This window comes from Congregibacter sp., assembly GCF_045107095.1.
In the GTDB taxonomy this organism is placed as follows: domain Bacteria; phylum Pseudomonadota; class Gammaproteobacteria; order Pseudomonadales; family Halieaceae; genus Congregibacter.
Genome location: NZ_JBGCFU010000045.1, coordinates 1 through 57,671 on the forward strand (window position 1 = coordinate 1; position 57,671 = coordinate 57,671).

Below are 57,671 nucleotides of genomic sequence, written 5' to 3' on the forward strand. Positions count from 1 at the left end.
CAGGAGAAGCGCGAGGAGCGCCGCAACCGCGCCAGCTACTCCAGTCCAGCCCAGTTCAATGGAACTGGTTACGGCGCCACCCAAAGATGACCCCAAACCTTGCCCAGAATAAACCATCGAACCATTCAGCGCGAAGGCAATCGTCGTTGCAGGTCCCGCCGCGAGAGCAAGCTTTGTTTGTGCGACAGGAGTGGTGGCGAATAGCGCCGCTGAGTTGAAGGCCATGGTGAAGATCATTATGGGAATGGAAAATATTCCAAGATCCAGAAGCATTCCCACAGAGAAGAGTAGCTGCGTGAGTAGGATTGCACTGAGGAGTATGGTCATGGCAACGCGGGCGGATAGCTTTGCGAGCATCGCCCCAGCAGGAAGGCCTAAAAGGCTGCCCAGCCCCGTGGAGATCTGTAAAGCAGCGATTCCCGAACCGGTAATGCCAGTAGACGCGGTGATAACCGGGCCAATAAAGCTTACCGTTGCGAAAGTCGCGCCAAAGCTCAGCATGGTGATAAGCATAAGTTTTGGATTCTCGCCGACGAGCGCCCTGCGAAAGCTGGAGGCGCCGGGCTCAGGAGCGTGAATATGTGCGGGCGCGAATAGGCCGATAACGATACAGGCGACAGCGGAAATACCTGCGGCCAGCCAAAACGCTGAGCGCCATCCATACAGATCTCCCAGGATACTGCCAATGGGTATGCCAATTAGAAAAGCCAAGGTGTAACCAGCCAGAACAGTCGCGATGGCTTTTGGCCGAAGCTCTTCGGGGACGAGGGTCACCGCAAGCGTCGTTGCCAGTGGCAAGGTCAGCGCAGCAAAAAAACCGGCGGCAAATCGAATACTGCCCATGGTAACTAGATCCGGGGCGAGGGCCGTGCCCAGATTCATTATCGCGAGGATTGCCAGCACGCCAACTAGTAGGAGCTTGCGGTCAAGCTTGGAGAACAGTCGAGCTAGAATGGGGCCGCCGATTCCGCAAGCGAGAGCGAATGCTGTCTGAAGTTGGCCAACGCTTGCGATGCCGACACCCAAGTCTTTAGACATGGGCTCGATAAGGCCTATGTATATGAAGGCGCTGGTGCCTAGCGCGAAGGGGGCGAAGGCAAGACTCAGTAATCTAGGGTTCAAGGTCTAGGATCCCAAAAACTTAATAGTGAAGGCGGCGCAGGACGATCACCGCTCAGCTTGAACTGGGAGTGGATCAGGAGATACCGCGGTTCGCAGGTGGTATAACGATAAACATCATACGTCCATAAAGAGGTGTAGGTTCATGAGGGTAGTAATGATAGTTGGTGTGCTGATTCTACTGGCTGCGGCTATTGGTTTTGGAATGGGCCCGGGGATGCTCGAGCAGTCATTGAACAAGGTGATGGAGCACGAGCCCTACGTGATATCAGATGACGCCCGAGTCCTCCATGACTCCTTAGTCGTTGGGGACTTGCATACCGACAGTACGCTCTGGGCCCGGGACCTGACAGACAGGGCTGATCGCGGTCATGTTGATCTGCCTCGACTGCGGGAAGCAAATGTCGCACTCCAGGCCTTTACCTTTGTGACGCGCTCTCCCAAGGGCCAAAACTACGAGAGCAATGACGCGGATGCGCCGGATACTATAACCCTCGTTGCGTTGATTCAGCGATGGCCCGTAGCAACCTGGTCCAGTCTGACGGAGCGTGCGCTGCTGCAGGCGAGGAAGCTCGCCGCAATACAAGCAGATGATCCGACCTTACTGCGGATACTTCGCTCGCAAGATGATCTTGCGGCTGTCATGGAGGCTCGAGCGCAAGGGGTGCAGACCATTGGTGCTTTGCTGGGCATCGAAGGCTCTCATGCTCTGGACGGCTCACTGGACAACATCGATCGCCTGCGCAGTGCCGGTGTGCGGATGTTCGGTCTGCATCACTTTTTTGATAACGCGCTTGGTGGGTCTTTGCATGGTACGGGCGGAGGTGGGCTCAGTGACTTTGGTAAAGACGTAGTGGCGCGGCTTGATGAGCGCGGCGCGATTATTGACGTAGCACATTCCTCAGAGCAAAGCGTTAGCGACGTATTAGCAATGAGTGATTCACCGTTGGTGGTCAGCCACACGGGGTTTCAGGGCTATTGTCCGACCCCACGAAACATTAGCGATGATCTTATGCAACAAATTGCAATGGGTGGTGGTTTGATTGGTGTGGGGTACTGGGATGCTGCGATTTGTAAGGTGTCTCCCAGGGGTATTGTGGAGGCGATTCGTTATGGCATCGACCTTGTGGGCGTCGAGCATGTCGCCCTGGGATCAGACTACGATGGCTCGACAACGGTGCCCTTCGATACATCTGAATTGGCAGCCCTTACCCAGGAGATGCTCAATCAGGGTTTTGCCGAGGAGGAGATTCGATTGGTGATGGGTGGCAATATGCTGAGGTTTTTGCAGGAGAATCTGCCGCTCGAGGCTGACTAACTAGGGTCGGGGGGTGGATGTCACCTGCGGCCAACTTTATTGACCGCTGCCGACCTTGGAGCGAGAGGTAGAGCAATGCACAATCACGTCTTACGCGGACTATAACTGCAGATAAAAAGGAGTAAGGAATGTCAGGTAACGAAGTTTTAACAGAGAAAATTGATGGCGTTTTAGTCATCACTTTAAATCGTCCCGAGGCTAAAAACGCAGCGAACCGTGCGTTGGCGCTAGGTGTTGCAGCGGCGATCGATGAACTCGAATCAGACGATAGCCTGCGCGTAGCTATTCTCACGGGCGCCGGCGGTACGTTCTGTTCGGGTATGGATCTAAAAGCATTCGTTACCGGTGAGTTGCCACAGGTGGAAGGTCGGGGTTTTGCGGGTCTTACCGAATACAGATCCACAAAACCAATCATCGCAGCGGTCGAGGGTTATGCCCTGGCCGGTGGATTTGAGCTCGCTATCAGCTGCGACCTCATTGTCGCTTCGGATAGCAGCAAGTTCGGTATTCCGGAAGTTAAACGCGGCCTTGCAGCAGCAGCGGGGGGGCTTGTGAAGCTGCCCAAGCAGATTCCTTCTCGTATTGCGATGGAGCTTGCATTGACTGGTGAATTTATCAGTGCGGAGCGTGCCTACGAACTGGGACTCATTAACCGAATCTCTGAGTCGGGTAAGGCTCTCGAGGGGGCTCAAGAACTCGCCAAGACTATCGCCGCGAACGGTCCTCTGGCCGTTGCCGCTAGCTTAAAGGCTGTGGCCGGTGCTCAGGACTGGAGCAGCGAAGAAATGTTTGCAAAGCAGCAAGAGATTGTTGGACACGTATTCACCAGCGAGGATGCTATAGAAGGCGCCACAGCTTTCGCGCAGAAGCGTGCCCCCAACTGGAAAGGCAAGTAAGCGCTCAAAAGCCACACTCAATTGCCGGGCCTTCAGGCTCGGCAATTCTTAGATATTCCTCGCGCTCAATTGTAGCGATACCTATCCGGTGGTAGTGTTTGTGCCATGCTAATTCTCCGGAGCTTTCCCGTGAACCGAACGATTCTCCCCATTCTTGGCACTTTGTCTCTCGCCATTACGTTACAAGCAATCCCTGGCTACGCTCAGAACTTTGAAGCCCTTGAATACCGGAATGTAGGTCCTACACGCGGCGGACGGGTGACGGCGGTAGCCGGCACCGTGCAGGCGCCCGGGACTTTTTATCTTGGCGCATCCGGTGGTGGCGTCTGGAAGAGCACAGATTACGGTACTACCTGGAACAATATTTCTGATGGGTATTTCGCGTCCCCATCCATTGGTGACATTGCGGCTTCTCAAACAGATACCAATGTTCTCTATGTTGGCACCGGTTCCGATGGGCTGCGATCCAATGTTATTCCGGGTAAGGGCGTTTATAAGTCGACCAATGGCGGCGACACCTGGACGCATGTTGGACTTAAGAAAAGCGGGCATATCGGCGCCGTAGAAATCGATCCCAGGGACAACAACGTGGTTTGGGTCGCGGCAATAGGTTCAGCCTTTGCGGACAATGAAGAGCGTGGCCTTTACAAGACAGAAAACGGCGGTGTTAGCTGGGAGAAGTCTCTTGGTATATCCGATGCTGTGGGAATAGCTGATGTCGAGTTGCTTCCCAATAATCCTGACGTGGTGTTTGCAGCGGCATGGAAGGCTCGCAGACAACCCTGGACAATCATCAGTGGAGGTACCCAGGAAGAGGGTGGCCTATTTAAGTCTGTTGACGGTGGCGACAGCTGGCGGAGAATCAGCGAGGGATTGCCCTCGGGTTTGATTGGCAAGATCGACATCGCAATTTCAGCATCCGACAGCAGTGTTGTTTATGCCCTAGTAGAAGCACCAGGAGAAGAGGGCGGGCTTTATCGATCTTCAGACCAGGGTGAAACTTTTACTCAGGTTTCGTCTGCAAAAGGAATCCGCATTCGTCCGTTTTATTACGGCAACGTAGAGGCTGACCCTACAGATCCCAATACTGTTTATGTCATGGCCACGGATTACTTTAAGTCTGTGGATGGCGGAGCGAGCTGGGAGGAGTTGGAGCCGCCCCATGGCGATAACCATGATATGTGGATCAATCCTGATGATCCGCAATTGTTTATTCAGGCTAACGATGGCGGTGCTAACGTGACGCACAATGGAGGTCTTACTTGGTCTAGCCAGTTCAATCAGGCGACAACAGAGCTCTACACTGTCGACGTCGACGATCAATATCCGTACTGGCTATATGCGGGTCAGCAAGATAATGGCACCACAATTGCCGTACCAAGTCGAGTGCCTTATAGCGTGCAGAATGACAACGCCTGGTTGATTGAGGCGGGTGGATGCGAAACGGGTCCTGCGGTACCCAAGCCCGGTGATCACACAACGGTTTACGCGAATTGTAAGGGCCGTTTTTCAGTGTTTAATAAGGAGACGGGTACAGAGCGTAGCTATTACGTCGGCGCTACCAATATGTACGGCCAGAATCCGAAAGATCTGAAGTATCGGTTTCAGCGCGTTGCGCCGGTTGCTGTCTCTCCGCACGACCCCAATGTGGTGTACCACGGATCGCAGTTTCTCCATCGCACTAGTGATAACGGTGTGACCTGGGAAACTATTTCACCAGATCTCACAGCTTTTGAAGCCGACAAGCAAGTGGTTTCTGGCTCACCGATTACGCGGGATGTTACGGGTGAGGAAGTCTACAGCACGCTGTACTCGATTCGTGAGTCGGCCATTGCGCCGGGTGTGATTTGGACGGGTTCCAACGATGGTCCTGTACACGTGACAAGAGACAATGGCGATAGCTGGAGCGATGTAACCCCTCGCGGTCCTAAAGGCGGTCGTGTCGATTCTGTTGAGCCCTCTTATCATGATCCCGCAGTGGCTTATGTTGCGGTGCTTCGCTATCAGTTGGGTGACGATAAGCCCTATGCATACCGAACCTCCGATTACGGTAAGCGCTGGACTTTGATGACTGACGGTAAGAATGGTATCCCTGCGGATTATCCGGTTCGCGTAGTTCGGGAAGACCCTGTACGCCCGGGCCTGCTTTACGCGGGTACTGATTCCGGCCTTTTTGTTTCCTTTGATAATGGCGACAGCTGGCAGTCATTCCAGCAAAATTTGCCGGTGACACCTGTTACGGATATCCGCATCTACAGGGATGACTTGGTGGTCTCTACCATGGGTCGTGCTTTTTGGGTCTTGGACGATATCTCTGCACTACGGCAGGCGCCGATGCCCTCAATGGGAGAGGGTGTCACCCTGTTTGAGCCAGCAGAGACTGTGCGTTATCGCCAGCGTCCCAGCTATAAGGGCCGTGATCCCAAGGTCGTCCCGCAGTACCGAAAACCGTCCGCGATTATTGACTACTTCTTACCCGCGGATGTGGATGGTCTCGTTACCCTGGAAATTACTGACGCTGATGGAAATGTAGTCAACGCATTTTCTAGTGTTGATGACTCCGACCCTGATAATCAGGGAGAGCTTCTGGACAATATGGCGCTGAACGAGGTGCGCTACATTAAGCGTAGCGGCTTGACGACTAAAGAGGGAGTCAATCGTTTTCATTGGGATATGCGCTATCGCGGTCCCTGGCAGGAGAACGAAAAACGACGCTTCACCGGTGGCGCTCTGGCTACGGCGGGAACGTATAGCGTCACGCTTACCGTGGGCGGTGAGAGCTTTACGCAGCCGCTAAATATTGTCATGGATCCTCGTGTCCTGAACGCAGGCGTAACGGAAGCTCAGATTCAGGCGCAACTACAGATCCACCGTGAGGTCCTTGAGCTACTGGATCAGGCACGGCGCACGGCGCATAGCCTTGAGTCGGAGCTAGAGGAGCTGGCAGACGCCGACACTGAGCGTCGAGGGGTCCTCGAGGCGGCCATTCGGCAGTTGGTGACGGAAGAGGGTACCTACATGCAACCGCGACTCATCAGCCAGCTTAGCTATCTTTCGCGCATGCTTGATCAAGCCGATCAGGAGCCCGGTGGAGAGGCGCGTACGCGCTTTGCCGAGCTTAGTGCAGAGTACGCGTCGGTAATGGCTAGTCTTGACGGTTAGTTCAACTACGTAGCGTAGGCTAGGCGGCTGAGGTCAATTACTTCACTCGCCGTTCGCGTTCAATGCGATTTATGCTCAACCCCAAAGCAACGCGCTAGGCAGGCCAACAGTACCGCCGCTGCGGTACTCGAGGCCGTTCTCAATATCATGAGCAAGCAATAGAGGCCCATCGATATCGACGAATTGGCAGAACTGCGCGATAACGTAGCTTGGAGCCATGGATAGGGAAGTCCCGGTCATGTTCCCCACCATGAGTTGCATGTTCTTCTTTTGAGCAGCGCGCACTAAGGCCAGTCCCTCTGTCAGCCCACCACACTTGTCGAGCTTTATATTGAGTACGTCGTAGCGTTCTGCAGCCTGCTCAAACTCGCTAAGGCCAAGACAGGATTCGTCTGCCCCTAAAGGGACGATCGATTTGAAGCCTTCGAGCTGTGCATCCTCGCCCCGAGGGAGCGGCTGCTCGATCATTGCAACGCCCAGCTTCTGGCAGGCAGGTAGATACTCCTTAAGCTCCGCGAAGCTCCAACCCTGATTTACGTCTATCACCAGCGTAGCGTCCGGACGCGCAGCGCGGATAGCCTCGAGGCGTTCGATAGGCTGATCACCATTGAGTTTGATTTTGAGTTGGGGGAATTGGGTGGCTTCGGCAGCGCGCTGGGCCATGACCGCAACATCTTCCATTCCGACGGTGAACACCGTTATCAATTCCTTTGGGCTAATGGCCAAGAGGTCCCATATGCGTTTACCTGATCTCTTGGCGCGCAGGTCCCACAATGCGCAGTCCAGCGCGTTACGAGCACCGCAAAGCGGCATTAAATCCTGGAGGCTCTCTGGTGTGGTGCTGGCGGTGATCTTGGCGATCACGGTGTCGAGGTCTGCCTTCATGCTGATGGCAGTTTCGTCGAGGTAATAGCTCCCCACCGATTCCCCGCGTCCTACAAAACCGTCATCTTCCACAGTTACGCATACGGTGTCGGTGTCATGGAATACATGCCCGGTTATCGCAAACGGGACTTCCATGGGATAGGAGACGACATCGACCGTGACTTTCATAAAATGAGTATCCCCTAGCTATGAATGGTGATTCAGTCGCCTTAAGTCAGTTGCTGAATGATCGCTTTTGTACCTGTGATCATAGGATCAACGCAGGGAAGGCCATAGCTAGAGGCTAGCTGCGCTAAGTAATCATTGCGTTCATCTGCGTTTAGCGACAGTGTGTTTACACTAATACCTACACAGCGAATCTCGCGGTTGGTGAGTGAACCAATGGCGATTGTGCGATCAATCACCTCGCCAATGCTTGGTACCGGATAATCCTCCCAACCTTCAATCTGCGTGCGTCCCGCAGCGTGACACACGACAAATGCATCCGCCTGAGAGCCTATAAGTAGACCATGGCTCACCGCAGCATATCCCGGATGGAAAATGCCGCCTTGGCCCTCAATTAAGTCCCAATGATTAGGATCGTTGCCGGGCGACAGCAACTCCGCCGCCCCGGAAATAAAATCGGCGACGACGCAATCGATGGGGATTCCCGTGCCTGCGATCATAATGCCCGTTTGTCCCGACGCCCTGAAATCGGCGTCCATTCCCAGCTCGCGCATATCACGCTCTAATTGCAGTGCGGTATATTTTTTACCCAGGGCGCAATCGGTCCCAACGGTGAGTAAACGTTTTCCGGTGCGTTTCACACCGCTTGCCACGGGTATGTCTTTTGGGGGAACACGAATGTCGATAAGTTGGCTATGGCCTTCCTCTGCGGCGTCGCGCAATACCTGAATGCTGTCAAGGCGAGTGTGCAGACCTGCCACAATGTCGATGCCAGACTTCGCTGCCTCGCAAAGCGTATCCAGCCAGCTATCAGGAATACTTCCTCCAACCAGTGCAGTACCCACGATTAACGATCCCACACCTTGTTCGCTCGCTGTTGCTACGGGCATGTCCGGTAAGCCTAAGTCAGCAGCGGTATTGCAAAGTCGCAACTGCCCTATGCATAGCTCCGGGCGCCAGTCAGCGACCCCCTTGCCGGTTTTAGCGTAGGTTGGGCGGGACTCGTCTCCCACAAAAATCAGATAGGGTGAACGAAGTTGAAACGAAGTTTTAGTCACAACATGTCCTAGGCGCGCTGGGCAACGCTGTGAATTCCATCTGCAATTTCCTGCAGCAGAGGTGTGGGCAGGTCATGCGCCATGCCTGGCAGTATCCTTAGCTCACTGTCGTTCAGGTGCTTTGCTGTGTCGACGCCGCACTCCACTTTGACCAGTGTGTCTTCTTCACCATGGATAACGAGGGAAGGTGCTTCTACGGTGCGCAGCAATTTCCGTCTATCCTTTGCAACGATGATGGCGGCGAGTTGTCGAGCGACGCCTTCGGGATAGTAACCGCCACGATTTACGGCGTCTGCCGCTGTCTGGCGAATCTCATCGTCATCTTTGGGGTGCGTGCGGCTTTGAAGCGCTTTTCTGACGCGAACGTTCCTTTCGATGATTGACGCCGGATCATTTGGGTCGTCTGGCTTCAGTAGCAAAGCTTTTGTCGCATCGCGGTCAGCTCGGGGTAGCGATCGATGCCCCGTCGTAGACATGATGGATGTGAGACTCAATGTGCGCTCGGGATAATGTGCCGCAACCAGCTGAGCGATCATGCCCCCCATGGAAGCACCCACGATGTGAGCTTGCTGGATATCCAGAGCATCTAGCAGGCCTATGGCATCCTCGGCCATATCATCCAATGTGTAGGGAGCTGGGGCGGGCATCTTCAGCATCTTGAGGATGACCAGCCGCGGGATGTTTGGCATGCGCTGGTGATCGAGGCGGCTTGAGAGTCCGATGTCACGATTATCGAAGCGCAATACGTGGTATCCATGCTCGACAAGGGAATCGCAGAACGCGGGTGGCCAGCCTGTAAGTTGCGTGCCGAGCCCCATGATCAGCATGACCGTCGGGTTATCGGGGTTGCCGTGCGTCTCGTACTCTATGGAAATGTCGTTAACGTTGATGTTTGGCAAAACAGTGTATCCCTTGTGGATCAAAATGGCGGTGAGTGCGTTTATTAGCGGCCAGTAAACTGTGCCTTGCGGCGCTCTATGAAGGATTGCACGCCTTCAGCGGCATCGTCACTCTGCATAATGGGAACGAGTTGTTTGAAGATTTGCTTGGCACAGGCATCGCGATCATTCTCTAGAGAGTAACGACTTGCAGCCAACAGACCCTGTACCCCCAGGGGGGCAGCATCGGCGACGGAGCGTGCCAGCTCGAGGGCTCGATCAATTTGTGCGCCTGGCTCCGTTAGCTCCTGCACCATGCCCCAGCGCAAGGCTTCTTCTGCGCTCCAGCGATCGCCTGTGAGAAGTACGCGTTGCGCATTCCCCCAGCCAATTTCTCGTGGTAGCCGAAAGGTAGCGCCACCGCAGGGAAACAAGCCGCGTTGAACTTCAAGCATTTGGAACTGGGTGTCGTTGGCGGCAACACGAATCTCAGTATTTAGCAGCATCTCCACACCCCAGGTAAAACAGTAGCCCTGTACCGCTATCACCACCGGCTTACTGTGCTGCGGTCCTGTTACGCCCATGGGGTCGATCCGTCCTTCTCCGATGGGCCATCCTTCACCTCCACCAAAGTATGGAGCCCATTGATCCAGCTCAACCCCCGCTGTGAAATTGCGGCCTTCCCCTGAGATCACAGCTACCCGTAATTGCGGATCATTTTCGAGCCGATGGAGTGACTCAGCCAGGACGCCGTACATTTCCAGACTCAGAGCATTGTATTTTTCAGGTCGGGTAAGATGTAGATGCATTACATGGTCTTTGCAAGTGACTTCCACCTGTGACATGGAGCTTTTCTCCTTTGAAGGGGCTATAAATATTGTTGACAAGGTCGTAAAGGTTAAACGATTCCGTGAGCCCAGATGGCACTGAATTGAAAAAAAACTCCAAGGCAATAAGACTGAGCGAACAAGATGGCGCAGCGCACTAGCGCAGATTTAACTTCTGGATGATAAGTAATGAGTACGAGAATTTTAATTTTAGGAATGGCGGTGTTACTGATGGCATGTACAGAGCAAAGTGGTGATGAGGCTCAAGGCTCAGGGGAGGAGTCTCATACGGATGGATCAGCCACTGAGTTGGCCTATGGTAGCTGGCCCTCTCCTATCACGGCTGCTTCGTTGGTAGAGGGATCTCGCAGTATCGGCGGTCTCCTTAAAGACGGCGAAGACTTCTTTTGGCTAGAGTCTCGGCCGGAGCAGGGAGGACGCAACACTATTATGCGCTGGAGGCCCGGTTCGGATCCCAAGGAGATACTCGGCGAGCCTTTCAACGTGCGCACGCGCGTTCAGGAATATGGGGGTGCTTCTCTTTTAGTTCACGGCGGCGTCCTTTGGTTTAGCAACTTTGCTGATCAGCGTATCTACCGCTTCGTGCCCGGAGAGGCGCCGATAGCCATCACTCCTGACGTAGATCTTCGCTACGCAGGTTGCAGTTTTGATCAATCGCGGGACCGCTTGCTGTGCATCCGTGAAGATCACCGTGGTCTGGGAGAGCCGGTAAATAGCCTTGTAGCTTTGGCACCGAATCAGGAAGACGAAGGTACCGTGCTGTTCTCGGGCACTGATTTTGTGTCTGCGCCTCGCTTATCTGCAGACGGGACCCGTATCGCTTTCACCAGCTGGATGCACCCCAATATGCCGTGGGATAGCACCACCTTGCACAGCGCTGGTTTTGACGAGCAAGGAACACTGGTAAACCTGCAAACGCACAATATTGATAGCGATGAATCCGTTATCGACCCGCAGTGGCGCGAAGACAATACCCTGGTTGCGATTTCTGACCGAGACAATTGGTGGAGGCCCTACCTAGTGGAGGGATCTTCCTTTACGGCCATTGATACGGGTTTGGATGAGGTGGAAATAGGTGGTCCTGATTGGAGTATCGGAAGTCGTTATTACTGGTTTTTACCTGATGGAAAAATGTTGTTGGTCGCGCGGCAGGGTAGTGTTGAGCAACTAGTGCTCCTGGACGACACGGGATCTGCACAAATTCTGCAAACTGGCGCCGTCAGTTACGGCAGTCTAGTTTTTGATCAGGGGCAGTTGTATTTCACAGCGGGCTTTTCTGATCAGCCATCGGCGCTGGTCCGTGCGACACTCGATGGAACGATTACCGAGGTCATCCGCCGCTCCTCTGATACTGCCTTGTCTGTGGATTGGATATCGGAGTATGAGCAGGTGACGTTTCCACTGGCTTCGGGGGGCGAAGCCTACGGCGTGTACTTCTCGCCTAAAAATCCTGACGCAATGGCGCCCGAGGGGACTGCGCCACCGCTGATCGTGAGCGTACATGGCGGGCCCACAGGTGTGGCTGGCGTGAGCTATCGTCCTGAGCATTACTACTGGACGAGTCGTGGATTTGCGGTGCTGGATCTCAATTATCGTGGGAGCACCGGTTTTGGCCGGGAGTATCGTCGAGCGCTTTATGGTCAGTGGGGTATCACCGACGTGGAGGATGCCTCCGCGGGTGCGGCGTGGCTCGCTGAGCAAGGCTTGGCAGATCCGGACCGTCTGATTATTCGCGGCGGTAGTGCCGGTGGTTACACGACACTGGCGGTGCACGCTTTCTACGATACCTTCGCGGCGGGCGCATCCTATTTTGGTGTGTCGGACGTCGAAGCTCTCGCCAAGGACACACACAAGTTCGAATCTCGTTACCTGGATCAACTGGTGGGGCCTTATCCGGAACGAAAGGACCTCTATGTTGAGCGATCTCCCATTAATCATCTCGAAGGCTTTAGTGCGCCTCTGTTGCTGCTGCAGGGGCTTGATGATCCCATCGTTCCTCCCAATCAATCAGAGATGATTTACGATGCGCTCAAGAGTCGGGGCGTGCCTACTGCTTACGTAGCGTTCGAAGGTGAGTCTCATGGCTTCCGTAAGGCAGAGAACCAGATTGCGGCGCGGGAGGCGGAGCTGTACTTCTATGCCAAGGTGCTGGGGCTGAGTCCTGCGGATGATCTGCCGGGAATTGCCATCGATAACCTGGAATGAGGTGAGTGTCGGTTCTGGATAAAGCCATGAGCAATAGGACGGAAGCGATTGTAATCGGCGCAGGCCATAACGGTCTTTGCTGTGCGGCGTACCTTGCGCGTAGCGGTCTTACGGTGAGAGTACTCGAGCGAAGAGGAGTCGTGGGTGGCGCGGCATTGACCGAGGAGTTTCATCCGGGCTTTCGCAATTCCGTATTTTCCTATCTCGTGAGCTTGCTGGATCGCTCAGTGATGTCAGATCTGGAACTGGAGAAACACGGACTCACGCTTATCAACCGTCCGGGAGGCTCTCTTTCTTTACTCCCCAACGATCATATGTATCTGCCAAGGGATACCAAAGCGGCACAGGCTGCCATCGCGCGTTTTTCCAAAGCAGACGCTGAGGTCTATCCGGCCTTCGAAGACATGCTGGAGGATATGGGAGAGCTGGTTCGAGGGGTTGCCCGAGAGATTCCGCCCAACTTTGATGGTGGCTGGGGCGATGTCTGGAGGCTCATCCGGCAGGCGAATGCCTTTAGACGCTTATCCAGTGAGCGTCAGGTCGAGCTTAGTGAGCTGATGACCATGTCCATTGGAGATCTGCTCGATCGTTGGTTTGAGACGGACGTCGTAAAAGGGCTTTACGGCTTTGAGGGCATTATCGGTAACTACGCGAATGCCTACACGCCCGGGACGGCCTATGTACTCCTTCATCACGTCTTTGGAGATATCGACGGTCGCACAGGCGCCTGGTCCTATGCCAAAGGCGGCATGGGTGCCATCACACAGGCTATGGCCAGTTATTGTGAATCATTGGGCGTAGAAATTCTCACCGACGCAGGCGTGGCCAGTGTTGAGATGGAGGAGGGTGAAGCGAGGGGCGTCGTGCTCGAAGATGGTCGCGCTTTTTATGCAAATGTCATCGCGTGCAACACGCATCCAAAGGTGCTCTTTGGGCAACTAATTGATACCGCGCAAACCCCGGCAGCCTTTAAGCACAGAATAGAGGCTTACCAGAGCGAATCTGCGACCTTTCGTATGAACGTGGCCTTGTCCGAACTTCCGCGGTTTCATAGTGTGGATCATGATAAGAGCGGCCTTACCGCAATGCAGAACACCATCGATATTTGTCCCTCACTGGACTACATGAACTGCGCTTATGACGAAGCCAAACAGCAGGGCTGGGCAACAAGCCCCGTGATTTCCATGTGTATACCCACCTTGGTGGACGACTCTCTGGCTCCTCCCGGGCAACATGTTATGAGCTTGTTTTGCCAGCACTTTCGTCGCCATCTACCTAATGACCAGAGCTGGGACGACATTAAGGAGCAGGTTGCCGACGTCGTGATTGATACCGTTGCAAAATACTCGCCGAACTTTCGCGGAGCGATCCTGGGGCGGCAGATTAATTCGCCCCTCGATATAGAAAGGAAACTCAATATGATTGGTGGGGACATCTTCCATGGGAAGTTGTCGCTTAATCAGATTTTTTCTTTGCGCCCCGTTGGCGGCTATGCGGATCACCGAATGCCGGTAAAGGGTGTTTATCTTTGCGGCTCTGGAGCTCATCCGGGAGGTGGCGTATCAGGCTTGCCCGGTAAAAACGCCGCTAGCGTGATTATCAAGGATAGAAAGCGAGGCTTAGTTTAGGGCGTCTAACCCGTGCCCATAGCAAAGCCCAAAGCAAGGCCCAACGAAAAGCCCAGCCGCTATAGTTCAGGCTTCGCTCTTTGCTCTGGCTGAGGCCCGCTTCAATAACTCTTCAAGACGCCCCTGTTTGCGTTTCAGCGCCGACTTCCTGCTTTCGTAGTCTTCCTGGGGATCTGGGTTTAAGTCATCTATCGCGTCTTCGGTCTCTTGAAGTGCCTCTCGAATTTTTTCCACGGACGCGGCATCTTCTGCTTTGTCAAAAGCAATATCTTCCGCAAGGGTCTCTACATCGTCCATGCCGCGGTATCCGCTTTCCGCGGGGAGTACCTTTTGGTTCGCGGAAAGTTGGCGAGTAGTCATGAAGTTCGGAGAGACGATCTCAATGCCTTCGTCGCTCAGGGCATCCAACATTGCCGTCAGGAGAGACGATTTGGCGGAGATGAGGCTGCGGATGTCCTCGAGCAGCCCGGCAACTCTGTAGGTGACCGCAAAGTCGCCGAGTTCACGCACGTGGACAAAGCAGTCCGTCAAACCCGCAGCCTCAGCGGCCGCAAGCAATGCTCTTTTGGCATGGCTATGGGAAACGTCATAGCCGAGAGAGACTTCTCCGGTAATGATTGAGCCCGACGCTCGTACAACCTTAAGGGGTTGGGTGACCATAAAAATATTGGGCACCGTGACGAGGTCTCTAAACTCGGTTTGAATCTCGGTATGGAGTAAATCCATTTCGGTAATCCGACCCGTGAGATCCGCTACGGTGATGAAGTCTCCCGGACGGGCTTTGCGGATGGCCTTGAGCATAATGCCCGCGAGAATATTGCCAATAAACGTCGTCGAGGATAAGGCGATAGCTGCGCTAAGCAGCAGTCCTATGAGGCTCAGTAGCTGTCCGCGCAGCGCATCGCCAACGGGGAGGGCGGCTACAACGGCTAGGCCTCCCGCGAGCGTGAGCCCTAGCATGATCAGCTGAAACTGGAACTGCGCCTCCGGTTCTTCCTTCCAGCGTTGCCGCAGAAAAGCATTCACTGTCACCAGGATTAGCAGGGTGATCGCAATTGTCGCCAGCAGCGGCAAAAAAGGGGTAGTTAGATCTATAAATGCGCTCATAACGAAGGACTTCGTATAGGGTCAATAACTTTGCCGGGGTTAAGTATCGCCAGAGGGTCCATGGCTGCTTTCAGAGTTTGCATCAGGCGAATTTCGGTCGTGGAGCGCGATAGATGAAGATACGGTTTCTTTTCAAATCCAATGCCGTGTTCTGCAGAAACCGATCCGCCGATGCTCTCTAGGGGTTGGTAAACAGCCTGCTCAATCGTCTCCCGGTGCTGCTGGGCCTTCCCGTCAGGGGTTTGCACGATGATGTGAAGATTCCCGTCGCCCAGATGCCCAAAAATCCAGCAAACGCAGCCTTCGAGTTGCGCTTCCAATGAAGACGTTACCCCAGCGGTGTAGCTCTCCATAGCGGATACCGGGAGAGATACGTCGAAGATAACAGGAGGGCCATCCCGAAACGTTTGCTCGACGTCATCGCGGATCGCCCACAGGTTTTGTCGCTCCGTAGAAGACTGAGCAATGACAGCGTCAACGATCAGTCCCTCTTCAAGGGCTTTCTCTAGGGCTATTTCAAAACGTTGCTTATCCAGTTCCTGATTGCTGCCCTGCGCCTCGATGAGCGCATAGTAAGGATACTCCGACGACAGTGGCCGCCGATTCTTTGCAGGAGCTTCCGTGACTAGAGCGTAGAAATTGTTCCATAGCACTTCGTAGGCCGATAGTGCGCCGCCCAGCTCTCGATCCGCATGCTTCAGCATCTTTGGTACCGACTCAAAACTTTTGAACCCCACCAAGGCTATGTTTTCTGAGCTAGGCGCTTCTCGAAGTCGCAGGACCAGTCGCGTGATGACGCCTAAGGTGCCCTCAGTACCAAGGAAGAGCTGCTTGAGGTCGTAGCCTGCATTGTTTTTGATAAGGTGATTCATTGATGAGACCACCGTTCCGTCGGCCAATACAGCCTCCAGTCCCAACACCATATCGCGCATCATTCCGTAGCGGATCACTCGATTACCGCCCGCGTTAGTCGCGGCGTTGCCGCCGACCGTCGCAGTGCCTCTGCCACCGAGATCTAAAGGAAAGAAAAGATCGTGCTCCTCCGCGGACTCCTGAACCGTCTGGAGCGTCACGCCCGCTTCAACCGTCGCCGTCCGCTGCATGGGATCGATACTTTCGATGCTTCTCATCCGTTCAAGAGAGAGTATGAGTTGCTCGGGAGAGGCGTCCGCGCCACGGACAAGGCCTGTCAACCCACCCTGGGAAACGACGGAAACCTTGTGTTTGCTGCAGAGCTTCAAGACCTCAGAGACCTCCGCGGTGCTTTTAGGCCTTGCAATAGCAAGGGCACAGAGAGGATCGCTCCGCCAAACACCGGCGGCTCGCCCAGTAACATCCGGGCCTGTTAGGAGGCCACCCGGGCTCAGAACGCCCTCTAACTCTTCAAGCAAATTCATTCTGTGTTTCCTGAAATATCGGCTCTAAACACGAGCTTTCCCCTTGGGTGCCTCATTGTCCGTTTCAAGGCAAATAGGTTGGATTGCGAACCCCGGGGATTAAGTCTACTACGAGGCCCATGACTCTTATGCCCATTTGCCATCAACAGCTGTTGTATCCTCTGCTTGTTTAAGCAACGCAGAAAAATCATGAACCCTCCGCTGACAAGCAAACTGCCTCGAGTAGGGACGACTATCTTTACCCGTATGTCGGGTTTGGCACAGGCGCACAACGCCTTGAATCTCTCTCAAGGTTTTCCGGACTTTTCTCCACCCGAGGGGCTGGCTCAGGCCCTCGGTGAACACGCTTTGCGAGGCCATAATCAGTATGCACCTATGGCGGGCCTTCCGCGTTTACGTGAAGCGATCGCTGGGCAGCTTGCATTGCATCGAAATGTAGCGGTGGATGCGGACACGGAGGTTACCGTTGTCCCTGGGGCGACCGAGAGTATTTTTTGCGCCATTACCGCTGTGGTGAAGCCGGGTGACGAAGTTATCGTGCTCGACCCCGTATACGACAGCTATGAACCTGCGGTAGAGCTTGCAGGTGGCCGAACAGTGCATGTGCCCTTAAGGGCAGGGTCCTTCGACATTGACTGGGAAAAAGTAGAAAAGGCGATCAGTAAGCGTACAAGGCTGTTCATGCTCAATAGTCCTCACAATCCCTGCGGAAGCACTGTATCGGCGAGAGATTTAGATATTCTTGGGGAGCTTTCGCAGAAACACGGTTTTCTTGTTTGCAGTGATGAGGTGTATGAACATCTGGTTTATGACGGGCGGACGCACTGCAGTGTGCTTCAGCATCCGGTGCTAAGAAGCAGGAGCTTTGCGCACTTTTCCTTTGGCAAGACCCTGAGTGTAACGGGATGGAAGACTGGTTACTGTGTTGCGCCACCGGAGTTGACTAATGAACTGAGAAAAGTGCATCAGTACGTAGCTTTTGTTGCGGTAACGCCTGTGCAGCACGCCTTGGCGGATTTTCTGGAAGCCCAGCCGGATTACCCCACGAGTCTCGCGGGTGACTATCAGCGCCGTAGAGACCTATTTTTAACTGCTCTTTCTGGCTCAAGGTTCTCATGGACAGCGGCTGCGGGGAGCTATTTTCAATTGCTGGATTACAGCGAGATTAGTGATGAACCTGATACAGAGCTAAGCGAACGTTGGACACGAGAGTTGGGTGTCGCCTCCATTCCCGTATCGGTATTTTACGAAACACCCCCAGAACAGCGTGTTTTACGTTTCTGTTTTGCAAAGTCAGACGAAGTGCTGCTGAAGGCAGCGGAGCGATTATGCGAGATTTAAGAGTGACCTTGGTGCAACAGGCTTTGGTGTGGGAAGACCCCATAGCAAACCGTGATAATTTGGCCAGAGTGCTGCAGGAAGCTCAGCCAAAAACGGATCTAATATTGCTGCCCGAAATGTTCACCACGGGCTTTTCCATGAACGCCGAGGCTAACGGGGAGCCGGCGGGCGGCGAGACGCAAGACTGGCTGCAATCTCAAGCGCGGAGCTTTGATTGCGCGATTGCGGGGTCTGTGGCAACGCGGGATGACGGCGGTGTTTTTAATCGACTGCTGTTTGCGACTCCCGAACGCGTCGAGACTTATGACAAGCGTCATTTGTTTCGGATGGCGGGTGAGCACAATCACTATGCGTCGGGGAATGAGCGCGTCGTTTTAGAGTGGCGAGACTGGAGAATAAAGCCGGAGATCTGCTACGACCTACGCTTTCCGGTGTTTAGTCGCAATCGAGATGACTATGACTTGTTGTTTTTCGTGGCGAACTGGCCATCACCCAGAGCGCACCACTGGCGGGCACTTCTGCAGGCGCGAGCTATTGAAAATCTGGCCTGTGTGGTTGGCGTGAACAGGGTAGGGATGGATGGCAATGCGCTGGAGTATAGCGGCGACAGCATGGCCTTTGACCAGCACGGATCGGTGCTTCTGGATCTAGGCTCTCGCGCTGCGGTAGAAACAGTGTGTCTCAGCGCCTCGGCGCTGATGGATTATCGAGAGACCTTTCCGACGGCGCTGGATGCGGACCGCTTCACAGTGGAGCTGTAGGTGGTGGGCGAGTAACTCGCGGGTGTTATCCACTGTTGGTGGACGCACCTGCGGTCTCGCAAGTAGCTGCTGATGGCCGAAGTTATTTCGGTGTTACTGCCGCCGATACGGGTCGGTTCTGCAATAGATGGCATGACGGATCTCCAAGGTGCGAGCAATAAGGCACCAAGTCACAGGTTTTGAGGCACTCGGAGTATTTTTCACCAAATGCACGGGTTTGCGACGGAGGGGCACGTCGCACGGGTAGATCTAAAAGAGTCACAATGTCCATGCCTCGACATTAGCGTTACTCGTCTATCCGTTCACCTGCACTGAAGGAAAAGCGCGAAATCGATCACATTTCCGCGCGGCTTAATTCCTGATTGTGAAGAGAGTCACACTATCTCTTCGGCATGCTCACAACAAAGACCCCGCGGAGTTCGTTGAGGCTGTATCCCGTGGCCTCATCGTTAGGGTACCGCGCGTCGATGATCTTTAATGTATCCGCAGAAATATCCGTTCCCTCTTGCCCGTGGCATTGAAGGCATAGGCCATTGGTCACGATGGGATAAAACCCTACCGCATGATCATCCTTGTCCGTAATCAGAGGCTTAACGGGTTCGTTGGCCGCCAGTAGCAACTTCGCTTCGGCGATATAGGCAAGTTCGGCTTTCGCGGCTTGGTTTTTTGGATTGCGGGGGCGGTCGCTCACACGAGACACTTCCGCTCCGGTTTGCTCAGACAGCGAACGGGTGATAGTGAGGGCGTTTTCGTTACAAAATTCTACTGCGGTAGTTGGGCCGCCATTAGCCATGGCTTGCTGAAGCTGTCCTCCCAGCTCTTTTTTTGCCAGTAGAGCGATCTCCTTCCCGCGTTCAAGGGATCTCTGTTCTGGATGAGAAGCCTGCGCATGGGCAGTGCCCAAACCAAGGGCAAGAAGCCCACAATAGAGAGCCGCTGTCGACGGCCAAAAGTTAATCATCCTTCAGCCCAGACTTTAATCAGTTCATCGTAGGGGACTGTTTCGCCTTGGGGCTTTTCGTTAGCAAGTTTCGCTTTAGGAGCTCCGGGCTGATCCAGCCAGTACTGGTTTTCTCGGGGCTCGTTCAGCGCAGGTCCGCACTCTCCAAGTACGCCATGTTGCTCGAGACGCTCCATGATGCGGTCTTGCTGCTGCGCAAGCGTATCCATAGCGACCTGCGGTGAGACCTCTCCGCTCACCGCATTGGCAACGTTCGCCCACCATAGCTGCGCGAGCTTGGGGTAATCGGGAACGTTGGTCCCTGTGGGTGTCCATAATGTTCTCGCGGGACTCCGATAGAACTCAACAAGGCCTCCCAGTTTCGGAGCCAGGTCTGTCATGGCTTGGGCATCCAGATCAGATTTTCGGATGGGAGTCAGACCCACCAGAGTCTTCTTCAATGACACAGTTTTTGCGGTGACAAACTGAGCGTAGAGCCAGGCGGCTTTGCGCCTCTCCAATGGTGTGCTCTTGAGTAAAGTCCAGGATCCTGTGTCCTGATACCCCAGCTTCATACCTTCGCTCCAGTACGGCCCATGCGGTGAGGGCGCCATGCGCCATTTAGGAGTGCCGTCTTCATTGACCACCGCTAACTCAGGTTTGATCATGTCTGCAGTAAATGTCGTGTACCAGAAAATCTGCTGAGCGATGTGCCCTTGCGCAGGTACTGGCCCTGCCTCGGAGAAGGTCATGCCGCCCGCTTCCGGAGGGGCAAAGCGCTTTAGCCAATCCATGTATTTTGACAGCGCGTAGACGGCAGCTGGGCCGTTAGTGGCTCCGCCGCGACTGACGCTGGAGCCAACGGGCCTGCAATCCTCAACACGTATCCCCCATTCATCCACGGGCAAGCCATTGGGGATTCCTGCGTCGCCGGCGCCAGCCATGGAGAGCCAGGCGTCAGTAAAGCGCCATCCCAATGAGGGATCTTTCTTACCGTAATCCATGTGACCGTACACGCGTTCGCCGTCGATTTCTTTCACGTGCACACTGAAGAACTCAGCAATATCTTCGTAGGCGGACCAATTCACCGGAACGCCTAAAGGATAGCCATAGATCGATTCGAACTGTTCCTGAATAGCCGGCGTTGTAAACCAGTCGTAGCGGAACCAGTAAAGGTTGGCGAATTGTTGATCCGGGAGCTGGTAGATTTTTCCATCGGGACCGGTGGTGAAGCTGATGCCAATGAAATCTTCCAGATCCAACGTGGGGGAGGTCACCCCCGCTCCGTCGCCTGCCATGAAGTCACTGAGTGGGACCACATAGCCATAGCGCGCATGAGTACCGATTAAGTCGGAGTCGTTGACGTAGGCATCGTAGACGTTTTCGCCAGTCTGCATTTGAGTCTGCAGTTTCTCGATGACATCGCCTTCCTGTATCAGGTCGTGTGTGACCTTGATGCCAGTAATGTCGAAAAACGCTTTAGTGAGCTGTGTGCTCTCATATTCGTGAGTCGTCAGGCTTTCTGAGGCGACGTTGATCGACATGCCTCGCAGGTCTTTTGCTGCGCCAGTGAACCAGGCCATCTCAGCGAGTTGCTCGTCGCGGGAGAGCGTTGATGGTTGGAATTCGTTGACCCAATCTGCTGCCTTAGCGGCAAAGTCCGCTGGAGTGCTAACGGGGGCGTCGGTTTTCTGGTCAGAGCATCCAGCAAGGCTGCCTGCAAGAAGAACGACGGACGATGTAACCGCGGCGAGGAACTGCGAAGTCTTCACGATGATTGTTTACCCTGACTGTTTGAGCGCTCAGTATAGAGAGCTTAGCCCCAGCGCATAAGTAGTGCTGCCCAAACTGCCGATAAAGCCGAGGCGACGAGGAGTCCGTCTGTAAGCAGACCAAGCCACAGTAGATGGATGAAGGCAGCGCTAAGGAGACTGATAAAAAATCGATCGCCGCGAGTTGTCGCGAAAGGTAAGAAGCCGCTTTCACGGACGGTGGGACGAAAGAGTTCCCAAACAGTGAGAACCACGAGTGCTGCTGCGATGCCTCCAAAGAAGATTGCCGTGGGCGTAGTCCACGCCATCCAGTTCATGACACTCGCCCCAGAGCAAAGCCCTTCACAAGATCCTTGCGCACAAACCAGACCACCAAGACCCCTGGCAGCACCGTCAGAACCCCGGCTGCGGCCAGCACGCCCCAGTCTATGCCCGACGCACTGACGGTTCTGGTCATCACGACGACTATTGGTTTTGACGACGCTCCGGATAAGGTGCGAGCCAGTAGAAGTTCCACCCAACTAAACATGAAGCAGAAGAACAGCGTCACACCAATGGCGCCGCGATTGATCGGGAGAAATACACGCACGAAAAAATACAGAAAACTGTGCCCGTCTATTTGAGCCATTTCGTCCAGCTCTGTGGGCACCCCCGAGAAGAAACCTTCCAGAATCCAAACAGATAGAGGCACAGTGAAAAGGCAATGCGCCAGTGCGACGGCAAGGGGCGTATCGAAAAGACCGACGGCAGAATAGAGCTGAAAAAACGGCAGAAGAAACACTGCCGGAGGTGCCATCCGGTTTGTCAGTAGCCAAAAGAACAGCTGTTTATCGCCAAGGAATCGGTAGCGAGAAAACGCATAGGCAGCCGGGATAGCCACCGCCAGAGAGATGAGCGTATTCATCGTTACATAGCTTAGAGAGTTGATGAATCCCTCATACCAAACCGGATTGGAAAAAATCTCGGCGAAGTTCGCCAGGGTTGTTGTCGGGGGGAGGAAGGAAAACTCGCCAACGATATCTGCGTTGCTGCGCAATGACATGGACAGCAGCCAGTAGAGCGGCAGTAACAGATACAAGCCGTACAGAATGAGTATCCCGCGACTGATCCCCAGTCTATTTGTGGTCGGGCTATTCATCATCGCTACGCACCACGCTGGTGTAGAAAACCCAGCAAAACAAAAGAATGAATAGGAAATAGATCACGGAGAATGCTGCCGCGGGTCCAAGGTCAAACTGGCCCACGGCCATGGTCGCCAGATGTTGGCTAAGCATCGTAGTCGCGTTCCCAGGACCACCTCCGGTCAGTACAAAGGGCTCCGTGTAGATCATAAAGCTGTCCATGAGCCGAAGGAGGATGCCGATGATCAATACGCCACGAAGTCGGGGTAACTCCACGTAGCGAAACACCTGCCATCGATTCGCGCCGTCTAGTTCCGCGGCCTGATAGAAGGGGCCGGGAATGGATGTGAGCCCCGCAAAGGACAGCAAGGCAATGAGGGAGGTCCAGTGCCAAACATCCATCGCCACGAGAGTAAGCCAGGCGTGCAGCGGCTCAGCGGTATAGTTATAGCTGATCCCAAGAGCATTGATGCTCCACCCCAGAAGTCCAATATCGGAGCGGGCAAACACCTGCCAAATGGTACCCACCACGTTCCATGGGATAAGGAGGGGGATGGCCAAAAGTATGAGTATGAGTGACGTGAAACGACTGTCCTTTGGTACCCCTTTGGCGACAGCTACTCCCAAGGGCACCTCGATGGCTAATATGGTGAGACTAAAGGCCACTTGTCGAAGGAATGCCTCGATAAAGCGTGGATCGTTCAGTGTCTCGCGGTACCACTCAAAACCTACGAAGAATCGAGAGTTGAAGTCGAGGATGTCCTGTACGGAGTAGTTCACGACCGTCATCAGCGGGATGACCGCGCTGAACGCCACTACCAAGAGTACGGGTAGTACACCCAGCCAGGCTCGATTGTTTTGTGGTTTAAACGAGCTCAATGTCTCTCACCTTACGCTGGCCGCTGTAAGCAACGCAGCGTGTCAGCTGCAACTGTAAGCGATCTCCGGGCTTGAGCGTGCTCTCCGGGATATCCCCCTGTATGGTTATTTCTCCGTGTGCGGTAGCTAGGGTGATTAACCCAAAGGGCTTTCCCTGTTGCGCGCCCTGAATGCGAGTACGTAACACTTTGCCGGTGATGATGCCCGCTTTAGAGGCCGCATCAGCTGTCGCGGCTTCTGCGTTTCCAATAACACTAGGAGCCACCCACTCGGGACGAAATCCTACTCGTTCCACGCCGCTGATACCCAGTGCTTCTGCGGGTAGAAAGTTCATCCCGGGGCTACCCACAAAGTGCCCGACAAACTCATGGGTGGGGGACGAATACAGCTCTTGGGGTGTGCCTGTTTGCACTATGCCGCCGGTGGAGAGTATGGACACTCGGTCAGCAAAGGTAAGCGCTTCTGTCTGATCGTGGGTCACGTAAATCATGGTGACTTTCAGGTCTGCTTGCACCCGACGCAGTGTCTGACGCAAGCGCCACTTTGTCCGCGGCTCTACGGCGGTGAGAGGCTCGTCCAAAAGAACCATACTGACATCCGGCCATACCAGGGCTTTACCCACAGCAACCAACTGTTTCTGGAAAAGCGAGAGAGACGCGGGCTTTTGGGTACGGATGCCGTCAATTTCCAGCTCTTTACAGATGTAGTCGATCCGCTCCGCAATCAATGCTGCGTCTGCTTTGCGTGTTTTTAGCGGAAAAGCCAGATTCTCAGCAACGCTTAAAGACTCGTACAACACAGGGAATTGGAAGACCTGAGCAACATTTCTCCGTCGCCCGGAGAGTTCAGATACGTCTTCCCCGTCGAAGCGAAGACTGCCGGAAGTAGGCACCAGGAGTCCCGATAAAATATTGAGCAGTGTTGTTTTCCCTGCGCCGCTGGCACCCAGGAGCGCATGGGCTTCACCGTTGGCAATCTCGAGGTTGAGATTAGCTAGCGTTTCGTCTGTCGCGCCGGGATATTTAAAGCTCAAATTGTTGAGGCTGATGTCCGCCATCAGAACTGCACCACGTCACGTTCTGCTGCGCTGACTTTGAGTGATTGCCCAATCTTCGGGGATAACATGCCGCTGTGGCGCAGCACCCAGTCATTGCCCTCTACCTGGCCGTGAACATAGGACTCGCTGCCGCTGGTTTCGTAAGCACTTACCTGCATATCAAAACTTAAGGCTGTTGTAGAAGGGTGCTCCGACGCGAGATATAGGTGCTCCGGTCGCAGCGCGCAGGGTTTTCCATGGCGATGGAAGCGATTGATGTCCGGGTCAGCCAATAGCGCCATAGCTTCAAAGGAGCTCGGGTTTTGGTAGACCTCGAGAGGAGGGCCAGATTGTATTTTTTGCCCCTTGTCTAGAAGCAACAAGCTATCACCCAGGGTGAAAGCGTCTCGAGGGTCGCTGCTGGTGTAAATGACGATGGTGTCTGAGGCATGAAGGAGTTCACGGAGTTCTACCTCCAGTGCCTCGCGTAGTTTGAAATCCAGGTTAACGAGGGGCTCATCCAGCAGTAAGACTCGGGCCTCTTTTGCCAGAGCGCGAGCAATGGCCAAGCGCTGTTGCTGGCCTCCGGAGAGCTCACTGGGGTAACGCCTAAGGAGCGCCTGAATATGCAGTTTCTCTGCGAGTGAAGCTACCTTTCGGCTGATGGTATCGCCATTGGCCTTTTGGGCTTTCAGCGGAGATGCAATATTTTCGAAGACCGTGAGGTTGGGATAGTTCACAAAGGCTTGATAAACCATGCTCACGGGACGCTCCCGCGGATTCAGCGAGCCCAAGGGCGCGCCGTCGAGGCGGACTGAGCCCTGAGCTCTGGTGTTTAAGCCTGCTATCAGCCTGCATAGGTCGGTTTTGCCCGACTGGTTGGCTCCCAGCACCACGGAAATTTCTCCAGGTGCAAAGCTGTGAGCGAAGCGATGCTCTCCGTCGGGCTTTAGTGAAACATCGCTTAAGCTGAGCATAGGGGTCTTGGTCTATCCGTCATGTTTTCGTTCTTTTCGACAGCGTTGGATGCTACACCCTGAAGGCTCTGGTCACCACGACCACGTGAGCTTATTGGTTTGGCCGGGATTATCGACATTCTTCCAAAAAGTGCGATCATGCTGCGCAACACATTTCACGGTATTGAGGGTCGAGTCCGTGAGCACAGAGAGCAATACGATAGGGGCAACAATTTTTGACTGAACCACCGGACGGATTCGAGTCACTTGTTCGCACAAGTCCATATCTTGAGTTACTCGGGCCTTTGTACAACAGCCGGCGTGGAAAAGAACTTGTTTTAGGGTTTTATGCTCAAGAGAAGCACTGCAACGCACGGGGTTTGGTGCATGGGGGTGTGTTTAGCAGCGTGGCTGATGTCGCCTTGGGTTACAGTGCTGCGCTCTCGGGAGAAGATCCTGTGCCGATGGTGACAGCGAGTCTCAATGTCGACTACGCGGGCTCCGCAAACTTGGGCGACTGGATAGAGGTGCATACCGACGTACAGCACGTCGGTCGACGCATGGCCTATGCCAACGCGTACTTTTCCGTAGAAGAAAGAAGGATTGTGCGTGCCAGCGCGGTGTTTAGCGTGACAGGCGCTGATTCATCGAAAAAGTACGACTGAGAGCCCGATTCAATTCGGGCAGTAAGGCGTACCTATAAGAACATTCATTTCAGAAGAGGAACGAGCAGTATGTTGAACCATTTGATGATCGGATCCAGCGATATTGAAAAAACCAAGTCCTTTTACAATGCGGTACTTGGCGTGCTGGGAGCGGGAGACCCCATCGAACACACCAATGACACCGGACAAAAACGTCTTTTTTACATACATGACGGCACTACCTTTGGTATCAGTGAGCCAATCAACGGCGAAGCGGTGACTACTGCGAACGGTTCGACCATTGGTTTTCTGTGTAATTCGCCAGAGCAGGTCGTAGAGCTTCACGACGTTGCCGTCGCTAACGGTGCGGTTTCGGTAGAAGATCCTCCAGGGCCGAGAGATAGCAGCATGGGTGTGATGCACTTGAGCTACTTTTTAGATCCAGACGGCCACAAAATTTGCGGTATTCACCGTCCTGGATAGTCCGCCGGATAGCGATAAAGGGATAGCGTAACAGGCTCGCTTTTTTAGGAGCCTGTCGAGCATGGAGATGTTTGCTCAGCCATCCCCGATTTTTGCGTTTACCGCTAGAGATGCTTCTTTTCGGTTAGAGATCGCATAGATGAGAGATACAATCAGCCCGAAAGTTATTATGGCTAAAGAAAAGTAGGACCAAGGCAGCGTAAACAGCTGAGACCGCATGAACTCGGGGTACTCTCTGGCGATCGAATCGAAAGCACGCAAGTGCGTTACCGAGACCAAGCCGAACGATATCGCCCACGCTTGGTACAGTATTGTAACTACAACAGATTGTGTCGCTGAAAGCTTTGCTCCCACGACATAAATCGTTGTGAGAAATGCAAAGGTAAGCGTGAGGTAAATGGTGAAACTGTTCATCGCAGCGTTCGCATGCGAATTGATCATTTCTATTACCTCTGGTTCGCTCATAGATTGCTCCTAGTTCTGAATAAAGTCGGCCTGGCGCTCTTCACCACATAAGATCGTCGGGAATCTCATAGTCTTTGTACCAGTCACTCTCTTCGCCATCTATGGCTTCAGCGGTCTCCTGAGCACAGAAAATCACTCGATGTTGATCTCGTTCAGCGATTTTATTGGCGACCTCTGCGGGAATTAATTCAAAACCGTCAGCGATTTGTGCGATGGCGATCTTGCCGGCAGCTAGAAGCTTCTGCTGCAGTCCTGACACGTAAAGTTTCTTTATCTTCTGTTGTGACGTGAAGTTGAAGCCTATGTCACCACCCTTGCGATCCAACTTGTTTTGAGTGATCAGCTGCACAATCTGCGCTTCAATCGCCTTGCGTTGGGCTTCTGCGTTGAGCGCCTGATTGAGCTCTCGGTCGCGAGCAGCTTTTTCGTCCCGGGCTTGTTGGGCCGCAAGTTTCACCTCATCTACCACGGTAGTTCGCGATTTCTGCGCTGTGCGCTTCTGCTTGCGCTTTTCCTTGTCCAGCTTCTTCGCGGTTTTCGCGTCGCTGAGGCCGGCATTAAGTAACTGGTCTTGGAGTGATCCGGCCATTGTCGTCTCCTGGTCGTCTCCTGATAGAGGGCTCGTGATTGAGATGTTCGCGTTGCGCAGGGAAAATACCGCTCGTGCCCGTGTTTTGCAAAGTGCCCGGAGCCCAAAAACCCTTAGACACCAGTGGTGTTAGATCTGGCCGCAGCTTAGAATTGCAGCCCTGCGCGTCGGTGCACACTCGACGCATAGCAATCTCATCAGGAGCGTAAATCGTGAGTACCAAGATAAAGGTCGAGAAGCCGTTAGTCATTCTTCACGGCGATGAAATGGCGCAGATCGCCTTTGAACGTCTGCTTGAGCAGTTTGTGACGTCCCGGCTCGAAATAGACCTGTTGGAGGTCGATTTATCCGCAGAAAAGCGCTTTACCAGCAATGGACAGGTCGTCCTGGAGGCGATTGACGCGTTGAAAGAGCACGGCGTGGGCATAAAAAACGCCGGGATGACCGTGAATCGCAGTCAGCTGGACGACTTACTTGCCAAGTACCCGGATATCAAAGAGTCCGAGCTCGACAAGCTGGCAACTAAATCACCTAATGGTGCTATCCGTAAGGGTATTGGTGGCAATATCACCCGGGAAGATATTGAGTTCAAAAATCTCACAAGTGTCCGCCCGGATTGGGTAAACCGCGATATTGAAGTGGATACCATGGAGAGTGGCGGGCTGGATTTCAGTTACAGCGAGCTGTCTAACGCCACCGGCGTAGCCAAGGTCATGTTTGTCGGAGGTAGCGGAGATCCCGTGGAACTCCACCGTCGCACCCTGAAAAAGGGTGATCCCTGGATGCTGGCGAACAACAGCCTTGAGGACGTAGAGGCTTGGGCGCATCGGTTTTTTCAGCGTGCTCTGGACGAAAAGCGCGACATCTATCTGGGCTTAAAAGACACGGTAGTACCGGGTTATGACGGTGTGATGCGCGCGGCTATCGAAGCCATTTACGAAAGCGATTACAAGGACCAAGTGGCAGCTGCCGGCCTGAACTATCACTACGAACTTATTGATGCGCAGGCGGCGCGCATTGTGTCCAATCCGCCAGAGCGCGCTCTTTGGGGTGTGCCCGACAACGTCAGTGGCATGAAGCTTTACAAGCTGGTTCAGCAGCTCAAGCACTACGGGCTACCTGAGCGTAAAGCGAACGTCTCGATTTCTCGTATGAGCGCGGGTGGTGGAGACCAGTACGGTAGTTACAACACGCCCGCGCCGGAAGATGGAATCATCAAGGTCGTGGTCGACGGTGTTGAAAAACACGCACGTATGGTTAAGGCCAAGGACCCGATACTGTTCATGTCCAACGATCGTGACGCGATTAAAGATTGGGTTAAGCAGGTGTTTAAGGATGCGTCGGTCAACAAGAAAGAAGTGTACTTTGGGCTCAAGCGGGAGTTCGTAAATTACGACGAGGTTTATAGCTCGATTATTCTGGAGATTCGGAAGGAGCTGGCGGCACTAGACACGCCTCCGCCTTCTTTCATGATCATGCGGCCGTCTCGTCAACTGAGTAAGATGATCTGCGACCCACCGCGATGGGGGCTGTATCCTGCGCAGAATCTTGATGGTGACATTTTCTCTGACATCTCGGCGGCCCTGGGCGGGAGTCTCGCAACGGCTAGCTCCGTAATCAAAAGCAAGGATGGCACTTTGCTCTACGAGGCGCCGCACGGCACCGCGCACGACCTGTATCTGCAGTACCTGGAGTCTGATGGCAAAGTCGCGAACTTCAATTCTTCGGCGTTGATTTTTGCTGTAGCCAATGCGCTAGAGGAGCTTGCGGGACGCGAAGGCAATCAGCCGCTTGCAGATTATGCCCAGTCTCTCAAAGCAGCGTTGATTGATACCGTCGCACAGGGAACGATTACCGGAGATCTCAAGGGTAAAACCCTTGATCCGGAGAAGGAAACGGTCGTGGATATGTACGGATTCCTCGACGCAATCGAAGGAAACCTCAATAAGTCATGAAGTATTGTTTGCTAGCACTCTATGGTGCGATGTTGCTGGGGTGTTCTGCGCCGCCCGCACAAGAGTTGGCAGGAACGTTGGTTGCCACGGAGAGTGGGCAGGTGCTGGGAGTCGACAGTGACCACCCGGTAGTACGCTGGACAGATATTCCTTATGCGGAGCCCCCAGTTGACGATTTGCGCTGGCGTGCTCCCAGGCGTTTGGAAGTGAGTCAGGAGCGTATTTATCCCTCGGAGAATGCAGTTCTTTGCCCGCAGGAGTCGGGAGAGATATCGGGTACCGAGGAGGGTGGCATTGTCGGGCAGGAGGATTGCCTGTATCTGGATGTCGTTGCACCTTTGGACTACGCTAACCGCAGTTATCCCGTGATGTTCTGGATTCACGGCGGGGGCAACACTTCGGGGCAAAAAGGCACCTACGATTACTCTGCGCTCGCTGCGCAGGAGGACGTCGTGGTAGTGACGATCAACTATCGCCTGGGACCCTTGGGCTGGTTTGCCCACCCGGCCTTGCAGTCTTCAGCCCAAGGCCTGGACGTCAGTGGAAACTTCGGCACTCTGGACATCATTGCGGCGCTGGAATGGACACAGCGAAACATCGCATCTTTTGGCGGTGATCCTGACAACGTCACCATTTTTGGCGAGAGCGCAGGGGGACGAAATGTATACAGCATGCTGGCATCGCCTCTCAGTGACGGGCTCTTCCATAAAGCGGTAGCTCAGTCTCCAACAGCTCAGAGTTATTCTCTTGAAGAAGCCTATAACGTCGGGATGGAGTTTCCCAATGTCAGTCGCGGGGCATGGCAGGTCGTGCAGGAATTGGGCAAAGATAACGATACTGTTAGCGCAGGGGATCTACGCAAGGTCCCCGTCAATGAACTCCTGCTTACCTACTCTGGTATTTACAAGGACCACGCAGAGCCGCTCATCGTCAACGATGGCGAGGTGATTCCGCTTGAGGGACTTATGGCGGCATTGGCCGACCCTCAGTATGCCAAAGACATTCCTGTCATCGCTGGATCAAATAGAGATGAGGTAACTTTGTGGCTGGGCCTTAGTCGCTACTTCGCTGATGCGGATGAAGTTTTGTTCGGAGCATTACCCCCTAAGGTCAGTATTCGCGAACCTGAGCTTTTCCGCTATTGGGTGAAGCAGCGAGGTCGTGGTTGGAAGGTACGCTCTGTGGATCAGGCGCTAAGCAATCTCGAGCATGCTGGATACAGCGACCTCTATGCCTATCGATTTGACTGGGATGAGCAGGCGGATAACTGGTTTGTACCTTTCTCACAGGTGCTGGGCGCCGCCCATGCCAGTGAAATCGCTTTTGTGATGGGCGCGCCCATGTACGGATCCGTAGGTGAATACATGTATCCGGACACGGACTCTGCCGACGCAATGACTCAAATCATGATGAGTGCCTGGGGCGAGTTTGCCCGCACGGGTTCTCCGGGCAGCGTCGAAGAATTAGGCTGGCCGGAGTTTACGAGCGCCAAGCCGGACGTGATGGTTCTGGATGCGGGCGCGGACAGGGTGAAGGTACTTCAGGACAGTCCAGGACTCGATGGTCTTCTTGAAGAGGTTGCAGTAACTCCCTCGCCGCTAAGCTCCACGGAGAATTGCATGCTCGTCTGGGAGTTGGTGACGACCGTGGGAGACGCGGCCTATGGCGCCTACGAGCAGTGGAATGGCGGAAGCTGTGCGTCCGTGGATGTGCCCGCCGAGAAGGCAGCGGTGCGGGCAGCACTTACTGAGAAGTACGGATCTCCCACATTGTTTTAGTCTTACTGGTCTTCGGCGGGCTCTGTCCACACGGCGAGTTCGTTTCCGCTGGGCTCAGTGAAGTGGAAACGCCGGCCGCCGGGGAACGAAAATATGGGCCTGGTGATAGTGCCTCCCGCTCTCACAATTTGCGCCTCTAGATTTTCGATCTCATCCGTATACAGAACGATTAGGGCAGCGCCTGTGTCAGAGCAGGACGCGTGCTCTGATCTGAAAAAGCCTCCGTCGACGCCTTGATTCGAAAATGACGAGTAGTCGGGCCCGAAGTCTTCAAAGGTCCAGCCAAAGACATTGCCAAAGAACTGCTTTGTGGCTTCCAGGTCGCGCGCATGGAACTCAATATAGTTAATCGTGTTTTTTGGGGTCATAGGTACTTCCGTTGTAGTGACACCAGTGTGGTTACGCCAGATTCTGACGCGATTGTGCATACAAATCAGTATTAGCTGTAATCACTGATTCAAGCCATACTCCATCAGGAATACCTTTTGAATACAAGGATGTCGGTAATTGATACTTAAGATTGATGCCCACTTGCACTACGCGGTCCAGGCCGAAACGGACATCATTCTGCAAATCACTGTGCCTAGCTTTGCGGATCAGCGGCTCCTCAGCGAAGAGCTGCTGTTGAGTGACTCGCTTCACAGCGGCTCGGTACTCGGCGAAGAACGGTTTGGCGAGCGAAAGCTTCTGCATATAGCAACGGATTTTGAGTGCAACTATAGCGCCCGGGTCGAAATTGACCGGCCACTTTTGGATATTGCGCAGCTTCCGGCGGTAGCACCGCACAAGTTGCCGAACGACGCCCTACGGTACTTGATGCCCTCGCGTTACTGTCAATCGGATGAGTTGCAGAGCTTTGTTGAAGCCGAGTTCGGTGACTGCATAGGAGGGGAGCGCATCGTTCGTTTGCGAGACTGGATTTTTGAGCGCTTCCGCTACTCGTCGGAAAGCAGTAATAGCCAGACAACGGCGGTAGACACCTTTGTGCATCGGCAGGGCGTGTGTCGGGACTTTGCCCACGTGCTCATAGCCCTCGCTCGGGCGTCATCGATACCTGCGCGATTCGTGAGCGCCTACGCTCCCTTTGTCACACCACAGGATTTTCATGCCGTTGCGGAGGTGTATCTTGATCACACCTGGCATCTGGTAGATGCCACCGGCATGGCGGCGTCAAACCAGATTGCGCGTATCGGCGTGGGTTTAGACGCCGCAGAAGTGTCATTCTTGTCTAGCTTCGGTCCACTGATGTTTCAGCAACAGTCGGTTCAGGTGCGCGTCGAGAGCGAGTGATCTCCGTGACCCGATGGTTCGCTGACAGGGCAGCTACCGAAACGAATTGTTAGGGTCTTTTTAGTGTTGATGTCCGCCGGGGCCATGGACGTGCCTATGTGCTATCTCTTCATCGCTGGCATCTCGAACTTCCATAATTTCGATATCGAACACTAGATCCTGGCCCGCTAAGGGGTGATTTGTATCAAGGTCGGCGCTGAACTTACCTGCTTTTATGACGGTTGCAGGACGCTGGCCGTTTTCTGTATTGACTTGAACCAGTACACCCGGCCGAAGTTTTCCTTTGAATACCAGATGCTTCACGGGAATGCGTTGTTGGCGCTTGGGGTCACGTTCTCCGTAGGCATCGGCAGCGTCAAGGCTTACGCTGAAGACATCGCCGGCTGTTCTGCCCGCCATATTTTTTTCAAGCCCGGGCAAGATATTGTTGGCGCCGTGCAGATAGGCACTGGGGGTTCCTCCACGAGAGGTCTCAAGTTCGCCTCCATCTGAATTGCGGAGGGTGTAATGAAAGATGGCCACTCTATTTCGTTCTATGTTCATTTTTTGTGGTTCAACAAAAAGACGGGAGGCGATTACAGGCCATAATCGTCGCGCAGGCAAGGGCTGTATTAACATCTTGTTTGTGGAATGAACTAAACCTCGTGACGAGGCGTAAGCTTCTTCTAGCCTTGTAACTTTTGGGAATACCCATGTCTGACGACAAACAATTCGACCTTCTGCTCTATGGTGCAACGGGCTTTACGGGCAAGCTCATAGCTGAGTATCTGGACAAGCATCCCGAGTTAGAGGGCCGTTCGTGGGCGATTGCGGGACGTAACGACAAAAAGTTGGAAGTCTTACAAAAGTCTTTGAGCCGCCAAGGCCCCCAGCGGGTTGTTTGCGATCTTGACGATGTTGCTGCTGTGGACGCCATGGTGAGGTCTGCTCGTGTAGTGATAAGCACAGCCGGTCCGTATTCGACGCACAATGGTGAGAGCCTTTTGGGCGCTTGCGCTAGGGCGGGCGTTCACTATTCTGATCTGTCGGGCGAGGGGTTTTGGCAGCGCGAAATGATCGATGCATTTCACGATGAAGCTGTGAGTAGCGGCGCTAAAATCGTTCTTGGTGGGGGTGTCGATTCTATACCTAGCGACCTGGGAGCATACCTGGCGCTGCAGGCTCTGGATTTCGGCGCTGACGAACCGGTGGAAGCAAGGATCACGGGTAAGTACACAGAGTACAGCGGGTCTTTTTCCGGAGGCACTATTGCATCAGGAAAAGCGAGGCAGGCGGCGCTCCGAAGTGGTCGGCTCAGCAAAGAGGCGATGGATGATCCCTACATCTTGGCTCCTGGTGCGCAGAGTCGTGCTGATGAGGAGCCGACCCAGGACGGTATGCCTGCCGGGTTTCTGCGTAAAGTCGAGGCTGGTTACGGCGTTCTTTTACCGTTTTTTATGGCCAAGATTAACGCACCCATCGTGCGGCGCTCCCTTGCATTGCAAGGTTTGGATGGTCACGTGAGCTATCGAGAGTGTTGCTCGTTGGGTATGTGGTCGCGGATCAGTTGGTTGTATTTTAGTCGTGGCTTCGGGGTGCCTTTGGGGCAGCCAATTAATTTTGTACCCAAGTCCGGGGAAGGCCCACCAAAGTGGCTGCTAAAGCAGGGCGCTTTTTCTGTTGAAGTCACAGCCGAAGCTTCTGATGGCCGCCTAGCGAAAGCCGTTGTCGCGGGCAAGGGTGACCCGGGTTACGGGGCAACTTCAAAAATGTTGGGCGAACTGGCCTTGTGTTTATTGCTCGATGAGCAAGTTTCTCCTGATATTGCCGGGGTTTTAACGCCGGCAACAGCGCTGGGAGATGCTTTGGTAGATCGATTGAATGACGCCTGCGACGGAGACTTTATGCAGCTTTACTCTTCAGCTGAAAGGGCATCGACGCACCAGTGAATATCAAGATCGACGATCTCTCTGATCCGAGAATCGCGGAGTTCCTCGAGGAGCACATGCGAGACATGTTGTCGGTCTCGCCGCCGGAGAGTACCCATGCGCTGAACCTCAATGAGTTAAAAGACGTTGCTGTGACGTTTTGGTCGGTTTGGCAGGAGCAGTCCTTAGTGGGTTGTGCAGCACTCAAGCGCTTGGATGCTAACCATGGAGAGGTTAAATCCATGAGAGTCTCGAATGAATTTCGAGGTCAGGGCGTTGCTCGCAAGATGCTGGCCCATCTGATAAGTCATGCGGAAGAGGAAGGGTTTTCACGCTTGAGTCTGGAAACGGGGTCGATGGCATTCTTCGATCCGGCAAGGCGTCTTTATGAGAGCTTTGGTTTTTCCTATTGCGACCCTTTTGGAGAATACAAAATAGATCCCAACAGCGTGTTTATGTCGCTCGAGTTAGAAGTCTCCGAATCATAAATGTGCTTAGGCGGTCAGCCGAAGGTCCTTTGGCGACGAGATAGAGGTAACGGTCTCGGACCCTTAAAGCTTCTTATTAAAAGGGGATGTCGTCATCCTCGACTTCAGGTCCAGGTGCGCTGGCGGTCGTGAAGTATTCATCAGCCGTTGGCGCCGCTGCATTGTCTTCCGGCGTTACGATCTTCCAACCCTGGAGGTTGTTGAAGTAACGGCCGTTGTATTCTCGACCCCTGATGTCAAAGGATACTGTCACTTCCATGCCCGGCGTGACCGAGTCGAGTAATGCCGTCTTATCCTGCACAAACTCAAGATTGATTTCCTGCGGGTATTTGCCATCCTCGACAGTGACGACCATCTCGCGTTTCGTAAAACCGCTTTCAAAGGTCTTTGGCTCTTGTATCAGTTTGACCTTTCCGGTGAGTTCGTAGGCCATGCTTTTTTCCTCGTTAGTGTCTGGTTTAGCGCTGCCAAGCATTGCCTGGCGCTGCGTTGATGAGTGACTGTATTAGTGTCTGTCGATCGAGTGCGGTGTTTGGCTCATGCCGTGAGCAGCAAGACAGCTAGCGCATAGCAGGCGATTAACACAGAGAACACTTTGAACCATCTGGGTTTAAAAACAATGCTCACCGCCAGCAGAGCGCCTAGACCCGCAAGCAGTATTGAAGGTAGCGGGGCGTTGTTCAGTAATCGGATATTGAAGTAGGGCCCCACAGCAAAATAACCCACCATAAACGCCGCTGAAACTCGGCCCAGCGTTTGACTGTGATCCAGGAAGTCCAGCTCCAGATCGTTTGCCAGGTCGTAATCTTCTACCGGAAGCGCCAGCTCCGCGGCCCCGTAGATGAACACGGTGCCAGCCACAAGAAATAGAAAATCAATGATCGACCACTCCGCCAGGTCGCGAAGTGCCCAGCCGACCCACCACATTTGAAGCGTCAACAGCATAATGGACATTGCCCAAAGCGCCGTGGCCCAGTGAAATTTTATGCGCTTGTGGGCGCGAATGAGCCCACCCATATGCCCCAGCAGCCTTGTGATCGCCAGCCCCAGAATGATTGAGATGGCGACAAATACGTATTCGTGCTGCGTCAAATTCGAGTGTCCTGTCCGTCGTCAGTGAAAGACTATTCTGCTACCAAGGAGAAGCGCCAGAAGGTGAAGCCCCAACGCTGATCATGAACATTTTGTACGGGCGAAACCACAGCGAGATCTCCATTCGCTAAAAAACTGACGGGTATGTATTCGCCGGCGGGAGATAAAGACTTGTACGCAACGGTTTCTTCCCATGCATCAGGGACGAAGGGAGCGGCCTCGTGAGCCTCGACGGCAGCAGTGTGGGGACTGTAATTCAGTTGGGCGAGCCGAGCCGAGACGCCCTGAGCGTCCTTCACGAACCATGTGGCGGCAAGCTTGTTCTCGCCGTTACTGGTAAGGAATGGATAAAAAGCTATGCCGGAAGTAGTCGAGACGGCACTGATTTGCCAGGTCTCGCCCAAGTCCTTCGAAACCCCGTGTTTGACCTCCGAACCTTCGCTCCAGACGTGATGCAGAGAACCGTCGGCCGTCCAGGCCAAGGGCTCAACCCATCGGGGCACGGCTGCGGGATCTGCGAATGTCGGGTCCCACTCAATGCGCCCGGGCGGCTCCTGCTTGGTCCACGTGGCTCCATCGTCGTTGCTGACCAACAGGTAGTCCGACTCCAAATCGAAAGTGTTTGCCGAGGCACCGATAGGTGAGACTCGAACTGCGAGCCTGCCGTTTGTCCCGACCGCTAAATGACTTGAGCCACCACTGGGCGCAATTGCTGTGGGGGCACTCCATGCAGCTCCTTGATTGATACTTTGTGTGTAGCTCACGCCAGCGCTGCCGTTCCAAATCGCGTGAGCCGTGCCGTTCTCTCCCACAGCAACCCAGGGTCTATCGTCTAATCTGTTTTGCGACAGAAACTGCCAATTCCAGGTCTCACCGGCGTCAACACTGGCACCTATGGCAATGTGGGTTCCTGCTCGTGTCTCTCTGTTAAATCCCATAGAGGTCATATAGAGGGTTCCCTTGGGTCCAATGCTCAGGTCGACATCCGAATTGCCCTGAGCGCCACTCTCTTTGGAACCCACATCGCCACGTTTCCAACTTTTGCCGTCATCATCACTGCGCCAGAGCAGAGGCGGTACCGTCCAGTCTCTTCCAGTCACTTGCGAGGGATATCCTGATACAAACAGCGCGCCATCGGGGTGCTGCACAATCATGGGCTCGCGGGCGAGAGTATCCAGATGATCGGTACGGGACTGTAGTTCTAGCGCTGCGGTTTGGGTCTCGACCTCGGCCTGTGTGATAGCGCTAACGGCCATATAGGTAGACAGTAAAAGCAGCGACTTCAAATCAGTCATGACAATCCTCCGGGCAGTTTGTAGACTTCGATACCACGCCGATGTAGCTCAGCTCGGTAGAGCAACGCATTCGTAATGCGCAGGTCGTAGGTTCAAATCCTATCATCGGCACCAATTTCTAAAGTCACTCGCCATCAAAACTGGCAGACGCTATTCGCCCATACGTTGCAGTGCAACGGGCTTTAACTGCACCGACTGGCCCTCGCAGGTAAACAAAAGCTCCCCTTCAGAAATCGTGCACTGCAACGCCAGGTTAGGAGAGGCGAGCGCGGCCAGAGCCGCCAACTCGTCGTCATTCACGCTGTAAACCGAAAGGTTCTCGAAGCGGGCGAGGGCGCTTGCGTGTTTCTGCCACCATACATTCAGGGCGCGTTCGCCATAAGCGTAAAGCACCACTGCCCTGGAGCGACCACTGGCTTTACGCAGCCTGTCGGGGTCCGGAGTGCCCAGCTCTATCCAAAGCTCAATGGAATCTGTCAGGTCCTTTCGCCAAAGGTCGGGCTCGTCGTCGGTGCTGATGCCCCGGCCAAATTGTAAGTACTCGTGGGCGTGCGCAGCGAAAACCGCGACGCGCAGCATCATGCGCGTATCCGTTTCCGATGGATGACGGGCAACGGACAGAGAAAAGTCCTCATAGACGTGGCGATCAAGGTCCGCGACGTTCAGCTTAATCTTGAATACGGTAGATTTTAGAGCCATATCAGACCTTTACGTGGCTTGTTTAATAACCTCTTTAAGTAGAGGGTTTGTGATCGCTCCGATTGTGAACCTGTCAATCGCAAACGCAACTTTTTGCGGTACTTGGGTCTTATTACCGAATACCGTTCTGGCGGCAATCTGTAACACTTCTGTAACATTGAGTTTCTAGCATTCTCGCGTCTTCAAATGCTCTGAGGGGGGCTATTCCTGTGAAGAAAACCATGTCTCAAATGTTTGCTCGTAAAGCGCTCGTTCGTGCGATCGCCAGTGCATCGGTTATAGGTGGCGTTGCGCTTTCTATGCCGTCCTATGCTCAAGAAACCAGCGCCGCCGTTCGCGGCGTCGTAACGGGTTCTGACGGTCAGCCGATTGCCGGTGCCGAGGTAGAAATCAAAAGCCTGGCAACAGGTGTTACCAAGCGTGCTACAACTGACGGAACGGGCAGCTACTTTGTGCGGCAGCTGCCTGCAGGTGTTGACTACAGTGTCTCCGTTAACGCTTCCGGCGAAGGAACAGCGCGAACAGAGCGTCTGCCCCTGACCGTAGGTGAGTCCGTGCAGATGAACTACCGACTCAGCAGCTCTCTAGAAGAAGTTGTCGTAATGGGTCGCGCTGTATCGGTAGCCGAAACGGCGATTGGGCCGACCGCTGTGTTCAGTGCTTCGGATCTACAGGACTCTCCGGCCATTAACCGAAACATCAATGATGTTATTGGTCAGGATCCACGCATTTATATCGATCAGTCTGGCTCAGCCGATGCGATCCAGTGTAACGGCGCCAACCCGCGCTTTAACAGCCTGACGCTTGACGGTATCCGCTTGAACGATGGCTTTGGTCTGAACTCCAATGGTTATCCTACTCAGCGTATGCCGTTTCCCTTCGACGCCGTATCTAGCGTCGCAGTAGAAATGGCGCCTATGAGCGTTGTTTATGGCGGATTCTCCGCCTGTAACATCAATGCGGTGACCAAGTCCGGTGGTAACGAGCTTTTCGGTTCGCTGTTCATGGATTACACCAGCGATGCGCTTCAGGGCGATTCTCTGGAAGGCGAGAGCGTAGAGGTTCCTGATTACGATGAGACGCGCTACGGCTTCGAAGCCGGCGGCGCGATTATTAAAGACAAGCTGTTCTTTTATGGCGCCTACGAGAAGTACGAGGGTGTCGACTTTAACAATCGTGGAGCCATTGGCTCTGGCGCGATTAACGAAGTACAGGTTAGCCAGGCGGAGCTTGACGAGATTCGTCAGATCGCCAACGACGTCTATCAGTACGCTCCCGGTAGCAGCACTCCAGGGGTCACGGACTTCGAAGACGAGAAATACATCGCCAAGTTGGACTGGTATGCCACAGACACTCAGCGCGTCGCTCTGACGTATATGTATAACGACTCCTTTAACGTAACGGAGTCCGATGGCGACCTTAACGAGTTCGAATTCGCGGATCACTTTTATAACCGTGGCGCAGAACTTGAATCCATCATCGCTAGCCTGTACTCCGACTGGACACCAAACTTCTCCACGGAGCTTCGTGTTGCACGGACTGACGTTGATTTCTTGCAGGCGCCACGTGCGGGCAATGACTTCGGTGAAATCCGGGTCGAACTCGATGATGTTGATGTGTATTTCGGCGGAGACGACAGCCGTCACGCAAACGAGCTGAATTACACCATCGACCAGTTGGTTCTCCGTGGTCGCTACCAATTGGGTGCGCATACGATCACCGGTGGTTTCGAGCGTGAGGAGTACGACATCTTCAACCTGTTCTACCAACACGTAGATACAGAGATTCGCTTTGACGGTATCGAGAACTTCCGCAATGGATTGGCTGATCGCGTTTACTACGGTAACGCCATCTCAAACAATCAGGATGACATTGCTGAGTCATTCAGCTACGCCATTAACTACCTGTACCTGCAGGATGAGTGGCAGGTTAACGACAAACTGCGCATGACCTTTGGTCTTCGTTACGATCGTTACGAAACTGACGATGCCCCGAACCTGAACCAGGATTTTGCGGATAGCTATGGTTTTGGCAACGATCAGACGCTCGATGGTCGCGATTTGATTCAGCCTCGCTTTGGCGCAACTTACGACTTCTCTGAGGACTTAACCCTGCGTGCAGGTGTTGGCTTGTTCTCGGGTGGTAATCCCAACGTTTGGTTGTCTAACACCTACAGCAACACATCGACTACCGCTGTTCAGGCGCGTATCGATGACGTAGACCTGTTCTCACAGAACTACGTGAACTGTGAAGACGGCGTACCTTCCGGCCCAGGCTACTGTGTACCGCAGAATATCGCAGACGTTGTGGGATCAGGCGACGGTAGCAACTTTGAGATCATCTACCTCGATCCAGATTTTGATATCCCAAGCGAGTGGAAGTACACCGCAGGTCTGACCTGGTACGGACCTATGGAGTGGGTATTGACTGCAGACCTGCAGATCAGTCGTGGTGAAGATACCGCTATCTACAAGCGTGCGGATCTTGAGCGAGTCGGTACTAACGACTTGGGCTATCCCATCTACGAGAGTGTTCGTGAGGCAGCATTTGAGCTGACCAATTCCAGCAACGGTAACGAATCTGAGTCACTGTCCTTCAGTGGATTCAAGAGCTGGGACAATGGTTTTGATCTGCGTGTAGGTTATGCCTACACCCAGGCCGAAGACGTTAACCCCATGGGCTCATCGGTAGCTTTCTCAAACTACATCTTCCGCGCCTTTGAAGATCCCCAGGCGGAAACTCTGGGAACATCAGACTGGCAGGTGGAGCACCGTTTCACTACGGTCCTTAACTATACGGCAGACTTCTTCAACGGCTACGAGACACGCATCTCACTGTTTGGTCAGTACAACTCGGGGCTGCCTTACAGCCTGACGTTGGACGGAGCAGCTGGCACGATCGGCGCGTATGGCTTCCAGCCATTCCTGGACTTCGAACCAAATGTCCTGCCTATCGGTGGCGAGCGTAACGGCGAGACAGGATCTTCGTTTAGTAAGGTCGATATGCGTATCACGCAGGAGCTTCCAGGCTTTAGCCCAGAGCATCGCGGCAGTCTGTTTGTGGTTGTGGATAACCTGACTAACTTGATCAACGACGAGTGGGGTATCTTCCGACAGCCTAATCGTCCTGGGGTCACTCAGTCAGATATCGACAACAATGCAGAAGAGTCGCGAGTGGGTGGAACCTCACTCTGGAGCATGCGTGTTGGTGTAAACTACAGCTTCTAAGCTAACTCGATCACAAAGCCCCGCCTTCGAGAGGAGGCGGGGCTTTTTTTATCGTGTTGTTTGGTTGCACTATTTGTAACGAAAGACGGGAAATTTCCCTTGAGCAATTCCTCACTATCTTACGTGCTGAGTTTTTCCTGCCCCGATTCCATCGGCGTCGTGGCGCGCTATTCGAACCTGTTTTACGAATGCGGAATCAACATAACCGAGATCTCAAATTACACGGACCCACTGAGCAATACGTTTTTCCTGCGGTGTGTGTTTGATGTCAGCGGGATGAGTTGTAGTCTGAGTCAGTTTGAAACACGGTTGAAGCCGGTGGCTGATGAGTTGAAAATGAACTATCGGCTACGTTGTGTCACCGCACTACCCAAGATCGTCATCGCGGTCTCCAAGTATGACCACTGCCTGACAGCGCTGTTAACAAAGCAGCGTGCGGGGGCTCTGCCGGCCGACATTGTGGCGGTGGTGAGTAATCATGAGGATTGCCGGGCACTTACGGAATGGCACGATATTCCTTTTCATTATTTGCCTGTAAGTGCTGAGACGAAGCCCGCTCAAGAGTCGAAGATGCTCACGATTCTTAATGAGAGTGAGTCTGATCTTTTGGTCCTTGCGCGCTACATGCAGATTCTGTCAGACGATTTGTGCGCAAAGCTGTCGGGTCGTGCGATTAACATCCATCACTCCTTTTTGCCCGGCTTTAAAGGGGCGAAACCCTACCATCAGGCCTACGACCGGGGGGTGAAGGTGATTGGCGCCACGGCGCACTACGTCACTGCCGATTTAGATGAGGGCCCAATCATTGCGCAGGAAGTCAGGCCCATTGATCACGAAATTTCCGTAGAACAAATGGTCCATCTGGGCCACGACACAGAGGCTACCGCTTTATCTCAGGCGGTTCGACTACACTGTGAGCAGCGTGTCATTCTCAATGGTCAACGGACCGTTGTTCTTTAACTAAATGGAGTATTCATGAGCGCATCAATCATCGACGGCAAGGCGGCGGCGCAAGCACTCCGCGAGCGTTTGGCCATCGAGGTTTCCCGAATTGACGCGGAGCACAGTTGGGTGCCGGGTTTGGCGGTGGTCCTGGTAGGAGAAGATCCTGCGAGCCAGGTGTATGTGCGCAATAAGGGCAAGCAAACAGCAGAGGCGGGGATGCGTAGCTTCGAGCATAAGTTGCCCGCCAGCACCAGTGAACGGGAGCTCTTGGGTCTGGTAGAGACACTGAACCAAGACGACGCGGTTAACGGGATTCTGGTGCAACTGCCTCTGCCCGATCACATCGATGCACAGCTTGTCATTGAGACCATCGATCCAGCGAAAGATGTAGATGGTTTTCACCCGATGAACACGGGTGGGCTTTCGAACGGGGACCCTACTGCGCTTGTGCCTTGCACGCCGTTGGGGTGCTTGATGATGCTCCGAGAGCAGTTTCCCGACGGTATGGCGGGACTCAATGCGGTGGTAGTGGGACGAAGTAACATCGTAGGTAAGCCCATGGCGCAGTTGCTTATTGCCGAGAGCTGCACTGTTACCGTGGCGCACTCAAGAACGCGCGATTTGCCAGCGCTCTGCCAGACGGCTGACATTTTGGTGGCTGCCGTGGGGAGGCCAGAGATGGTTCGCGGTGATTGGGTGAAGGAAGGCGCCGTAGTCATTGATGTCGGTATCAACCGAGTCCAATTAGAGGGACAGGAAAAGGCGCGCTTGGTAGGGGACGTTGCTTTCGCAGAGGCAGCAGAAAACGCCCGAGCCATTACGCCTGTGCCGGGCGGTGTAGGCCCCATGACGATCGCGTGTTTGCTACGCAACACCGTTGTGGCCGCCTGTAGGCAGCACCGCGTGGTTTGCGAACTTCCCTAGCGCATCATCTATTCGGGGAAAGCTTTTAGCACTTCGCGCAGTAAATCCCAGCGATTGAAGCCTTGCTTGCCGTAGTCCAGACCTCGCCGCACGATCACCAGATCATGGGTGGGATCGATAATCACGTATTGCCCTCTGTTGCCCGCGGTGCTGTAGGCTCGTGCAGGCACGTCCTTTTTGCGATTGTCGGGGACCAGCCACCACTGAGCACCGTAATCGTTACCTCTGGACGCCGAGGCGGGTGCGGGAGTACGGGAAAACTCAATCCACTGCTCGGAGATTAATCGCTCGCCATCCCACATGCCCTTGTTGAGATAAAGAAGGCCAAAACGGCCTAGATCTCTGGCGTTGGTGTAAACCTGACTACTGAGAATAAAGTCGCCAAAACGATCGGTAGACAAGAGTGTGTTCCGCATCCCTATACGATCCAGCAGACGCTTTCTTGGGAATTCCCGATAGGCCGCATCGCTGCCCAGCGTGTTCTTGAAGGCCTTTACCGCCAGTAGCGTGTCGTAGTTTTCGTAATCCCAGAAGGTTCCCGGCTCGCGCACAAGGCCACGGTTGCGCGCGCCATCCACAGAGCTCGCCCCTGCCCAATAGGACAAACCAGAGCCCGTGGCGTACTCCATGTTGAAACTGTCGATGGGATACAGCCCGCTGGACATGTTCAAAAGGTGGCGAAGGGTGATGGCGTTTCTGGGGTCTTCCCCTCCGGATAACTTGGGCGACCAGTCGATTTTTAGAGGGGCATCTAGCGCCATTGCCCCGCTGTCTACACGCATGCCAATAAGTGTTGCCGCGATACTCTTGGCGGTGGACCAGGTTCTCGTGCGGGTTGTTTGGTCGATGCCCTCGGCATAGCGTTCGTGAATAATTTTGCCTTTATGAATGACCAACAGGCTCAGAGTGTCTTGCTCTTCACTCTCCCGATTAAAAGCCCAGTCGGAGGCTTGCTGCAGGGCGTCGTTGTTAATGGTGGTGGGCATCGCTACGACTGCGTTTGCGTCCCCATTTGGCCAGTCAAGGCTCCGAGGATCGGTTTTCGGGTAGGGCATTTCTAACTGAGGTAAGCTGTCGATGTCTTCCAGACTCATGTCCGGCGCCATCACCACGCAACCAATGCCTTTTCTGAACGCCGAGAGAATTGCCGGGCCGTTCTCGCCGCCGCCGACGCTGATTGCCTGTTCCCGGGGATGCACTGTGTAGGGGCCGCCGCTTGCGTCACCCAGCGTGTGCTCACCTAGGTATGCAAGCTCCTGATCGAAGACCTGTTCCAGTGTTCTTCTCGAGGTGAATAAGCCGTTACAGGTAAGTAGGGACTGTACACCGTTGCGAATGAGCTGACGGTTAGCGGAGAAGTAGTCGTATTCTCCCTCAGCTGCTTGGCTTGTCATGCTGATACTGAAGCCGAGAGTAGCGCTGAGAGTAAGGAGCATAACTCCTGGCAGACGAACCTTAAGCATTGAAAACCCCGTTTACGATTGAGCAGCGACTATACACGCCGCCGAGGAGAACGGGGAGGCGCGGTCAGGGCAACTCAGCGATATTGCCTTAAAGACGGGGTGTAAGGGATCAGTCTAGAATAGGAGTATCAACATCAAGTTTCAGGAGCGAGAGTGGCAAAGGGAGATAGCCTTACCTACGGTACCCGCGATACGGTCTCAGGGGGATCCTTTGTCGATGCCGCGCAGGGAGACGAAGCCCCCGCGCTGCGCGGAGCTCAGATACTGGCAAAATGCCTTGTTGCGGAAGGCGTCGATACGCTCTTTGGATATCCCGGTGGCGCTAATCTCGAAATATTCGATGTATTGCCCCAGTTTGGTATCACGTGTATCCGTACTGAGCATGAGCAGGGCGCGGTGCATGCAGCCCAGGGTTATGCCCGCGTAACGGGTAGCCCGGGTGTGTGTTTGGCAACATCCGGTCCGGGAGCAACCAACCTCGTCACCGGTATTGCCGATGCGAATAGTGATTCCACCCCCCTGGTGGCGATAACCGGCAATGTGCCGTCGCACCTGTTAGGGAAAAATGCTTTTCAAGAGGTGGATATCGTTGCGGTTACCGAGGCCATAACCAAGCGCAACTATCTGGTAAAGCGCGTCGGCGATATCCCTGAAGTGGTGCGCGAAGCCTTCAGTTTGGCTGGAGGTAATCGCCCGGGCCCCGTGCTCATCGATATCCCAAAAGACATACAACAGCAGTATCCCAAAGGCCCTGAGGGTGATTACCGCGCGCCGCGGATTCCCGCCGTTATCGACGACCCCGAGCCGGTGCTTTCGGGCATGGAGCCAGCACAGTTAGAGGAGTGCATACGCCTTATTCGAGAGAGCGAGCGCCCGGTTATCTATGCAGGAGGCGGTATCGGTGTTGCCGCGGGAGAGGCTTCCCTACTGGCACTGGCAGAAAAGGCACAGATTCCTGTGACCTGGACCATTATGGGCGTGGGTTGTTTCCCTCCGGATCACCCCTTGTCTCTCGATGTCTTGGGGATGCATGGTGCCAAGTACGCTAATCGCGCCATCTACGAAGCGGATCTGGTGCTGGCCTTGGGTGTGCGTTTTGACGATCGTGTAACAGGTAATGTTCAGGAGTTTGCAAAACAGGCGCGAATCGTACACATCGATATCGATCGGAGTGAGCTCAATAAGAACAAAACGGTCACTCTGCCTATCAGGGCTGATCTGAAGCCTGCGCTACTGCAAATGCTTGAGGCCTGTGAATCCGTAGACTCTCGGCCCTGGGTGAGCGATGTCAATGGCTGGAAAATTGAGTATCCCTACCCAGAGTCTGACTCACCGGGGCTTAAACCTCAGCATGTAATCCGCGCACTGTGCGAGGCCACCGATGGGGACGCCGTTGTATCCCTGGGAGTTGGGCAGCATCAGATGTGGGCGATGCAGTTTTACCGATCCAGGCAGCCTCGCTCGTTTTTGAGTTCTTCTGGTTTTGGCACCATGGGCTACGGCTTGCCTGCAGCGATCGGCGCAAAGGTGGCCGCTCCGAACAGACAGGTGATTGACATAGACGGAGATGGCTCTCTCAATATGACGATCCATGAGCTCTCCACATGTCATCGTTATGGAATTGGCGTGAAGACAGTGGTGATCAACAACCAGTGGTTGGGGATGGTTCGCCAGTGGCAGGACATGATCTACGACGCTCACCGTGCAGGCTCTGATCTATCTGACCCCATGGCAGTAAAGTCGAGGGATGATGTTGATATTTATCCAGATTTTCTGAGCATCGCCAAAGGCTATCGCGTCAAGGCAGAAAGGGTACGTAGCGCTGCGGAATTACCGGCCGCTATAGCAAGAATGCTCGCGGACCCTCAGGAACCTTATCTATTGGATGTCATTGTTGAGGCCGAAGAGAACGTATACCCCATGATCCCGGCGGGAGGCACTTACCGGGATATCATCATGAGTGCTGATGATCTCAAGAGCAGTGATTCTAGTGCTCAGGGAAGCAATATCTAGGTCTTTACGCGCGGTCTATAAGAGCCAACAGCTTTTTCCGGGGCGAACCGGTTGTTTACTGATCACCGCAGCAGTAGGAGAGGGAGGGGTCCACAAGGAATCGCTTGTTAAGCGACTGCCGTCCTAACAACATGCGAAACCCCATATCATCTCGGTTGGTCAAAGTGATTTCGGTTACGAAGCGCCGGAAACCGATTTCCAGCGTGGTCTGAATAACGGGCCGCTTCTCGCTTTTGCCGTTGGAGCTGGTTACCGAACGATAGTCGACACATTGCGCTGTGCATTGGATTACCGGTGCTTTGCGGCGTTGCACCGGGTGCACGGAAAAATCGATCCAGCCCTCGCCACGATCACTTTGCCGAACATCAAAGGCATGCAATGACGACGTTTTTGCGCCCGTATCCACTTTCGCGAGGATGCCCGGAAGCGCAAGGTCTGGTAGCGCACACCATTCTCTCCAGCCAATGATCGCTTTTGGAAAACTTGCTGTATCTCGCTTAGCGCGGGCCATGTACTTTGTTCCACTTTAGCGGTTGTTTAGTGATCGATATCTTACGACTTATCCGCAAGCTAAACATAGGCACGTGTGATCTGGGCCTCGATTGGCTATTTCTAATCTCGCGCATTACCGCCGTCCATAATGAGGTGCGGGCAGGATGCGCGAGGCGGGTTACACGATGGGTAAGTCATCCAGAGAGGCGTCCAGGGTCTCATCGTCGTTTGGTTGGTGCGCGTCTGTGAATCCCTCAAGGCCTTTTTCTACGGCCTTTACCTTTCGTCCGTAGCGCGCGATGTGAAACACAGCATCACCCTCATAAACCAACGGAAGGTTTGTTCGACCTATTACCATTCCGCTTACTGGTGAGTGAAGCGGCGTCTCAGTCGTTCCTAGCGGATCAGCAATCATCGCCAGTAGCTGCCCCTTTTCAACTCGATCCCCGAGCGGCGAAAAGACCCGGAGTACGCCGCTCTCAGGTGCGCGTACCCAAGTTGTCTCGTCGCTGGTTATGAGCTCACCGGAACGACGCCGGCCTCGAGACTTTGGCAGCATGCCTATACTTCGCATTACGTTGACCACGCCTTGGACGCCCGCGCGAATATACATTTCGTCAAAGCGAAGGGACTCACCGGCCTCGTAGAGAATGACCGGGATGCCAAGATCACCGGCGCATTGGCGTAACGAGCCATCGCGTACCTTTGAATCCAACGCTAATGGCACATCGAAGGCTTCTGTCATCGCCATAGCCTGAACATTGTCCAGGTCGGCGCGTATCTGCGGAAAGTTGGAGCGGTGCCTAGCCCCTGTGTGGAGGTCGATGCCGTGAGTGCACTTACTGACAACTTCCTCAACAAAAGTATGTGCGACTCTGCCTGCAAGGGAGCCCCGGGGCGTGCCGGGAAACGAGCGATTCAAATCTCGACCGTCGGGTAAATAGCGGGAGTGGTTGAGAAAACCGTAAACATTGACTATCGGGATAGCTATCAAGGTTCCTCTCAGTCGCTCGACAACGGGTTTTCCCAACAAGCGCCTTATGATTTCTACGCCATTGATTTCGTCGCCATGAATGGCCGCCGACACAAACAGCTTGGGTCCAGGACGTTTGCCGTTTACTATTTTGACGGTCATTGATAGATCGTTGTGGGTGTAGGTCGGCGCTACCGGGACTTCAATAGTCCCTTGAAATCCCGGGTTGATAACCTCACCACCAAGCGTGAGTTCAAGATCCTGATTGGTCTTATGCTCAGACATCCGAGCTACCTTCTCCATCTGATTCATTAAAGGAGGCGTTTACGGTATCCATGTCTAGATCTTTCACCTTGGGTTGCCGTTTACGTTGCGTCCGCGCAGGGATCATTCCACGCATCGATTCGAGTTTGCCAAAGCAGAGCAGTTTGTCGCCGGGCTCAAGTACACGATCCGAACGCGGATTGGGAATGACCTTGGAGTCGCGATAGAGGGTAAGTACATTGATATCGCGCTCTGAAAGTTCGGTGTCTCTAATTGGCATGCCCACAAATTGGGAACCCTCGGGTACAAAGATTTCTGTGACTCCATACCCTTTGCTGACGGTTAAGCGCTGACGAAGATCTATTTCCGGGAAGTCTACTTGAGCAGCAATGTAGTCGATCACAGCGCCAGCAACATCGAGTTCGGTGCAGCTCTCAATGCCTTCCAATCCCGGAGATGAATTCACTTCCATAACTTGTGGTCCGTCCTTGCCTTCAAGCATATCTACTCCGGCAACTCTCAAGCCTAGAATCTGAGCGCAACGCACCGCGGTTTCGGCATATTTATCACTGAGCTGAATTGCCTCGGCGATACCGCCACGGTGCACGTTGCTCCGAAACTCCTGTCCTTGTGCAACGCGACGCATTGCAGCGACAACGCGGTCTCCCACCACGAACGCTCGCACGTCTTTTCCTTTACTTTCCGCCACGAACTTTTGGATCAGTACGTTCTGCTTCTGGCTCTGCAAGAGTTCGATAATCGACTCCGCCTGCTTCACCGATTCAGCGAGCAGAACCCCGATACCCTGGGTGCCCTCGATGAGCTTGATGATAACCGGCGCTCCACCTACACGCTGAATCGCTGGAAGCACATCGGCCCTGTCGCGTACAAAGGTAGTTCGTGGAATGCCTATGTGATGTCGGCTGAGAATTTGCAGGCTTCGCAGTTTGTCCCTCGAGTTGGCTATTCCGTGCGCGGTGTTCGCACAGAAAACGTCCATCTCCTGAAACTGCCTGACTACTGCAGTGCCGTAATAAGTAATGGATGCTCCAATCCGAGGGAGTGCTGCATCGTAGGTGCTCAGTGGCTTCTGGCGGAAATATAGATCCGGGTTGCCCTCCTCGAGATCTATGGCGAACTTGAGTGTATTGAGTACTTTGGCCGTGTGCCCTCGTTGCTCCGCCGCCTCACGCAAGCGACGAGTGCTATAGGAGCGAGGTGCGCAGGACAGAATGGCTAGCTTCATGTTTTGATGCTCTTTGGAGGTTAAACGGAGGCAGTATACGCGGGTGGCGAAACACGCAGGATCTACAATGTAAGAAGTGGCAAAGAGGGAGCCCCGCCTTGAGTAGCCGCCCGCCGGGGTTTTGCTCCTGGCAGTAGCCTAAAACGAGAAGAACAAATCGCGTGTCACCTTTTTAAAATCGCCTCGGTCGTTGGTGCTTGGAAACGGTGTGCTTGGAACGGAAACTCCAAGAAATTTACAGAGAGGATCCCAGCCATCTCGTACGTCATAGACAAGTAATCGATCTCTTGGCACGGTGTTTTTCACCGCTTGCTGGTGGGCCTCGTAAACCTTGATGACATGCGCTTTATCGCTGATCTTTCCGCCAAACACTTTGTTCTCGATCAATGCTCGGTTGTGTATAGCGAATCGATAAGTCTTCCGTGCCTCCGTGGAAAACGGATAACAGGCCAGGACTTTGATTAGCTGTCGGAGGCTAGGGCGTATGGTAAGAATGGTATTGATCGCACTCTGGTGCCAATTTTCCGACTCGCGAGTCGTCAGAATCACTTTAGCTTCCGGGTACTTTTCTATTAGCTCGGCGTAGTAAACGCAGGCGGGGAAATCGACTGTTGATTGATAACCCTGAAAGACCCTATCCCAGTCTGCCGTTTCATCTTTGAGAGCACTCTCCCATTGATTGAGATGGCTCCGCTGTGCGGCTAATTCGAACATGTGAAAACACGGTCCACAGTCGAGTTCTTCCAGCGCGAGCTTTAGCGAGAGGGTTCCCGTTCGTCCGAAACCGGCTCCAATGACCTTAACTGTCATGAGTTCCTTGACTGATTGGTTTTAAACTTTGCTACTGGCCGACTACAGAAAGCAGCGTTAAGCGGAGTGTTGTCAGGCCATTACCGATAGGGAGTCTACCTTTACGGGAGTGCGGTTCACGCTCAGAAAGCTTAGTGGTACCTCAGTGTCGAATTCTCTAGTCTCACCAAGAAGCCCTCGTGCCACCATCGCACCAATAGCGGGTGCAAGCTTAAAGCCGTGGCCGCTAAACCCATTGGCTACCCAGTAGCCCTCAATAGCTGTCGGGCCCAGTACCGGGTGCACGTCCTGACGATTGATGGTGTACAGACCACAGTAGCCTGAGGGCTTTGATCGTAGATCTAGGCCGGGCAAACGATGTTGCAGCGCGTGCAGCTTTTGAGCGCCAAATGTGTCGTCGGTTTCCCGCCTGAAATTGTCCGCATCGTCGACGACTTCTTCCTCGTCCGCTTCCAGGATTGAACTAACGATGAGCTGTTGCCCGCGGTTTTGCGTTCGAAAGTAGATGCCTCCCGCGGTATCTACAGTCACCGGAATGTGCCCTTCCAGAGTACTTGGGCGGTCAAGGTGGAACACCTGTATTCGCGTGGGGGTCAGACTCCACGGATGCTCGAAACCGGCCATAGTATTGAGAGACTCGCACCATGGTCCAGCGGCATTGACCACCAGCGCAGTGCTAATGGTCTCGCCATTAGCAAGGGCCAAAGAATGCGTGTCGCCATCTTCTCGCTGCATCGATACAAGCTGCGTGTTGAATCGCAGCTCAACTCCGCGCTCACGCAAGGCGTCCACGAGGTCTTGAGCAGCGCTTACGGGGTCGATGTAACCGCCATCTTTTTCAAACAGATTGAGCCCGCCGTGATCGCAGGGGTGATCGGTTCCCGTGATCAGATCAGGTTGTTGAGTGCAGGTTGCGAACGCGGGGAATCTATCGGATGTGTCGTCGGCACTGAGGATTTCACTGCGGATTTGCAAGTCATCTAAACGCTGATGTTCCCGGTGGGCCCATTCACCGTTATCGCAGGGCATCCATAAGACGCCTTCGTTTTGAAAGCTCGCTCGGGTGTTATCCAGCGTCAGGTACTCTTGCCAGTGGCGATAAGCATTTATCCCGTCGCGAGCCAATACGGTGAGGTCGTCGGCACTATAACGGTGACGGCAGACTGCGGAGGACGCTCCCGTGGAGCCTTCGCCAACGCCTGCTCCTCTCTCCAGAACGAGTATTCGCTGTGCTCCTCGGCGGGCGCACTGATATGCGATGTTAAGGCCAATAATGCCTCCTCCAACGATGACCATGTCGTAATTCAACGGATACAACCTCTTTAACGTGAGACCGAGTTACACGACGTCTTTGCTCGCCCTTTGCTATTATGCCGCCCGATTCTCTGAGGCAACACCCATGAGTGACACAGATTTTAGCGTCTTGCCGCTGTCTCCGGCGCAATTTGAAGCCCTGACTGCGCTGGGTTACGAACGCATGACTCCGGTGCAGGCGCAAAGCTTACCGCTGGTGTTGCAGGGTAAGGATGTCATCGCTCGAGCCCGCACGGGAAGCGGGAAAACTGCTGCGTTTGGTATCGGTCTTCTACAGGCAATCAATCCGCGTTTCTTCGGCGTGCAGGCTCTGGTGCTGTGCCCAACTCGAGAGCTGGCTGAGCAGGTGTCTGGTGAGTTGCGGCGATTGGCGAGCCGTATGGCCAACATTAAACTGGTGACGCTCTGCGGGGGGAAACCCTTTGGTCCTCAGGTGGGTTCACTGGAACATGGAGCACATATCGTGGTGGGCACGCCCGGCCGTATCGAAGATCACCTCGGCCGGAGTACGCTCAGCCTGGATGGCTTGAAGGTACTGGTCCTCGACGAAGCCGATCGCATGCTGGATATGGGCTTTGCCGATAGCATGGAAGCGATCGTTGGGAAGACTCCCAAGTCGCGGCAGACGCTGCTGTTCTCTGCAACCTATCCTGAGAATATTCGTAAAATGAGCGAGTCCATTCAGCGTAAGCCCAGTATGGTTACGGTAGACGAGGACGTCGCGCATGCAGACGAAGTCATCGAGCAATTGTTCTACGAAGTACAAAAGCACGAACGACACACCACCTTGCTCGCGCTCTTTGAGCACTACCAGCCCGCAAACGCCGTAGTGTTTTGTAATACCAAGAAGCAGTGCGACGAGGTGGCTGGTGTGCTTCGTGAGTACGATATTGAGGCAAGGGCGATCCACGGAGACCTGGATCAGCGAGAGCGGGACCAGGTGTTGGTACAGTTTGCCAATAACAGCTGCCCGGTATTGGTGGCGACGGATGTTGCGGCCAGAGGTCTGGATATCAAGTCTCTGGCGATGGTTATCAACTATGAACTGCCGCGTGATCCTGACGTGTATGTGCATCGCATCGGTCGCACGGGGCGAGCAGGGGAGACGGGGCTCGCTATGAGTATCGTGATTCCCTCAGAGACGCATCGCATTCGCAAAATCGAGGAGTTTCAAAAGCAACCCTGTGCCTGTGACACATTGCCGTCCTTGGATCGTAATCCCAATTACGTTCTAAGCGCGCCTATGGTGACGATTCAGCTTGATGCCGGACGCAAGCAAAAGCTGAGGCCGGGCGATATTTTGGGTGCTCTCACGGGAGATGCGGGTCTTGGAGGCACGCAGATCGGCAAGATCTCGATTTTTGATCAGTGGAGCTTTGTGGCTTTAGAAAGAACAGCTTTACGCCAGGCAATGAATTATCTGGCCAATGGTAAGGTCAAGGGTCGAAGTATCCGCGCCCGAAAAGTCCGCTAATACCTTTAACAAACTGTCACCGTCCCCATGGCCATCTTCAGTCGCCGATGGGCAGGGGGGATGGATGCTTTATGGTGAGAAGGCTAAAGCTTGACTCAATGCCTTTCACGCCCGGGAAGCGCAGTATTCCCTGCATCGCAATTTCTGAGAAATGATCCATGCTTTGAGCGACGACCTTTAAGAGGTAGTCGTAAGCACCGCTCATGGCATGGCATTCGATGATGTGCTTTTCCTGAGCAACCCGCTCCAGAAAAGCTTTGGTTTTCTGATCATCATGCTTCTCGAGCTGTGCCTGCACAAAAGCAGTGACCTGTAGTCCAAGGCTTCTTTGGCTGACTACGGCGCTGTACCCGGCGATAACCCCTTCGGATTCGAGTCCGCGAACGCGGCGAAGGCATGGTGACTCCGAGAGGCCCACGGCTTGTGCGAGTTCGACGTTGGACAGCCTGCCATCCTGCTGCAGGGCTTCAAGGATGCGTCGTTCAGTCCTATCAAGACTTTTTAGCATAATTCGCCTCTATTTCTATGTAAATTGGCATACTCAACCATTTTATAACGCTTTATGGCAATGAAAAGAAGGAATCTTTCGCGAGAAAAGCTGTAATCTTGTGCTCCTAATTAGTAGCTGGACAGCTGTTGGAGACCGTAAATGGCAGACTTGTTTGAAAACCCCATGGGGCTAGATGGTTTTGAGTTTGTGGAGTTCGCCGCTCTGGAACGTGGCTTGTTGGAGCCAACTTTCGAAATGATGGGTTTCTCTCTGATTGCCAAACACCGCACCAAAGATGTTGATCTGTGGCGTCAGGGTGGAATCAATTTCATCATCAACTATGAAAAGTCGTCTCCGGCGTACTACTACGCCGAAGAGCACGGCCCCAGTGCCTGCGGTATGGCGTTTAGGGTGAAAGACGCTGCATTTGCTTACCAGCGAGCATTAGAGCTAGGAGCGCAGCCTATCGATATACCCTGCGGCCCCATGGAACTAAAGATGCCTGCGATCCGCGGTATTGGCGGTGCGATCCTGTATCTCATCGATCGTTACGAAGACGGCACAGCGATTTACGATATTGATTTTGAGTACGTCGATGGAGTTGATAAGCATCCCGAGGGTTGTGGTTTCGAGCTAATCGATCACCTCACCCACAACGTGTATCGCGGCCGCATGGACTATTGGGCGAACTTTTACGAGAAGCTTTTCAACTTCCGGGAGGTGCGCTTTTTCGATATCAAGGGCGAGTACACGGGACTTAAGTCTCGTGCAATGAGCGCTCCTGACGGCAAAATTCGTATCCCCCTTAATGAGGAAGGTCGCGCCGGTGGGGAGGGTCAAATCGAAGAGTTTCTTATGAAGTACAACGGCGAAGGCATCCAGCACATCGCCTTTGCTTGTGATGACCTGCTTGCATGCTGGGACCGACTGAAAGCCCGTGGCCTGTCGTTTATGACGGCACCACCAGACACTTACTACGAAATGCTCGAAGGGCGCTTGCCCGGACACGGTGAACCCGTAGATGAACTTAAATCACGAGGCATTCTCCTGGATGGCAGTACCGAGGGTGAGCCGCGTTTGCTACTGCAGATTTTCTCGGAGACCTTGGTGGGGCCGATATTTTTTGAGTTTATTCAGCGCAAGGAAGACGAAGGTTTTGGTGAGGGCAATTTTCAGGCGCTGTTCGAATCCATGGAACGAGATCAAATGGCTCGCGGTGCTTTGGGTACCGATAACGCTGCCTGATCAAGTTACAGCGCTGAGTTGATAGTGTTCATCGAGGAGCTCCCGCACCAGGGGGTTATCAAAACGGCGCTTTAAGGTGATGGCATAGAAGCTCTCTGTGAGAGCTTTAAAATGCTTCGCCTCAACAAGAAAACCGCTGTCCAATTCATCTCGCACTACGATCGGGGGTACGACAGCAATTCCGTGGTCGGCGCGCGCCAGCAATCGGATCATGGCCATGTCGTCTACCTCGGCAACAATGCGTGGACGGATCCCCATGCGATCCATCCACGCGTCAAAGCTGTTACGTATGCTACTCGCCTCTGATGGGAGAATGAGGGGTTGGGTTGTGAGTAATTCTCTGATGTCAGTTTCCGGGGCCACGCGCTCTGGACTGCCCACGATACTTACCGCTTGCTCATCAATCAGGTGCGTTAACCAAGGGATGTCGTGACTGACTGTAGGCGGCGTGTTCACCAGAACAACGTCAAGCTGCAAGTTTTCCAGTTCCTTGAGCAAAACCGACAGACCGTCCGAGCGCACGACGATATCAAGATCATCACGTGTCAGCAGGGGCGACAGAAAGCTCACCTGGAAGTTACGGGAGAGAGTGGCCATGGCGCCGATGCGGATTACCTTGCTGGCTTTAGCGTCGATGCCACTCATACTGCCGACAAGGTCAGCACCAGCGGTAAATATGGTGTCCGCGTAATCCAGCGCTACTCGGCCTGCCTCATTGAGCACCAATTGACGGCCTTTACGATCAAATAGTTTGTGGCCCAATTGTTCCTCCAGCTTTTGTATCTGCACAGATAAGGCTGGTGTGCTGATGTGCAGTATCTCTGAGGCACGAGCGAGGCTGCCTTCATGGGCGACGGTCCAAAAGTACTTTAAGTGCTTAAAATTCAATTGCATAAGATGGATTCTTCACCATATAGGATACTCCAATAGTTAATTTTATATTAACTTATTGGTTAAAACATTCTATTTTTTTATTTTCTAGCGCTTGCGTACAGTGCACCTCAGTCAACCAACTGAGCGCTGAAGTCATGAATACCCCCCTCGCTGTTTCACTCCTACCGCCTCTTCAGATGCTCCTCGCGGCAGTGTTTATCGTTTTGCCACTCACCTGGTTGGGGGCCTCCTTGTTCTGTCGGAAGGGGGATGACTATCGGCAAGCCCGGGCCCGGAAGCTGAGTCTTGTGGGTGGCATTGGAGCTTTGCTTTCAGCAATGGGAGCGATCTTGTATCTCTCAAGCTTTGGGCCGGCAACTTTTCATGCCCCCGGATTACTGGCCGACATCTTCTCTGTTCGTATTGATGCTGTCAGTGTCGCCATGGCCACCTTGGTGAGCTTTGTCGGACTGGTGGTGCTGCGATTCAGTCATAGCTATCTCATGGGTGACGCGAGGCAGGCGGATTTTTTACGCTACCTCATGCAAACCCTTGCTGCAGTCACGCTCGTCGCCATTGCAGGGAATGTCATTTTGCTTGTGGCAGGCTGGATTAGCATGAGCCTTTCTTTGCACCGCTTATTGGTGTTCTATTCCGATCGCCCTCGAGCTCAACTGGCCGCCCGCAAGAAATTCATTATTGCCAGAGGGAGCGACCTGGCGCTCGGCGTTGCCGTAGCCCTCATGATCAAGGCCACCGGCTCTACCGATATAGCGACCATTACGGGGTTAGCGCAAAACGGTGCTGAGTCCTTTCCGGCCGCCCCCGCTCTGCTTCTGGTGTTGGCCGCACTACTCAAGTCTGCGCAGTTTCCCACCCACGGGTGGATCGCCGAAGTCATGGAAGCTCCCACGCCAGTGTCCGCGCTTCTCCATGCGGGAATAGTGAATGCCGGTGGTTTTCTTATTATTCGTTTCGCAGATGTTATCGCCGCCAGCGGAGTCGCACTGTACGCTCTACTGCTCGTTGGAGGTGTCACTGCGCTCTTTGGATCGCTAGTGATGATGACTCAGCGCAGTGTCAAAGGCGCGCTGGCGTACTCGACTGTCGCGCAGATGGGCTTCATGTTGCTCCAGTGTGGTTTGGGAGCTTTTTCCTCAGCAATGCTGCACATAGTTGCTCACTCTCTCTACAAAGCACACGCGTTTCTATCGTCAGGAAGCGTCGTGGATGTGGCTCGCGGTAATGGTTTTGTTGAGAAAGCATCTCCGGTGCGCCCGGGTCTCATCTTGCTCAGCCTTTTGATTGCGGGAGGGATCTTCGCAATCTGGAGTAGCGTGGTGGGCATCACCATCGCGACCAAGCCTGCGATCGTAGGACTTGGTGCCATTCTGGTTTTCGGCGCGATGCACCTGGTTATTCAATCCAGCCGAGACCAGCGCTCCGCGTTGGTGCTCTTGCGGGCAAGCTCAACGGCAGCGGTGGTTGCAGGTTTGTACTTTACGTTGCAGGCAGTTGCTGTGTTGATTTTCGAAGGGAGTGTCCCCACCGCCGGCAGCCTCGACACCGTCCAATTCGCCTTGATGATGCTCATGTTGATTACCTTTGCGTCGGTCACTGTCCTGCAGTGGTATCTACCTTCCGCACGCAGCAACGCACGTTGGCAGGCGTTCTACGTGCATCTGTCGAACGGCTTTTATGTAAACCAGATCTTTAACCAGTTGATCGTGATGCCGCGTGCTAGCGGCGAAGCGAACCGAT

Annotated in this window: 51 protein-coding genes, 1 tRNA gene and 1 pseudogene (1 of these 53 running past the window's edge); 22 read left to right on the forward strand and 31 right to left on the reverse strand. The window is 53.9% G+C overall.

Annotated features, from left to right (window positions below; translation table 11 throughout):
• Positions 1-1,122, reverse strand: a 1,122-nt coding sequence (locus AB8B76_RS08380) for an MFS transporter (protein WP_405271625.1), incomplete at its 3' end; no start/stop codon positions are given.
• A gap of 142 nt (positions 1,123-1,264) precedes the next feature.
• On the opposite strand from AB8B76_RS08380, the gene AB8B76_RS08385 reads away from it, so the two are divergent.
• The 3 genes from AB8B76_RS08385 (at position 1,265) to AB8B76_RS08395 (ending at position 6,495) form a co-directional block, all read left to right on the forward strand.
• On the forward strand, positions 1,265-2,437 hold the full coding sequence (locus AB8B76_RS08385; protein ID WP_405271626.1) for a dipeptidase: 1,173 nt from the start codon (positions 1,265-1,267) through the stop codon (positions 2,435-2,437).
• 128 nt (positions 2,438-2,565) lie between these two features.
• Positions 2,566-3,333, forward strand: a complete 768-nt coding sequence (locus tag AB8B76_RS08390) for a crotonase/enoyl-CoA hydratase family protein (RefSeq protein WP_405271627.1) — start codon at positions 2,566-2,568, stop codon at positions 3,331-3,333.
• 129 nt (positions 3,334-3,462) lie between these two features.
• On the forward strand, positions 3,463-6,495 hold the full coding sequence (locus tag AB8B76_RS08395; RefSeq protein ID WP_405271628.1) for a WD40/YVTN/BNR-like repeat-containing protein: 3,033 nt from the start codon (positions 3,463-3,465) through the stop codon (positions 6,493-6,495).
• 75 nt (positions 6,496-6,570) lie between these two features.
• Here the strand turns inward: AB8B76_RS08395 and AB8B76_RS08400 are convergent, their stop codons facing one another.
• Genes AB8B76_RS08400 through AB8B76_RS08415 form a run of 4 tightly spaced genes read right to left on the reverse strand, consistent with a single transcriptional unit; the run spans position 6,571 to position 10,326 of the window.
• Complete coding sequence (locus AB8B76_RS08400; protein ID WP_405271630.1) at positions 6,571-7,548, reverse strand: dipeptide epimerase; 978 nt, start codon at positions 7,546-7,548, stop codon at positions 6,571-6,573.
• Between the two features lie 41 nt (positions 7,549-7,589).
• The gene (locus AB8B76_RS08405) at positions 7,590-8,603 is read right to left on the reverse strand and encodes a DUF1611 domain-containing protein (protein ID WP_405271632.1); all 1,014 of its coding nucleotides are present in this window, start codon (positions 8,601-8,603) and stop codon (positions 7,590-7,592) included.
• Between the two features lie 8 nt (positions 8,604-8,611).
• Entirely contained in the window at positions 8,612-9,502 is an 891-nt protein-coding gene (locus tag AB8B76_RS08410) for an alpha/beta fold hydrolase (RefSeq protein ID WP_405271634.1), read from the reverse strand.
• A 44-nt stretch (positions 9,503-9,546) separates the two neighbouring features.
• Complete coding sequence (locus AB8B76_RS08415; protein WP_405271636.1) at positions 9,547-10,326, reverse strand: crotonase/enoyl-CoA hydratase family protein; 780 nt, start codon at positions 10,324-10,326, stop codon at positions 9,547-9,549.
• 171 nt (positions 10,327-10,497) lie between these two features.
• Here AB8B76_RS08415 and AB8B76_RS08420 point away from each other — a divergent pair, with 171 nt between their 5' ends.
• Entirely contained in the window at positions 10,498-12,534 is a 2,037-nt protein-coding gene (locus tag AB8B76_RS08420) for a prolyl oligopeptidase family serine peptidase (RefSeq protein WP_405271638.1), read from the forward strand.
• Between the two features lie 26 nt (positions 12,535-12,560).
• The gene (locus AB8B76_RS08425) at positions 12,561-14,162 is read left to right on the forward strand and encodes a phytoene desaturase family protein (protein ID WP_405271640.1); all 1,602 of its coding nucleotides are present in this window, start codon (positions 12,561-12,563) and stop codon (positions 14,160-14,162) included.
• A gap of 66 nt (positions 14,163-14,228) precedes the next feature.
• Here the strand turns inward: AB8B76_RS08425 and AB8B76_RS08430 are convergent, their stop codons facing one another.
• Positions 14,229-15,269, reverse strand: coding sequence for a mechanosensitive ion channel domain-containing protein (locus AB8B76_RS08430; RefSeq protein ID WP_405271642.1), 1,041 nt, complete (start codon positions 15,267-15,269; stop codon positions 14,229-14,231).
• Positions 15,266-16,666, reverse strand: a complete 1,401-nt coding sequence (locus AB8B76_RS08435) for an FAD-binding oxidoreductase (RefSeq protein ID WP_405271644.1) — start codon at positions 16,664-16,666, stop codon at positions 15,266-15,268. Before AB8B76_RS08435 ends, AB8B76_RS08430 begins: the two co-directional genes overlap by 4 nt.
• Positions 16,667-16,855: 189 nt before the next feature.
• Here AB8B76_RS08435 and AB8B76_RS08440 point away from each other — a divergent pair, with 189 nt between their 5' ends.
• Positions 16,856-18,007 carry a methionine aminotransferase gene (locus tag AB8B76_RS08440; RefSeq protein WP_405271646.1) on the forward strand — a complete coding sequence of 384 codons (1,152 nt, stop codon included), beginning with the start codon at positions 16,856-16,858 and terminating at the stop codon, positions 18,005-18,007.
• Positions 17,995-18,768 carry an amidohydrolase gene (locus AB8B76_RS08445; RefSeq protein ID WP_405271647.1) on the forward strand — a complete coding sequence of 258 codons (774 nt, stop codon included), beginning with the start codon at positions 17,995-17,997 and terminating at the stop codon, positions 18,766-18,768. Before AB8B76_RS08440 ends, AB8B76_RS08445 begins: the two co-directional genes overlap by 13 nt.
• Positions 18,769-19,147: 379 nt before the next feature.
• Here AB8B76_RS08445 and AB8B76_RS08450 read toward each other — a convergent pair whose 3' ends face one another.
• Genes AB8B76_RS08450 through AB8B76_RS08480 form a run of 7 tightly spaced genes read right to left on the reverse strand, consistent with a single transcriptional unit; the run spans position 19,148 to position 25,493 of the window.
• A complete protein-coding gene (locus AB8B76_RS08450) occupies positions 19,148-19,729 on the reverse strand; it encodes a DUF3365 domain-containing protein (RefSeq protein WP_405271649.1) in 582 nt (193 codons plus the stop codon).
• Positions 19,726-21,480, reverse strand: coding sequence for an ABC transporter substrate-binding protein (locus AB8B76_RS08455; protein ID WP_405271651.1), 1,755 nt, complete (start codon positions 21,478-21,480; stop codon positions 19,726-19,728). The genes AB8B76_RS08450 and AB8B76_RS08455 overlap by 4 nt, the downstream gene beginning before the upstream one ends.
• A gap of 44 nt (positions 21,481-21,524) precedes the next feature.
• On the reverse strand, positions 21,525-21,797 hold the full coding sequence (locus tag AB8B76_RS08460; protein ID WP_405271653.1) for a DUF2160 domain-containing protein: 273 nt from the start codon (positions 21,795-21,797) through the stop codon (positions 21,525-21,527).
• Positions 21,794-22,618, reverse strand: a complete 825-nt coding sequence (locus tag AB8B76_RS08465) for a carbohydrate ABC transporter permease (RefSeq protein ID WP_405271718.1) — start codon at positions 22,616-22,618, stop codon at positions 21,794-21,796. The genes AB8B76_RS08460 and AB8B76_RS08465 overlap by 4 nt, the downstream gene beginning before the upstream one ends.
• Positions 22,611-23,480, reverse strand: coding sequence for a carbohydrate ABC transporter permease (locus AB8B76_RS08470; RefSeq protein WP_405271655.1), 870 nt, complete (start codon positions 23,478-23,480; stop codon positions 22,611-22,613). Before AB8B76_RS08470 ends, AB8B76_RS08465 begins: the two co-directional genes overlap by 8 nt.
• Positions 23,467-24,537, reverse strand: coding sequence for an ABC transporter ATP-binding protein (locus tag AB8B76_RS08475; protein WP_405271657.1), 1,071 nt, complete (start codon positions 24,535-24,537; stop codon positions 23,467-23,469). The genes AB8B76_RS08470 and AB8B76_RS08475 overlap by 14 nt, the downstream gene beginning before the upstream one ends.
• Positions 24,537-25,493 carry an ABC transporter ATP-binding protein gene (locus tag AB8B76_RS08480; protein ID WP_405271659.1) on the reverse strand — a complete coding sequence of 319 codons (957 nt, stop codon included), beginning with the start codon at positions 25,491-25,493 and terminating at the stop codon, positions 24,537-24,539. Before AB8B76_RS08480 ends, AB8B76_RS08475 begins: the two co-directional genes overlap by 1 nt.
• Before the next feature lie 215 nt (positions 25,494-25,708).
• Between AB8B76_RS08480 and AB8B76_RS08485 the strand changes: the two genes are divergently transcribed.
• Positions 25,709-26,137, forward strand: coding sequence for a PaaI family thioesterase (locus tag AB8B76_RS08485; protein ID WP_405271661.1), 429 nt, complete (start codon positions 25,709-25,711; stop codon positions 26,135-26,137).
• A gap of 69 nt (positions 26,138-26,206) precedes the next feature.
• Positions 26,207-26,599 carry a VOC family protein gene (locus tag AB8B76_RS08490; RefSeq protein WP_405271662.1) on the forward strand — a complete coding sequence of 131 codons (393 nt, stop codon included), beginning with the start codon at positions 26,207-26,209 and terminating at the stop codon, positions 26,597-26,599.
• A 75-nt stretch (positions 26,600-26,674) separates the two neighbouring features.
• Here the strand turns inward: AB8B76_RS08490 and AB8B76_RS08495 are convergent, their stop codons facing one another.
• Positions 26,675-27,064, reverse strand: a complete 390-nt coding sequence (locus AB8B76_RS08495) for a hypothetical protein (protein WP_405271664.1) — start codon at positions 27,062-27,064, stop codon at positions 26,675-26,677.
• 40 nt (positions 27,065-27,104) lie between these two features.
• A complete protein-coding gene (locus AB8B76_RS08500) occupies positions 27,105-27,653 on the reverse strand; it encodes a DUF2058 domain-containing protein (protein ID WP_405271665.1) in 549 nt (182 codons plus the stop codon).
• A 212-nt stretch (positions 27,654-27,865) separates the two neighbouring features.
• Here AB8B76_RS08500 and AB8B76_RS08505 point away from each other — a divergent pair, with 212 nt between their 5' ends.
• A complete protein-coding gene (locus AB8B76_RS08505; RefSeq protein WP_405271667.1) occupies positions 27,866-29,608 on the forward strand; it encodes an isocitrate/isopropylmalate family dehydrogenase in 1,743 nt (580 codons plus the stop codon).
• Positions 29,605-31,386 (forward strand): carboxylesterase/lipase family protein, encoded by a 1,782-nt coding sequence (locus tag AB8B76_RS08510; protein WP_405271669.1) that lies wholly within the window; start codon positions 29,605-29,607, stop codon positions 31,384-31,386. Before AB8B76_RS08505 ends, AB8B76_RS08510 begins: the two co-directional genes overlap by 4 nt.
• Before the next feature lie 2 nt (positions 31,387-31,388).
• On the opposite strand, the gene AB8B76_RS08515 is transcribed toward AB8B76_RS08510, so the two are convergent.
• Positions 31,389-31,754: a VOC family protein gene (locus AB8B76_RS08515; RefSeq protein WP_405271670.1), complete on the reverse strand. Its 366-nt coding sequence runs from the start codon at positions 31,752-31,754 to the stop codon at positions 31,389-31,391.
• A 139-nt stretch (positions 31,755-31,893) separates the two neighbouring features.
• Here AB8B76_RS08515 and AB8B76_RS08520 point away from each other — a divergent pair, with 139 nt between their 5' ends.
• Positions 31,894-32,676 carry a transglutaminase family protein gene (locus tag AB8B76_RS08520; protein ID WP_405271671.1) on the forward strand — a complete coding sequence of 261 codons (783 nt, stop codon included), beginning with the start codon at positions 31,894-31,896 and terminating at the stop codon, positions 32,674-32,676.
• Positions 32,677-32,736: 60 nt separating this feature from the next.
• On the opposite strand, the gene AB8B76_RS08525 is transcribed toward AB8B76_RS08520, so the two are convergent.
• Positions 32,737-33,219, reverse strand: coding sequence for a peptidylprolyl isomerase (locus tag AB8B76_RS08525; protein ID WP_405271673.1), 483 nt, complete (start codon positions 33,217-33,219; stop codon positions 32,737-32,739).
• 149 nt (positions 33,220-33,368) lie between these two features.
• Here AB8B76_RS08525 and AB8B76_RS08530 point away from each other — a divergent pair, with 149 nt between their 5' ends.
• Complete coding sequence (locus AB8B76_RS08530; RefSeq protein WP_405271675.1) at positions 33,369-34,604, forward strand: saccharopine dehydrogenase family protein; 1,236 nt, start codon at positions 33,369-33,371, stop codon at positions 34,602-34,604.
• Positions 34,601-35,071, forward strand: a complete 471-nt coding sequence (locus tag AB8B76_RS08535) for a GNAT family N-acetyltransferase (protein ID WP_405271677.1) — start codon at positions 34,601-34,603, stop codon at positions 35,069-35,071. Before AB8B76_RS08530 ends, AB8B76_RS08535 begins: the two co-directional genes overlap by 4 nt.
• Before the next feature lie 76 nt (positions 35,072-35,147).
• Here the strand turns inward: AB8B76_RS08535 and AB8B76_RS08540 are convergent, their stop codons facing one another.
• From AB8B76_RS08540 to AB8B76_RS08550, 3 genes are all read right to left on the reverse strand, one after another.
• Positions 35,148-35,504 (reverse strand): DUF3127 domain-containing protein, encoded by a 357-nt coding sequence (locus tag AB8B76_RS08540; RefSeq protein ID WP_405271678.1) that lies wholly within the window; start codon positions 35,502-35,504, stop codon positions 35,148-35,150.
• Positions 35,505-35,608: 104 nt separating this feature from the next.
• Entirely contained in the window at positions 35,609-36,163 is a 555-nt protein-coding gene (locus tag AB8B76_RS08545) for a hypothetical protein (protein WP_405271680.1), read from the reverse strand.
• Positions 36,164-36,195: 32 nt separating this feature from the next.
• Complete coding sequence (locus AB8B76_RS08550; RefSeq protein ID WP_405271682.1) at positions 36,196-37,458, reverse strand: sialidase family protein; 1,263 nt, start codon at positions 37,456-37,458, stop codon at positions 36,196-36,198.
• Between the two features lie 37 nt (positions 37,459-37,495).
• Here AB8B76_RS08550 and AB8B76_RS08555 point away from each other — a divergent pair.
• Positions 37,496-37,572 (forward strand) — tRNA-Thr (locus tag AB8B76_RS08555).
• 36 nt (positions 37,573-37,608) lie between these two features.
• Here the strand turns inward: AB8B76_RS08555 and AB8B76_RS08560 are convergent.
• Positions 37,609-38,157, reverse strand: a complete 549-nt coding sequence (locus tag AB8B76_RS08560; protein WP_405271684.1) for a YaeQ family protein — start codon at positions 38,155-38,157, stop codon at positions 37,609-37,611.
• Positions 38,158-38,378: 221 nt separating this feature from the next.
• Here AB8B76_RS08560 and AB8B76_RS08565 point away from each other — a divergent pair, with 221 nt between their 5' ends.
• The 3 genes from AB8B76_RS08565 (at position 38,379) to folD (ending at position 43,253) form a co-directional block, all read left to right on the forward strand.
• Complete coding sequence (locus AB8B76_RS08565; protein ID WP_405271687.1) at positions 38,379-41,384, forward strand: TonB-dependent receptor domain-containing protein; 3,006 nt, start codon at positions 38,379-38,381, stop codon at positions 41,382-41,384.
• 99 nt (positions 41,385-41,483) lie between these two features.
• Positions 41,484-42,344, forward strand: coding sequence for a formyltetrahydrofolate deformylase (gene purU / locus AB8B76_RS08570; RefSeq protein WP_405271689.1), 861 nt, complete (start codon positions 41,484-41,486; stop codon positions 42,342-42,344).
• A 15-nt stretch (positions 42,345-42,359) separates the two neighbouring features.
• Complete coding sequence (folD, locus tag AB8B76_RS08575) at positions 42,360-43,253, forward strand: bifunctional methylenetetrahydrofolate dehydrogenase/methenyltetrahydrofolate cyclohydrolase FolD (RefSeq protein WP_405271691.1); 894 nt, start codon at positions 42,360-42,362, stop codon at positions 43,251-43,253.
• Between the two features lie 8 nt (positions 43,254-43,261).
• On the opposite strand, the gene AB8B76_RS08580 is transcribed toward folD, so the two are convergent.
• On the reverse strand, positions 43,262-44,716 hold the full coding sequence (locus tag AB8B76_RS08580; RefSeq protein ID WP_405271692.1) for a serine hydrolase domain-containing protein: 1,455 nt from the start codon (positions 44,714-44,716) through the stop codon (positions 43,262-43,264).
• Between the two features lie 153 nt (positions 44,717-44,869).
• Here AB8B76_RS08580 and ilvB point away from each other — a divergent pair, with 153 nt between their 5' ends.
• On the forward strand, positions 44,870-46,729 hold the full coding sequence (gene ilvB, locus AB8B76_RS08585; RefSeq protein WP_405271694.1) for a biosynthetic-type acetolactate synthase large subunit: 1,860 nt from the start codon (positions 44,870-44,872) through the stop codon (positions 46,727-46,729).
• Positions 46,730-46,784: 55 nt separating this feature from the next.
• Here the strand turns inward: ilvB and AB8B76_RS08590 are convergent, their stop codons facing one another.
• The 6 genes and pseudogenes from AB8B76_RS08590 to AB8B76_RS08615 form a co-directional block, all read right to left on the reverse strand.
• Positions 46,785-47,240, reverse strand: a complete 456-nt coding sequence (locus AB8B76_RS08590) for an ATP-dependent zinc protease (RefSeq protein ID WP_405271696.1) — start codon at positions 47,238-47,240, stop codon at positions 46,785-46,787.
• Between the two features lie 159 nt (positions 47,241-47,399).
• Positions 47,400-48,479: a succinylglutamate desuccinylase/aspartoacylase family protein gene (locus AB8B76_RS08595; RefSeq protein WP_405271697.1), complete on the reverse strand. Its 1,080-nt coding sequence runs from the start codon at positions 48,477-48,479 to the stop codon at positions 47,400-47,402.
• Positions 48,472-48,771: a cation:proton antiporter regulatory subunit gene (locus tag AB8B76_RS08600; RefSeq protein WP_405271720.1), complete on the reverse strand. Its 300-nt coding sequence runs from the start codon at positions 48,769-48,771 to the stop codon at positions 48,472-48,474. Before AB8B76_RS08600 ends, AB8B76_RS08595 begins: the two co-directional genes overlap by 8 nt.
• 9 nt (positions 48,772-48,780) lie before the next feature.
• A pseudogene (locus tag AB8B76_RS08605) lies at positions 48,781-49,704 on the reverse strand (RimK family alpha-L-glutamate ligase); the annotation flags it as partial.
• A gap of 138 nt (positions 49,705-49,842) precedes the next feature.
• Positions 49,843-50,514 carry a sulfotransferase family protein gene (locus tag AB8B76_RS08610; RefSeq protein WP_405271699.1) on the reverse strand — a complete coding sequence of 224 codons (672 nt, stop codon included), beginning with the start codon at positions 50,512-50,514 and terminating at the stop codon, positions 49,843-49,845.
• A gap of 72 nt (positions 50,515-50,586) precedes the next feature.
• The gene (locus AB8B76_RS08615; RefSeq protein WP_405271701.1) at positions 50,587-51,822 is read right to left on the reverse strand and encodes an NAD(P)/FAD-dependent oxidoreductase; all 1,236 of its coding nucleotides are present in this window, start codon (positions 51,820-51,822) and stop codon (positions 50,587-50,589) included.
• A gap of 91 nt (positions 51,823-51,913) precedes the next feature.
• Here AB8B76_RS08615 and dbpA point away from each other — a divergent pair, with 91 nt between their 5' ends.
• Positions 51,914-53,302, forward strand: a complete 1,389-nt coding sequence (gene dbpA, locus AB8B76_RS08620) for an ATP-dependent RNA helicase DbpA (RefSeq protein WP_405271703.1) — start codon at positions 51,914-51,916, stop codon at positions 53,300-53,302.
• Positions 53,303-53,339: 37 nt separating this feature from the next.
• Here dbpA and AB8B76_RS08625 read toward each other — a convergent pair whose 3' ends face one another.
• A complete protein-coding gene (locus tag AB8B76_RS08625; protein WP_405271705.1) occupies positions 53,340-53,810 on the reverse strand; it encodes an Lrp/AsnC family transcriptional regulator in 471 nt (156 codons plus the stop codon).
• Positions 53,811-53,951: 141 nt separating this feature from the next.
• On the opposite strand from AB8B76_RS08625, the gene hppD reads away from it, so the two are divergent.
• Complete coding sequence (gene hppD / locus AB8B76_RS08630) at positions 53,952-55,037, forward strand: 4-hydroxyphenylpyruvate dioxygenase (protein ID WP_405271707.1); 1,086 nt, start codon at positions 53,952-53,954, stop codon at positions 55,035-55,037.
• On the opposite strand, the gene AB8B76_RS08635 is transcribed toward hppD, so the two are convergent.
• Positions 55,038-55,931: a LysR family transcriptional regulator gene (locus AB8B76_RS08635; RefSeq protein ID WP_405271709.1), complete on the reverse strand. Its 894-nt coding sequence runs from the start codon at positions 55,929-55,931 to the stop codon at positions 55,038-55,040.
• A 134-nt stretch (positions 55,932-56,065) separates the two neighbouring features.
• Here AB8B76_RS08635 and AB8B76_RS08640 point away from each other — a divergent pair, with 134 nt between their 5' ends.
• Positions 56,066-57,671: the 5' portion of an NADH-quinone oxidoreductase subunit L gene (locus AB8B76_RS08640; protein ID WP_405271710.1), read on the forward strand. It continues 2 nt past the right edge of the window; only the first 1,606 of its 1,608 coding nucleotides appear in the window; it begins with the start codon at positions 56,066-56,068; only part of the stop codon is in view: it crosses the right edge, with 1 base visible at position 57,671.

What these genes read in the sequence shown, in the direction of transcription:
- AB8B76_RS08385 (WP_405271626.1), top strand. Translation starts at nt 1,265, where the DNA reads ATGAGGGTAGTAATGATAGTTGGTGTGCTGATTCTACTGGCTGCGGCT.
- AB8B76_RS08390 (WP_405271627.1), top strand. Translation starts at nt 2,566, where the DNA reads ATGTCAGGTAACGAAGTTTTAACAGAGAAAATTGATGGCGTTTTAGTC.
- AB8B76_RS08400 (WP_405271630.1), bottom strand. Translation starts at nt 7,548, where the DNA reads ATGAAAGTCACGGTCGATGTCGTCTCCTATCCCATGGAAGTCCCGTTT.
- AB8B76_RS08415 (WP_405271636.1), bottom strand. Translation starts at nt 10,326, where the DNA reads ATGTCACAGGTGGAAGTCACTTGCAAAGACCATGTAATGCATCTACAT.
- AB8B76_RS08420 (WP_405271638.1), top strand. Translation starts at nt 10,498, where the DNA reads ATGAGTACGAGAATTTTAATTTTAGGAATGGCGGTGTTACTGATGGCA.
- AB8B76_RS08425 (WP_405271640.1), top strand. Translation starts at nt 12,561, where the DNA reads ATGAGCAATAGGACGGAAGCGATTGTAATCGGCGCAGGCCATAACGGT.
- AB8B76_RS08430 (WP_405271642.1), bottom strand. Translation starts at nt 15,269, where the DNA reads ATGAGCGCATTTATAGATCTAACTACCCCTTTTTTGCCGCTGCTGGCG.
- AB8B76_RS08435 (WP_405271644.1), bottom strand. Translation starts at nt 16,666, where the DNA reads ATGAATTTGCTTGAAGAGTTAGAGGGCGTTCTGAGCCCGGGTGGCCTC.
- AB8B76_RS08440 (WP_405271646.1), top strand. Translation starts at nt 16,856, where the DNA reads ATGAACCCTCCGCTGACAAGCAAACTGCCTCGAGTAGGGACGACTATC.
- AB8B76_RS08445 (WP_405271647.1), top strand. Translation starts at nt 17,995, where the DNA reads ATGCGAGATTTAAGAGTGACCTTGGTGCAACAGGCTTTGGTGTGGGAA.
- AB8B76_RS08450 (WP_405271649.1), bottom strand. Translation starts at nt 19,729, where the DNA reads ATGATTAACTTTTGGCCGTCGACAGCGGCTCTCTATTGTGGGCTTCTT.
- AB8B76_RS08460 (WP_405271653.1), bottom strand. Translation starts at nt 21,797, where the DNA reads ATGAACTGGATGGCGTGGACTACGCCCACGGCAATCTTCTTTGGAGGC.
- AB8B76_RS08465 (WP_405271718.1), bottom strand. Translation starts at nt 22,618, where the DNA reads ATGAATAGCCCGACCACAAATAGACTGGGGATCAGTCGCGGGATACTC.
- AB8B76_RS08475 (WP_405271657.1), bottom strand. Translation starts at nt 24,537, where the DNA reads ATGGCGGACATCAGCCTCAACAATTTGAGCTTTAAATATCCCGGCGCG.
- AB8B76_RS08480 (WP_405271659.1), bottom strand. Translation starts at nt 25,493, where the DNA reads ATGCTCAGCTTAAGCGATGTTTCACTAAAGCCCGACGGAGAGCATCGC.
- AB8B76_RS08490 (WP_405271662.1), top strand. Translation starts at nt 26,207, where the DNA reads ATGTTGAACCATTTGATGATCGGATCCAGCGATATTGAAAAAACCAAG.
- AB8B76_RS08495 (WP_405271664.1), bottom strand. Translation starts at nt 27,064, where the DNA reads ATGAGCGAACCAGAGGTAATAGAAATGATCAATTCGCATGCGAACGCT.
- AB8B76_RS08500 (WP_405271665.1), bottom strand. Translation starts at nt 27,653, where the DNA reads ATGGCCGGATCACTCCAAGACCAGTTACTTAATGCCGGCCTCAGCGAC.
- AB8B76_RS08510 (WP_405271669.1), top strand. Translation starts at nt 29,605, where the DNA reads ATGAAGTATTGTTTGCTAGCACTCTATGGTGCGATGTTGCTGGGGTGT.
- AB8B76_RS08515 (WP_405271670.1), bottom strand. Translation starts at nt 31,754, where the DNA reads ATGACCCCAAAAAACACGATTAACTATATTGAGTTCCATGCGCGCGAC.
- AB8B76_RS08525 (WP_405271673.1), bottom strand. Translation starts at nt 33,219, where the DNA reads ATGAACATAGAACGAAATAGAGTGGCCATCTTTCATTACACCCTCCGC.
- AB8B76_RS08530 (WP_405271675.1), top strand. Translation starts at nt 33,369, where the DNA reads ATGTCTGACGACAAACAATTCGACCTTCTGCTCTATGGTGCAACGGGC.
- AB8B76_RS08540 (WP_405271678.1), bottom strand. Translation starts at nt 35,504, where the DNA reads ATGGCCTACGAACTCACCGGAAAGGTCAAACTGATACAAGAGCCAAAG.
- AB8B76_RS08550 (WP_405271682.1), bottom strand. Translation starts at nt 37,458, where the DNA reads ATGACTGATTTGAAGTCGCTGCTTTTACTGTCTACCTATATGGCCGTT.
- AB8B76_RS08560 (WP_405271684.1), bottom strand. Translation starts at nt 38,157, where the DNA reads ATGGCTCTAAAATCTACCGTATTCAAGATTAAGCTGAACGTCGCGGAC.
- AB8B76_RS08565 (WP_405271687.1), top strand. Translation starts at nt 38,379, where the DNA reads ATGTCTCAAATGTTTGCTCGTAAAGCGCTCGTTCGTGCGATCGCCAGT.
- folD (WP_405271691.1), top strand. Translation starts at nt 42,360, where the DNA reads ATGAGCGCATCAATCATCGACGGCAAGGCGGCGGCGCAAGCACTCCGC.
- AB8B76_RS08580 (WP_405271692.1), bottom strand. Translation starts at nt 44,716, where the DNA reads ATGCTTAAGGTTCGTCTGCCAGGAGTTATGCTCCTTACTCTCAGCGCT.
- AB8B76_RS08590 (WP_405271696.1), bottom strand. Translation starts at nt 47,240, where the DNA reads ATGGCCCGCGCTAAGCGAGATACAGCAAGTTTTCCAAAAGCGATCATT.
- AB8B76_RS08595 (WP_405271697.1), bottom strand. Translation starts at nt 48,479, where the DNA reads ATGTCTGAGCATAAGACCAATCAGGATCTTGAACTCACGCTTGGTGGT.
- AB8B76_RS08610 (WP_405271699.1), bottom strand. Translation starts at nt 50,514, where the DNA reads ATGACAGTTAAGGTCATTGGAGCCGGTTTCGGACGAACGGGAACCCTC.
- dbpA (WP_405271703.1), top strand. Translation starts at nt 51,914, where the DNA reads ATGAGTGACACAGATTTTAGCGTCTTGCCGCTGTCTCCGGCGCAATTT.
- AB8B76_RS08625 (WP_405271705.1), bottom strand. Translation starts at nt 53,810, where the DNA reads ATGCTAAAAAGTCTTGATAGGACTGAACGACGCATCCTTGAAGCCCTG.
- hppD (WP_405271707.1), top strand. Translation starts at nt 53,952, where the DNA reads ATGGCAGACTTGTTTGAAAACCCCATGGGGCTAGATGGTTTTGAGTTT.
- AB8B76_RS08635 (WP_405271709.1), bottom strand. Translation starts at nt 55,931, where the DNA reads ATGCAATTGAATTTTAAGCACTTAAAGTACTTTTGGACCGTCGCCCAT.